This is a genomic window from Prescottella agglutinans, from assembly GCF_004011865.1.
Lineage (GTDB): Bacteria > Actinomycetota > Actinomycetes > Mycobacteriales > Mycobacteriaceae > Prescottella > Prescottella agglutinans.
Genome location: NZ_RKLP01000011.1, coordinates 57,672 through 114,056 on the forward strand (window position 1 = coordinate 57,672; position 56,385 = coordinate 114,056).

Consider the following 56,385-nt stretch of genomic DNA (forward strand, 5'->3'; position numbering starts at 1 on the left):
GCTCGTCCGTCGTGGCGACGACGCCCCGGCGGAAGTGGTCCGCCCAGTAGTGCAGTTCCCGCACGTCGGCGTTGGGTCGCGCATGCTCCTCCCCGATCACGGCGAGCACGTCGCACGCGAGCGCGAAGATCGCGCTGACGAACACGTCCTCGACCGCGAAGCTCATCTTGTCGGCGAGGGCGTCGTCGTCGTAGCGGACGCTCTTCATCTCCTCGAGCAGCCAGAGGTAGCGGTCGTACTCGCCGTTGGTGGGGCGCTGCGATGCGTCGGTGACGATCGTGACGTCCTCACGGCGGTACGGCGGCACGGGTCCGGGAATAACGTTGGCGTACGCGACATCCCATCGGGGCGAATTGTCCATACCGGACTCCCACCCGTGGTACAGCGTGATGCGGCCGTTCCCGTCGCGATCCCGGGCGTGGCCGAGCCACCGGTGCCACCGCATGAGGTCCGCCCAGCGGCGGTCCAGGAACTCCTCGGCGACCGCCCGGGTGCTGCGGCCGTGCCGCCGGGCGTGGTCGAGGATCCGCTGCACCGCGATCGCGTGCACCGGCGGCTGCGTGATGCCGGACGTGTCGACGCCGATCGGTGCGTAGCCGGCCAGTTCCCGGCACTGCCAGCGGGTCGGTCCCGGGAAGTACCCGTCGACGCCGTTCGCGAACACGATGTGGGGAATCATCCCGTTGCTCCACTGCGCCGACAGCAGCGTGTCGAGTTCGGTGACAGCCCGCTCGACGCTCAGCGGCGCCAGCCCGACGGCCACGAACGCCGCATCCCAGCTCCACATGTGCGGGTACAGGCGCGGCGCGGCGGTGGTCATGGTCCCCAGGTCGTTGCCGCGCAGCAGGTAGGCGGCTCGCGCCGCGAGCTGGGTCGGCGTGAATCCGGGGTCGATCATCGTCCCATTCTGCGACTCACCCCGCGGATGCGCGCGTCCAGGTGAGCAATTCGTCCACCGGCCACGTGTTGACGACCCGCCCCGCCTCGACGCCGCAGCGGATCGCGCGCTCGCAGCCCAGGCCCTGCCACGCCAGCTGGCCGGGCGCGTGCGCGTCGGTGTCGATCGCGAACAGGCAGCCGATGTCGACGGCCAGGTCGATCAGCCGGCTCGGCGGGTCCCGGCGCTCCGGCCTGCTGTTGATCTCGACGGCGACGGCGTGGTCGCGGCACGCCTCGAACACCCTCTCGACGTCGAACTTCGACTCCGGACGGTTGCCGCGCCTGCCCTCGACGAGCCGTCCCGTGCAGTGGCCGAGCACGTTCACCCTAGGATTCCGGACGGCACCGAGCATCCGCCGGGTCATCTCGCCCCGCTCCGCCCGCAGGTGCGAATGGACGCTCGCCACCACGACGTCCAGTTCGTCCAGAAGATCCGCATCCTGGTCCAGCGCACCGTCGTCGAGGATGTCGACCTCGATTCCGGTGAGGATGCGGAACGGCGCGAGCTCGCGATTGAGGTCGTGCACCACGGCGAGCTGCTCACGCAGGCGCGCGGGCGACAGACCGTTCGCGACCGTCAGTCTCGGCGAGTGGTCGGTGAGCGCGCAGTACTCATGGCCCAGCGCGGCCGCGGTGCGCATCATCTCGTCGATCGGACTGCCGCCGTCGGACCAGTCCGAGTGCACGTGCAGGTCGCCGCGCAGCGCGGGCTGCAGGTCCCCGCCGTACCCGATCGGCTGTGCCGCGTCCCGCAGTTCCTGCAGGTAGTCCGGCACGTCCCCGGCCACGGCCTGCGCGACGATCGTGGCGGTCTTCGTCCCCAGACCGGGCAGTGCGGTCCAGTCACCGCCGCGCTGACGGGCCTCCCGCTGCCCCGCGGTGAGCCCCGCGACCACGTCCGCGGCCCGTCGGTACGCCTTCACCCGGTACGTGTCGGCGCGGCCGCGTTCGAGCCAGAACGCGATCTCCCGCAGCGCCTCGACCGGATCCATACGTTTCATCGTGCACCCGCGCGCGACAAGTGGGTGCCTATCGAACGGACCAGTGACATGCTGGATACAGGAAGTGACATTTCCGGCTCGGAAGGCACGACGATGAGCCAGCAGAAGCACAAACAGCACAGTCGGATGGTCGTAGCGGCCGCGGCGGTGGGCGTGGGGCTGCTCGGCGGTGCGATCACCGGATGCGACGACAGCATCGACTCGAGTCCCGCGACGCTCACCACCGAGGAAGAGGGCACCGACGCCCCCGAGGATCCGAGCGGCCTGGAACAGACCAACTCGTTCGGCTACATCCCCGAACACGAGACCACCCTCGAGACGGATCCGATCGAGCCGGAGGGCGGCGGCATCGAGGACGACCCGTTCGAATTGGGCGGGGGTACGCTACCCCCGGACAACGGTGTGGGACTGCCCACCGGGGCCACCCTCACCACACCTGCCGGCTGACCAGGGGTGATGGCATGGTTCAGCAGAACATTCGATCTTTGCTCCAGCGAATCACGATTCTCCTCATCGCAGCCGCCACGGTCCTGGCGCTCGGCATCGCCGCCGCAGGCTGGCAGCGAGCGTCCGACGTCAGCACGAATCACGGCTACCCACAGACGCAGCTGACGTCGACGACGGACGAAACCGGCCTGGAACAGACCAACTCGTTCGGCTACATCCCGGAACACGAGACGACCCTGCCGACGAACGGGAACGGCCCGGGTGCGCCGGGCCCCTTCAACGACGATCCGTTCGACAACCCGGGGCCGCCGCTTCCGGGCGGTCCGGGGTTGCCGGCTGCGGCGACGCTCACCACGCCCGCCGGATGATCTCGCGTCTACCCTCGGGGTCATGGCTCCCCAGCACCCCACCGCACTGATCACCGGTGGCAGCCGCGGTCTCGGTGCCGCGATCGCCCGCGAACTCGCCCCCAGCCACCAGCTGATCCTCGGCGGACGCAGCGCCGAATCGCTCGAACCGATCGCGGGGGAGTTGGCCGCCGCACCCTGGCCGGTCGACCTCACCGACTATGCGGCCGTCGCCGCCGCCGTCGCCGACATCGACCGGCTCGACGTGCTGGTGCACAACGCCGGAGTCGCCGAACTGGGCACCGTCGCGGAGACGTCCGTCGAGGCGTGGCATCGGACGTTCGAAGCGAACGTCGTCGCGGTCGCCGAGCTGACGCGCCTGCTGCTGCCGGCGCTGCGGGCGGCGCACGGACACGTCGTATTGATCAACTCCGGCTCGGGACTGCGGGCCAACGCCGGCTGGGGCGCCTACGCCGCAAGCAAGTTCGCGCTGCGCGCGTTCGGGGACGCCCTGCGCCTCGAGGAGCCCGCGCTGCGCGTCACCTCGATCCACCCCGGACGCATCGACACCGACATGCAGCGCGAGATCGTCCGGGCCGAGGGCGGCGAATACGACGCCGACCAGTTCCTCACCCCGGAGACCGTGGCGCGTGCGGTCCGGAACGCCGTCGAGACGCCCCGCGACGCACACCCCACCGAGATCGTGCTGCGGCCGATTCAGCGGTAACCGTTCGACCCGCCCCGGCCCCGCCGCGGTCAGGGATGCAGCGTCGTGATGGCGAGCACCGCACAGGGATCGGTCATCTCGAACGCGTCGGCGCACCCGGGCGGGAGCAGCACCGCATCCTCCGTCACCGGATCGACGAGGACGAGCAGCGCAGCGGGGTCGGCGACCGCGGGCGGTTCACCGATCCGCACCGTCGCCGTCGCCCGGCCGCGCCGCACCATCACGTTCAGCGCCCGGGTGGGCGTCTCCACGCGGCACCGCGGTGCCCACTCGCCCGGAAACTCGATGGTCTGCAGTGGCGCGACCACATGACGCACCACGCCGGGCGCCTCCGACCCGAACGGTGGCCCACTCAGCTCGATCGGTACCGCACCGATCGGTACGAAGAATCGGTCGTATCCGTCGATCACCGAGAATGTCGACGACGTCGGCTCGTCGGCGATGCTCACCCGCCACAGGTCGGTCTCGGCAATCACCTGCGTGGTGCCCTGACCGTTGCGCCAGCGCACCGACTCCCGGTCGTCGCGGGTGGTCCGGCGTGCCCTCGAGCCGGGCGAGTACGGGTCGTCCACAGTGCCTCCGTTGCGATTCGTGTCGACGGGGTTCCGGTCGGCCGTCCCGCTGTACGCCGGACGTCGGGCACCCGCCTTCTCGTTCACACTTGTATATACAACCCGCTCCGGTCAACCGGCTGCCCGCAGTGCCCGCAGAACGAGTGCTCCATCGACACTCGTCTCGGTCGAATCATGCGGAGAATTGCTCCCGTAGATCCCTCTTCTTGAACTTGCCGGTGGCTGTTCTCGGAATGGTGGAGACGAATTCGAACCGCTCGGGCAGTTGCCACCGCGCGAATTCGCCCGACAGGTGCTCACGCAACTGCTCCGGGTCCGCGGTCATGCCGTCCCGGAGTACGAGCACCGCCAACGGACGCTCGCCCCACCGCGCGTCGGGGACGGCGATCACCGCGGCCTCCGCCACCGCCGGGTGGGCCATGAGGTGGTTTTCGAGATCGACCGAGGAGATCCACTCGCCGCCGGACTTGACCAGGTCCTTGGAGCGGTCACAGATCCGGATACAGCCGCGGTGGTCGATGCGGACGATGTCCCCGGTGCGGAACCAGCCGTCGGTCGTGAAACTGTCTGCGCCCGAGCCGTTGTGGTAGGCAGCCGCGACCCAGGGACCCCGCACCTCCAGCTCACCCATCGCCACGTCGTCCCATTCGATGAATGCGTCATCCTCGTTCCGGGCGCGAATGTCGAAGAACGGCAACGCGACACCCTGCCTGGCACGGAATTCGTACTGCTCATCGGCCGCACATTCCCGCAGATCCTCGGGGAGGCGGCTGACGGTGCCCACCGGCGCGGTCTCGGTCATTCCCCACGCCTGGACAACCGTCAGACCGTGGCGGTCGTACCCCTCGAGCAGGCTGCTCGGCGCCGCCGCTCCACCGACGATCAACCGGTCCAGATGGCCCAAGTCCCAACGATGCGGCTGCGCGTCGAGCGCATCGAGCATCGCCATCCACACCGTCGGCACCCCCGCAGTCATGGTGACCCGTTCGGCCTCGATCAGGTCGAGCACACTGACCGGATCCAGTTTCGGACCCGGTAGGACGAGACGCGCGCCGAGCAGTGCGGCGGCAATCGGCAGACCCCACGCGTTGACGTGGAACATCGGCACTACCGGCAGCAGTGTGTCCTGCACCGAAACGCCCAAGGCATCGGGCAGCGCCGCGGTCAGCGAATGGAGCACCAGCGCCCGATGCGAGTACACGACGCCCTTCGGTCGACCGGTAGTGCCGGACGTGTAACACATTGCGCCGGCGCGTCGTTCGTCGAGGACAGGCCACTCCATCGGTTCGGACGCACTGATCAGAGTCTCGTAGTCGAGCATTCCTTCCGGTGTCGGTTCGTCGTGGGCGACGACGACGACGTGCTCGAACCGGTGCGTGAGCCTGAAGCCGTCGAACACCTCCAGCAGCGATTCGTCGACCACGATCACCCGATCCCGGGCGTCCCCCACGATGAATGCCAGTTCGTCGGGGTGCAGGCGTGGGTTGAGTGTGTGAACGACCGCGCCCATCGCCGGGACCGCGAAGTACATCTCGAGGTGCTCGGCCTGATTCCACAACAGCGTCGCCACCCGGTCACCGTCTCCGACGCCGAGGTCGGCCAGCGCGGTGGCGAGCTGACGCGCCCGCCCGGCGCACGCCCCGAGAGTGGTCCGGGCGATGCTGCCGTCGGGGCGACGCGAGACGACGTCCTTTCCGCTGTGGAACCGCTCGGCGCGCTCGACCACGGCGGTCAGCGACAGCGGGTAGTCGTCCATGGTCAAGCCGTTGATCACGTGAACACTCCTGGATAGGGGGATGGGCAGAACTGGGCGGAGGGTGGAAGTCGTCCGGGGGAGTGGGGTGCGGAACCCGGTTCCGCACCCCACTGCACAAACGGCCCGGATTCCTAGGCGTGGTGGGTGAACCCGACCTGACCGGGACGACGGTTCGGGGCGTAGCCGAGCTTGGCGAGGGTCTCGTCGGCGTCGGCGTACGTGGTGCCGATCTTGTAGATGTCGCGGGCGTCCTTGCCGGTGGCGACTTCGCGGCCGAGTTCACCGGCGATGCGGACCAACTGCTGGATCTGCTGGACCGAGGTCATCCTCTCGCCCTTGCGGCCCCAGATGGTGTCCTCGTTGCCGCAGCGGGTGTGCAGGCCCATCGCGATCGCCATCGTGTTGACGGGCAGCACGCTGCGCATGAGGGATTCGAGGGTCAGGGCCGCGCCGTCCGGGACGCGCTGGACGAAGTTCATGATGTTGTACGGGTTCGGCCCCTCCATGCCGCCGCCGATGCCGGTCCAGGTCACATTCAGCGGGCCGGTGTAGACGCCACGGCGGATGAGCCGCTCGACGCTCTCGAGGCCCGTGATGCCGGTCAGCGCGAACAGGGGCTGGATGCCGGCGGCCTGCAGGCGACGCAGGTGCTCCTCGACCCATCCCGGGCCCGCCGGGATCGTCATCTCCCGGTACGTCTCCTGCAGTTCCGGACGCGCCAGGGACGTGCCCGCGACGTCGTCCGCGGTCAACAGCTCCGCGATGTTCATCTGGCTGGTGTTGATCGCGATGGTCACCTGGTCCGGCTTCGGATCGAGCTCGGCGAGCATGTGCCGGGTGTCATCCGAGAGCCACTTCGCCTCCGCACCTTCACCTTCCGGCGCGAACGAGATGGAGCCGCCGACCTGGAGGACCATGTCCGGCACGGCCTCGCGCAGACCCGCGAGCAGCTCGTTGAACTTCGACAGGCGCTTGGAGCCCTTGCCGTCGAGCTCACGCACGTGGATGTGCAGCACCGACGCACCGGCCTCGTAGCAGTCCACGGCCTGCTGGACGTGTTCCTCCATGGTCAGCGGCAGGTCCTCGCGGAAGTCGTCCGGCTCCCACTCGGGACCGTACGGCGCAGCCGTGATGACCAGCTTGTCCTGGTTCTCCGGGAAGAGGGCATCGTCGTGGAAATGCATCGGGTCGCTCCTGTCGCAAGGGTTGGAAAGTGTTGTCGAGAAGGAATGTTCGACGGAACCGCGGGGAGGCGGTGGTCAGATGACGGCGCCACCGTTGGGACTGATGATCTGGCCGACGAGGTAGTGGTTGTCGCCGGCGAGATAGACAGCGAGAGAGGCGTACTCCTCGGGCTTTCCCAGGCGACCGACGGGAATGATCTGGTAGAGGTTGCGCTTCTGCTCCTCCGTGGCGTTGTCGAGGTACGCCTGGAAGGGCGGGGTGAGGACGCCGCCGCAGGCGATGGCGTTGACGTAGATGCCCGCGCCCGCGACGTCGAGCGCGACAGTCTTGGTCAGGCTCACGACGGCAGCCTTGGCAGCCGAGTAGCCGGGGCTGTGGGTGCTCGCGGTGGAGGTACCGGCGATCGACGCGATGTTGATGATGCGCCCGTAGCCCTGAGGCTCCATGTACTTCAGCGCCTCGCGGGTGCAGTAGAAGACACCGTGGACGTTGACGTCCCACCACTTGAGCCAGTCCTCGTCGGTCAGGCTGCTGGTGATGCCCATGGACTGGCGCTCCATGGGGGTGGTGACGTAGGCGTAGTGCCGGCTGCGGCGAACCTCGTCGGCCGGCGAGTTCGGCACCCGGGCGGCATTGTTGACCAGGATGTGGACGGTGCCGAACCGATCGGCGGCCCGGGCGAACGTCTCGACGACCTGCTCCCTGGAGGAGACATCGCAGCGCAGGGCCAGACACTTGCGGCCCAGTGCCTCGATCTCGGCGGAGACCTCCGCGAGCTTGTCCTCCTGCAGGTCGCACAGGACGAGGTCCGCGCCTTCCTGCGCCATGGCGAGGGCGATCGATCGCCCCAGACCTTGGGCCGCACCGGTCACGACCGCGACTTTGTCGAGTAGCTGCATTTCCTGGTTTCCTCTTCGTGTATCGGTGAAAGCCGGCCCCGCGCAACGGGTATCGAATCGTCTCGGGCGCCGGCGCGGGATCTATGCCGAAGGACTGGGAGCGAGCGCGTCCGGCGATGCCGCGGGGGCAGGCTGGGAGTTCCGCAGCGGCACCGATGCGAGCTTGCGAAGACCCGCCGGGTAGAGCTTCATCCCGAGTGCGAGGAGCGCGATCGACGCAACGGATGCGAGGGGGACCCACTGCAGTGCACCGAGCAGCCCCAGCCGGTCGGACAGCATGCCCACGACGACCGGACCCAACGCCAGGCCGAAGACATTGTTCGCGAGGGTACCCACACCGAAGGACGACGCATGGATCGACGGATGGGAGAGGCTGGCGACGACTGCTGTTGTGGCACCGGAGAATCCGGAGCAGAAGAACGCACCGATACCGAGGAGGACCAACTGGGTCGGGCCGTTCTCCAGGTGGAACCCGATCATGAGGCAGACCATCGCGACGGCGGCATACGCGATCGCCGCAGTCCATCTGCGCTCCGGCCGGCGGCGCCCGACCCGATCGGCGGCGATACCGCAGAGCACCGTGCCCGCGCCGATCAGGAGCACGAAGACGGACGCGGCCAACCCGGCGCTCGCGGCGTCCATGCCGTGATAGCGGTTGAAGTAGCTGGGGAGCCACGCGAGGAGAACACCCGAGACGAAGAACTGCAGTCCGGCACCGACGTAGGCGCACATCAGCGACGCATTGGTGAACAGGCTCGAGATGGGGGCGCGCCCGCCGTCGGAACCGGTTGCTCCGACCGTCGGCTGATCAGCGGCGTAACGAGCCAGTCGGTTCTCGTTGACGACGAGCCGGAACAGGACGATGAGTGTCATCCCGAAGGCGGCCATGATCAAGAACGCCGCCCGCCAGCCGAGTCGATCGGCAAGGACGCCGCCGAGTGCGACACCGACGACCGAACCGAAGAACGCCGCACCGAGGAACGAGCCGCTGAGCGAGGCGTGAAGTCGCGGTGCGAAGACACCGAGCATGACGGCCAAGCCCACGCTCGCGTAGGCGGCCTCGCCGAACCCGATCAGGAATCGCGCTCCCAACAACTGTGTGTAGTTGCTCGCCGCGGCGCACAGGACCGTGGCGAAACTCCACAGGACCGCCATGAGGACGACGCTGCGGACGCGGCCCCAACGGTCGGCCAACAGCGACATCGGTAGCGCCAAGACCCCGACCATCAGGGCGACCACGCTCGTCAAGGCCGCGAGCTGCGAGTCCGACAGGTCCCACTCGGCTTTGAGGACGGGGAAGACCGAACTGAGCACCTGACGGGACATGTAGTCCGACATCATCAGTCCGAAGATCAATGCGAAGACGGCCCACGGAAAGATCTTCGAATGGGCACCCGCGCCGGGAACCGCTCGGGATGGCGTGGACTCCTGGGGCTCCGGTTCCATGAGTGCTCCTGTTCTCGAAGGGCGCGTTGGGGCGACGCGTCTCGGATATGGCCGGTTCGGAAAGCCCGCTGCGGGCCCGAACCAGGCTGTGGTTGCTCGACATATGTGTCGGCGCGAGGTCAGTGAATCGAGGGCTGTGCGTCAGGTGCTGCCGGGCGTTTCTGGCCGGGGATTGCCCAGCGAAAGCGACCGCGTGGACCGATTCGACAACTGCGGTGACACAGGTCACGCTATACGCATTGGGGCGGAAACACTTGTTCCGTTGGGACGAATTCTTTGGCAGCTTGGGACAGGAGCGATAGATGACGGTGCTGAAGGTGCGGAGTTCGGCCCTGACCGGGTACGTCGAGTTGACCCAGTCTCTCGGCTCGGACCCGGATCCGTTCATGCGTGCCGCGGGAATCGACCCGACTGCCTTGGCCGTACCGAACACGTGGCTTCCCGCGGAGCGCGTCGACGAACTGTTGGAGCGGACCGCGCTGGCAACGTCCTGCGTGGACTTCGCAGTCAAGATGGCGGACGGAAGAGGGGTATCGATACTCGGAGCAGTGGGTTTGGCGGCCCGGGAAGAACCGGACGTCCGAAGCGCGATCGCGCTCATACTGCGTCACATGCGGGTACACAACGAGGCGATTCAGATTCGGCTCGTCGAGTCGAACGGGCTCGCCTCACTGCGAGTCGAACCCGCACTCGGAATGACCCTCGGCCGCCAGTCCATCGAACTGGTCATCGCATCGTTGGGCCGGATCCTCAGCGCATTCCTACCGGACGGCTGGCGACCACTGTCGACATGCTTCGTCCACGAAGCGCCGGCCGCGCTCGATGCCCATCACCGCGCGTTCGGGACGGGCATCGCGTTCGAACAGGACTTCAACGGTTTCGTGCTCTACTCGAGCGATCTGGACTCCGTCAATCCGTTGTCGGATCCGATGTTCCAGCCCTACGCGAGGCAGTACCTGGATCTGCTCGCACCGCCGGAGGATGCCTCCGCTGTCGGACGGGTGCGCGAGATGATCGAGGCCCTCCTCCCGGGCGGAAGCTGCACCGCGGCCCGGATCGCGCGCAGTCTCGGGATGGACCGGCGAACCTTGCACAGACACCTGTCACAGGCGGGCGAAAACTACTCCTCCGTGGTCGATTCCGTGCGCGTGGATCTCGCGCGACGGTACATCACGCGTGGGGACCGGAACCTCACCGACATCGCCGGCGAACTCGGCTTCTCGGATCTGAGTGCCTTCTCGCGCTGGTTCCGTCGACAGTTCGGCACGAGTCCGACGAAATGGGCTGCACACCAGCACGAGATCACGTCCGTCTGAGAGCCGGGCGCTCGGATACTGCAGGTTCGCTGTCGTGCGTGTCGGCGATGCGCGCTCGGCAGGAAGCGAACAGCATCTCGCCCCCGGTTCCCTCGCCGGTATCTCGGCGGCGGCGCTTCAGCATCCGCGACAGCGAGCGGGCGGCCACTCGGCCCTTCGGACGAGGGAACCAGGGGTTCGATCACGACGAACCAGGGGACCTCCCTAGCTGACGGTCATGTCCTCCTGCGCCCAGTACGCGCGGGTGCTGGTGATCTTGGCGTCGTCGTCGAACGTCATGACGTCGATCGGCTCGACGACGTAGGTCTGGTCGCCGGCCTTGGTGGTGACGCGGAAGTGGAACGCGGCGCTGTTGCCGGCGACGCGGATCGTCAGCAGTTCGGCCGTCTGGTCCATCGCCTCGATCGCGGTGAAGAACGAACGGATCTCCTCGACGCCGCGCTTGGGCTCGGTGCCGACCGGATCCTCGACCGTGGCACCCTCGGCGAACAACGCGGCCACCGCGTCGGCGCTCTTGCCGCTGATCGCCTTCATGTAGGACGCGACGGTGTTCTTGATGTCTTCTGCGGATGCCATGATCGCTGAACCTTTGCTCGTGGAACGAATCTCGGTGCTCTTGCGGCGGGGAGCGTAACCCGCCTCACACGCCCGGCACACCGCTCGGTCCCGCCCACCGGACACTCCCGACAATCCACCGAACAGGAGCGAGCGTCGCAGAGGCGCTGCTACCGTCCCGCGCATGTCAATCCAGCACGGGGGTATCTGGGGTCGGGCGTTCGTCGCCGCACTCGCGGTGACAGTCGTGGTCGGAGGTGGCGCCGCAGGCACGGCCGCGGCCCAATCGAGTGGCAGTGCGCTGCCGAACACCAGCATCGGCGGACTGGGATCGACCGGCAGCGCCGCCGGACAGGGATCGGTCGGCGGCGGGTCGTTGACCGACGGGACGGGCTCGGACGGCACCGCGTCGAACGGCACCACGCCGATCACCGGATCGCTGGGGACCGCGTCGTTGGCCAGGTCGGCGTTCGGTTCCTGGATTCCCGGCTCGGTCGACTCGTCGGTGTCGCCACCGGATCTGACGCCGCCGCCGCTCGACACGTTGCACCAGGAGATGCAGCCTTCCCCGATCGGCGACCCGTTCTTCGACGAGTACCCGCCCGGACTGCCCGGCATGACGCCCGGCCAGGTCATCGAGACCCGCGACGTGACGCCGGTCGCCCGCCTGCTCCCGCTCGGGCCGGTGCGCGAGGTACGGCAGATCAAGGTGAGGTCCACCGACGCGACCGGGGCGCCGTCGTTCGCGACCGCGACCCTCGTCATCCCCGCCGTGGACTGGACCGGTCCCGGCCCGCGCCCGGTGCTGGTGAACAACGTGCCGATCAACGGCCTCGGGCGGGCCTGCACCCCCTCCCACACCATGGCGAACGGCATCACGCCGTCGACGAACCTCATCGAGTTCCTCCGGCCCGTGACGGCGAAGGCCGAGGAACGCGGCTACGCGGTGCTCATCCCCGACCACGAGGGCCCGCAGATGGCGTACGGGGAGCCGTACATGGCCGGGCACGCGATCCTCGACACCATCCGCGGCATCCGCAATGCGTACGGGGCGGAGTTCGGCAGTAGCAAGCTCGCGATGATGGGCTACTCCGGCGGCGCGATCGCCACACACGGCGCGGCCAAGCTGATCGACTCGTACGCACCGGAATTGGCCCCCGACATCGTCGGCGCCGCGTTCGGTGGCGTGCCCGCCGACTTCCAGATGCTCGGGCGCACCATGAACGGCAACCTCGCCAGTGGACTCTTCCTCGCGGCGGTGCTGGGGATCGCGCGGGAGCGCACCCAGATCCTGCCCGTGATCAACAGTCTGGGGCAGCGGCTGGCCATCTCCTCCATCAAGGACATGTGCGTGGGCAACGTGGGGGTGCTCGGCCTCCTGAACGCCCCCGTCGAGGCACTCGCGAACGTCAAGGACGCACTGGATTCACCTGTCGCACACGACATCTACAACATCACGAAGATGGCGGGCATCAAGTCCGGCACCCCGCTCTACATCTACAACGGCGGGCAGGACTGGTGGATCCCCGCGCTGGGTGCCCGCAACCTGTACGACGAGCAGTGCGGGCTCGGCGTCAGCGCCGTCTACCGACAGGTGCCCGGTGAACACCTGCTCGGCGAGGCGATAGGCAACCCCGGGGCGTTCGACTGGGTCGACGCCCTCTTCCAAGGGCAGCCCGCACCCGACGAGTGCTGAACCACCCCATACAAAGCTGAAGGGTCCCTTCACCCGCTCGCAGCGCGTGAAGGGACCCTTCAGCCGTCTCGACTAGAGGACGACGTTCACCATCTTGCCGGGAACGACGATCACCTTGCGGGGATCCTTGCCGTCCAGCAGCGCCACGATCTTCTCGTCCGCGAGGGCGACCTTCTCGATGTCCTCGCGGGCCGCGTCGGCGGCGACGTTGATGCGGCTGCGGACCTTGCCGTTGACCTGGATCGGGTACTCGACGGTGTCCTCGACCAGCCACTTCTCGTCGGCGGTCGGGAACGGGCCGTGCGCCAGCGACTCGGTGTGCCCCAGACGCGACCACAGCTCCTCCGCGAGGTGCGGGGCGACCGGGCCGAGCATCAGCGCGAGCGGTTCGACCGCCCACCGCGGGGCACCGGCCGGGTACTCCTTGGTGAGGTGGTTGGTGTACTCGATCAGCTTGGCCACCGCGGTGTTGTCGCGCAGCGCCGCGTAGTCCTCGGCGACGCCGGCGATCGTCTTGTTGAGCGCACGCAGCGTGCCCTCGGACGGCTCCGCGTCGGTGACGCGCAGGTCACCGGTCTCCTCGTCGACGACGACGCGCCACGCACGCTGCAGGAAGCGGTGCGCACCGATGACGTCCTTGGTCGCCCACGGACGGGAGGTGTCCAGCGGACCCATCGCCATCTCGTAGACGCGCAGGGTGTCGGCACCGAACTCGTCGCAGATCTGGTCCGGCGCAACGGAATTCTTGAGGCTCTTGCCCATCTTTCCGTACTCGCGCTTGACCTCGGCGCCCTGGTAGAAGAACTTGCCGTCCTCCTCGGTCACCTCGGCCGCCGGCACGTAGACCCCGCGCTCGTCGGTGTACGCGTACGCCTGGATGTAGCCCTGGTTGTACAGGCGGCGGTACGGCTCGCTGGAGCTGACGTAGCCCAGGTCGAACAGCACCTTGTGCCAGAACCGCGAGTACAGCAGGTGCAGCACCGCGTGCTCGACGCCGCCGACGTACAGGTCGACACCACCGGGATCGTTGGGGCCGTGGATGTCCGGGCGCGGACCGGTCCAGTAGGCCTCGTTCTCGGGGGCGACGAACTGCTCGCTGTTGGTGGGGTCGATGTAGCGCAGCTGGTACCACGAGCTGCCCGCCCACTGCGGCATCACGTTGGTGTCGCGGTGGTAGCTCTTCAGGCCGTCGCCGAGGTCGAGCTCGACGTCGACCCAGTCGGACGCCTTCGCCAGCGGGGGAGAGGGCTCGGAGCTGGCGTCGTCCGGATCGAACGACACCGGCGCGTAGTCCTCGACCTCCGGAAGTTCTACCGGCAGAGCCGATTCCGGCAGCGGGTGCGCGACGCCCTGCTCGTCGTAGACGATCGGGAACGGCTCGCCCCAGTAGCGCTGGCGCGCGAACAGCCAGTCGCGCAGCTTGTACTGGATGGTGCCGGTGCCGACGCCGTCCGCCTCGAGTCGCGCGATGACGGTCTTCTTGGCGTCCGCGACGTCCAGGCCGTCCAGGTACTCGGAGTTCACGAGCGGTCCGTCGCCGGTGAACGCCGCCTCGGACAGGTCGCCGCCCTTGATGACCTCGACGATGTCCAGGCCGAACGCGGTCGCGAACTCCCAGTCGCGCTGGTCGTGGCCGGGGACGGCCATGATCGCGCCGGTGCCGTAGCCGGTGAGCACGTAGTCGGCGATGAACACCGGCAGCTCGTGGCCGTTGACCGGGTTGACGGCGTAGACGCCGAGGAAGACGCCGGTCTTCTCCTTGTTCTCCTGGCGCTCGAGGTCGCTCTTCGCGGCGATCGACGCGCGGTAGGCCGCGACGGCCTCCGCCGGGGTGGCCGCGCCACCGGTCCAGCGCGGGTCGACGCCCTCCGGCCACTCGGCCGCCACCAGCTGGTCCACCAGCTCGTGCTCAGGCGCCAGCGTCACGTACGTGGCACCGAACAGCGTGTCCGGACGGGTGGTGAACACCTCGATGTCGTGGCCGCGGGCCGCGAACTTCACCTGGGCGCCGTGCGAGCGGCCGATCCAGTTGCGCTGCATGGACTTGACCTTGTCCGGCCAGTCCAGGTACTCGAGGTCGTCGACCAGGCGGTCCGAGTACGCAGTGATGCGCATCATCCACTGCTGCAGGTGCTTCCGGAACACCGGGAAGTTGCCGCGCTCGCTGCGGCCGTCCGCGGTGACCTCCTCGTTCGCCAGCACCGTGCCCAGGCCGGGGCACCAGTTGACCATCGAATCCGAGTGGTAGACGAGGCGGTACGAGTCGAGCACCTTGCTGCGCTCGACCGCGTCCAGCGAGGCCCAGTCCCGTCCGTCGTCGAGCGGGCGCTCACCCGACGCGAACTCGGCCTCGAGCTCGGAGATGCGGCGCGCCTTGCCCTGCGCGGTGTCGTACCAGGCGTTGTAGATCTGCAGGAAGATCCACTGCGTCCAGTGGTAGAAGTCGACGTCCGTCGTCGCGACGGAGCGGCGCTCGTCGTGGCCCAGGCCCAGACGACGCAGCTGACGCTGCATGTTCGCGATGTTCGCCTCGGTCGTGGTGCGCGGATGCGTGCCCGTCTGCACCGCGTACTGCTCGGCCGGCAGACCGAAGGCGTCGTAGCCGAGGGTGTGCAGGACGTTGTGGCCCTGCATGCGGTGGTAGCGCGCGAAGACGTCGGTGGCGATGTAGCCGAGCGGGTGCCCGACGTGCAGGCCCGCGCCCGACGGGTACGGGAACATGTCCTGGACGAACAGCTTGTCGGCGGGCACGTCACCCGCCAGCGGACCCACCGGGTTGGGCGCATTGAAGGTCCCGCGCTCGCTCCACAGGTCCTGCCAGCGCTTCTCGATACGCCCGGCGAGTTCCGCGGTATAGCGGTGCTGCGGCGTCGAATCGTCTGGGGATGAGGCTTGCTGAACTGGCTCGGTCACTGTGGTCGCTATCTACTTGGATGACGGGAATTCCGTCAACCAGGGTAAAGCGTCGGCGGACCCGGACGACACCCAGTTACACCCGGGAACACCCGCCCGTACGACCAGGCTCTATCGTGGATGCGTGGTCATCGTCGCTGTCGTGCTGTTCCTCGCCGCTGTCGCACTCGCCGCAGTGGGCATCGCCGGACTGACCGGTCGCCTCGAACGCAACCGCTGGGCCGGTGTGCGCACCCCCCAATCGCTGCGCGACGACGAGACGTTCGCCCTGGCCAACAAGGTCGCCGCCCCCACCATGCTGGCGTCGGCCGCGGTGCTGGCGATCGGCGGTCTCGCGGCAGTCCTGCTCGACGGGGCCCTGCCGATCGTCGCGGTGGCCGTCGCCCTGGTCGCCGCCTTCTTCGTCACCGCCGCCGGCGGCACCCTCGGCTCCAAGGCCGCGGCCGCGCTGCCCGAGACCAGCGGCTGCGGCACGTCCTGCGGCGCCTGCAGCCTCAAGGGCGCATGCGAACCGGCCTGACTGGTTGAATCCCGGGTGTGACCACACCCACACCTAGCCCCCGCGTCATCGATCCTGCGGGCGTCTTCTTCGGCGTCGTCGTACCGGTGCTGGCCTCGGCCGCGGGCGTCGTGCTGACGTACGTCCTCGAACCCCGACTGCCCGAGCAGATCGCAACCCAGTGGTCGGGCGGCGCCGCCGGCAGTTTCACGAGCCCCACCACCAGCGCGTGGTCGATGGCCGCGATCGTGCTGCTGATCGGCGGCGGCTGCAGCGCCATGGCGGCGCTCGCCCAGGCCCAGCTGATGATGCGCCGGGTCATGCTGCTGATCGGACTCACCGTCGTCGGCGTGATCGTCACCGGGGAGATCGCGATGATCGTCGGCCAGGTCGACGCGGCCGCGACCGACGCCACCGCGCCGGTCGGCGCGCTCGTGCTGGGTTTCGCGCTCGGAGCGGTCGTGGGTCTCGTCGGGGCGTCCCTGCTTCGCGACTACCGCGTCCGCGCCGTGGCCCGCCAGGCACCGGCGGCGGACCTGCCCCGCGGCACGGTGGACCTGCCGATCGCCGACCAGGTCGGCATGGGCGCGGGTGGGCTCCTGGGGACGGCGCTCGCTCTCGCGGCGCCCGCGGTCCTCGTGTGCTGGCTGACCGGCGTGTGGTGGCCGCTGGGCCTGTATCTACCGGTGGTGCTGCTCGCCGTCGTCCTGCTGCAGTTCCGACTCGTCGTCGACGCCGACAGCATCCGCGTACAGAACATGGGCATGTCGGTGCTCGAGTACGGCACCGACGAGGTGCTCGGCGCCAAGGTCACCCACCTGCGCCCGTTCCAGGACTTCGGCGGCTGGGGGCTCAAGACGAAGGGCCGGGGCAACTACGGCGTCGTCACCCGCACCGGGCCGGCCGTCGTGATCACGTTCGCATGCGGACATCAGCTGACCGTCACCACCGCGCGGGCCGAGGAGGTCGCGGGCGCCCTCAACACCCTCGCCGACCGGCGCCTCGCCCGGTCCTGACCATCACAGGGCGGACGCCCGGATCGCCTCCATGAGCGCCGACTCGGGGCCGCTGGGCGTGCTCGACCGACCCATCAGCACGAACTCGACGTCGCCCGGGTCCGGCAGGCCGAGGCGATCGCCGACGGGCCGCAGCTCGGTCGGCAGCAGCGAGTTCGCGTGCACGATGAACCCGAGACCCGCCAGGACGGCGGCGCGCAGTCCCGCGCGGCTGTTCGCCAGGCAGGTGATCCGGCTCGGCAGGCGCGTCGTCTCGAGGGCGCCGAGTGCGCACGCGCGGGTGATGCTCGGCGGGGGGTAGACCACGAGCGGGACCGGCGTCGACGGATCCCACTGGGACTCCGTCGTCCCGCCCCACACCAGCCGGTCCCGCCACACCAGCTCGCCGTGCGTCTCGCCGGACCGGCGCATCACGAACGCCAGGTCGAGGTCCCCGGCCCGCAGCTGCGCATGGACGGTGCGGCTCAGACCCACCGTGAGCTGGAGGTCGACGAGGGGGTGGCTGCGCCGGAAGTCCCGCAGGATCTCGGGCAGCCCCTTGGCGACCAGATCCTCCGCCGCCCCGAACCGCAGCCGCCCGGCGAGGGTCGAGCCCTCGAAGTACCGGCTGGCCCGGTCGTGCGCGTCGAGGATCGAGCGGGCGAATCCGACCATCGCGGTGCCGTCGGCGGTGAGATCCACGGTGTGCGTGTCGCGGGCGACGAGCGCGCAGCCGGCGGCCTTCTCGAGCCGGGCGATGTGCCCGCTGACGGTGGACTGTCGCAGCCCCAACTGGCGGGCGGCGGCGGTGAAACCGCCCGTCTGCTCGACGGCGAGGAAGGTCCTGAGGAGAACCGGATCGAACATGTGTCCTGCCTATCACGAAATGTGATCACAGTTAACGAGTTGAACGGCTTTCATGATCAAATACGGGACGGATACCGTTGACCGGTGAAGTTTCTGAGCAGGTTCTACATCGACGGATTCATCCTGGCCATCGTCGCGGTGGCGATCCTCGGAAGCCTGTTCCCGGTATCCGGCAGCGGACAGACCGTCCTCGACTGGGCCACCAAGATCGCGATCGGCTTCCTGTTCCTGCTCTACGGCGCGCGACTGTCGCCGGCCGAGGCGCTGCAGGGACTCAAGCACTGGCGCCTGCACTCGGTGGTGTTCGCCGCAACGTTCGTGCTGTTCCCGCTGATCGGCCTGGCGCTGCGGATCCTGGTGCCGACGGTCATCACCGACGAGATGTACACCGGCATCCTGTACCTGTGCCTGGTGCCGTCGACGGTGCAGTCGTCGATCGCGTTCACCTCGATCGCGCGCGGCAACGTCGCGGGCGCGATCGTGAGCGCGTCGTTCTCCAACCTGCTGGGCGTGTTCGTGACGCCGCTGCTGGTGATCCTGTTGATGAACACCACCGGCGAGGCGACCGTCGACTTCTCGTCGGTGCTCGACATCGTCCTGCAGTTGCTGCTGCCGTTCATGATCGGCCAGCTCATCCGCCCGCTCGTCATCGACTGGCTGAGGAAGTACGCGGAGCCGACCAAGCTCGTCGACCGCGGGTCCATCCTGCTCGTGGTGTTCTCGGCGTTCAGCGAGTCGATGAACGAACACGTCTGGAGCACCGTGACGGTGCTGGAGATCGTCGCCGTGGTCGCGGTGTGCTGCGGCATCCTGGCCGCGGTCCTCGGCATCACCGCCTTCGCCGGCAAGAAGCTGGGATTCTCGCTGCCCGACCGGATCGTCATCATCTTCTGCGGCTCGAAGAAGAGCCTCGCGACGGGCCTTCCGATGGCGTCGGTGCTGTTCGCCGGTCAGCCGGTGGGTCTGATCGTGCTGCCGCTGATGATCTTCCACCAGATCCAGCTGATCGTCTGCGCCGCGCTGGCACAGCGGTTCGCGAAACGGACCGATCCGGAGCCGATCACTTCCTGACCACCTGCTCGTTCGCGCACGCTGTCGCGGCACCTGCGGTTCAATGGGAGGGACCGTTCAGGTGTGTCCGATGAAACTGCCGATGTGCATTCGGAGGCGAACGTGAGCAAGAGCCACCCCGACGAGTCCCGCGACGTCATCATGCCCGCTTACACGGGCCGACTCGATACGAATCCCGTTCCCGCACTGCGCCTGCCCGAAGACGCGATGGACCCGCGCGCGGCGTACCGCTTCATCCACGACGAGCTGATGCTCGACGGCAGTTCGCGACTCAACCTCGCGACGTTCGTGACGACGTGGATGGACACCGAGGCCAGCCTGCTGATGGCCGAGACGTTCGACAAGAACCTCATCGACAAGGACGAGTACCCGGCGACGTCGGCGATCGAACAGCGCTGCGTCAACATGGTGGCCGCGTTGTTCAACGCACCGGGATTGTCCGCCACCGATCCGGGGTCGGCGGCCGGCGTCTCGACTATCGGCTCGAGCGAGGCCGTCATGCTCGCCGGCCTGGCGTTGAAGTGGCGCTGGCGGCAGGCACGCGAGCGGGCCGGTGTGGACGCGTCCAAGCCGAAACTGGTGATGGGCAGCAACGTTCAGGTGGTCTGGGAGAAATTCTGCCGATACTTCGACGTCGAACCGGTGTACCTGCCGATGGAACCGGGCCGGTACGTGATCACCACGGAGCAGGTCACGGCCGCGGTGGACGAGAACACCATCGGCGTCGTCGCGATCTTCGGCACCACCTATACCGGCGAACTGGAACCGGTCAAGGAGATCGCGGAGGCGCTCGACGCCATCGCGGCCCGCGGTGGGCCCGACGTCCCGCTGCACGTGGACGCCGCAAGCGGTGGATTCGTCGTTCCGTTCCTGCATCCGGAACTGGTGTGGGACTTCAGGATTCCACGCGTGGTCTCGATCAACGTGAGCGGCCACAAATACGGTCTCACCTATCCGGGCATCGGATTCGTGATCTGGCGCGACCACGAATGCCTTCCCGAGGACCTGGTGTTCCGGGTGAACTACCTCGGCGGCGACATGCCCACGTTCACCCTCAACTTCTCGCGTCCCGGCAACCAGATCGTGGGCCAGTACTACAACTTCCTCCGACTCGGACGCTCCGGTTACCGGAGCATCATGCAGACGCTGCGGAGTACCGCGATGTGGTTGAGCGCCAAGATTTCCGAGGAAGGTACTTTCCGGGTCATCAGCAATGGTTCGGGCATACCGGTCATCGCGTTCGAACTCACCGGCGACCCGGGGTTCACGGTTTTCGACGTCTCCCACGAACTGCGCGCCCACGGCTGGCAGGTACCGGCCTACACGATGCCCGCCGACGCGACCGACGTCGCGGTCCTGCGCATCGTGGTCCGGGAGGGCTTCAGCGCCGACCTGGCCCGACTGCTGTTCGACGACATCGTCAACGTGTGCACGCACCTGCGCGAGGAGGGCGTCGCCATCCACTCCGAGGCCCGGCACTTCGCGCACTGACCCGCCTTCTGCCGAGCCCGCCCCCGCCCCTTCCCGGAGCCGACCTAGACTCGGCGCCGTGCTCGTGTGGATCAACGGCGCGTTCGGCGCGGGAAAGACGCAGACGGCGTTCGAGTTGCACCGACGCCTCCCCGGCGCGCACGTCGCCGATCCCGAACTCATCGGGTTCGGGATCCACCGGATGCTCCCGGCGTCGGCGCGTGGCGACTTCCAGGACCGACCCCAGTGGCGGTCGGCGGTCGTCGCGACCCTGGCCGACGCGGTGGCGGCCCACGACGGGCCCGTGATCGTGCCGATGACGCTCGTCGATCCGGGCTACTTCGACGAGATCATGTCCGGCCTGGCGGCCGCCGGCGTGGAGGTGCGGCACTACGCGCTGATCGCCTCGCCCGACACCCTCCGGCGACGGCTACGGACGCGCAGCGGGTACTGGCTGGGTCGCGCGGTGGGGCGGGAGGACACCTGGGCGATGCAGCAGATCGACCGCTGCGTCGCGGCCCTGCGGTCGGAGCGGTTCGCGGAACACGTCGCCACCGACGATCGCGCCGTGGACGACGTCGTCGAGGACATCGCCGCGCGCGCCGGCCTGCACCTGTCCGGCGCCCGGCTGAACCGGGTTCGCCACCAGGTGCGCCGAGCCGCGGTGGGACTCCGGCACATCCGACTCTGAAGCTGGTTTGCGCCCCCGGGCAGGCGGGTATCCGGCCCGGGATCCCGCCTCGAAGGAGCCGTGAATGTCCGCGCTGCCCGATCCGCCCGAGCCCGTACTGGAGACTGCCGCAAGGGAACTCGCCGAGGCGACGAATCCCCATCCCCGGATCTACGAGGTTCCGCCCGAACAGGGTCGCAAGATCCTCGCCGACCTGCAGAGCGGCGACGGGGTGCCGAAGCCGCTCGTCGAGGAACAGTGGGCGGACGTCGACGCCGGACCGCACGGGACGGTCCGGACCCGGATCGTGCGCCCCGTCGAGGCGTCCGGGGACCTGCCCGTCCTGATCTACATCCACGGCGCCGGCTGGGTGTTCGGCGACGAGAACACCCACGACCGCCTGGTGCGGGAACTCGCCGTCGGCGCGGGTGTCGCGGTCGTCTTCCCGGTGTACGACCGCGCCCCGGAGGCGAAGTACCCGGTGCAGATCGAACAGAACTACGCGGCGGCGCGGTGGGTCGCGAAGCAGGGCCGCGGGTACGGCCTGGACACCTCCCGTGTCGCGGTGTGCGGGGACTCGGTGGGCGGGAACATGGCGACGGTCCTGGCCCTCATGGCCGCCGAGCGCGGCGACATCGACCTGCGCGCGCAGGTACTGCTCTACCCGGTGACGAACGCCGACTTCGACACCGCGTCCTACCTGCAGTTCGCCGACGGGTACTACCTCACCCGCGCCGGCATGCAGTGGTTCTGGGACCAGTACCTTCCCGACCCGGCCCAGCGGGGCGACGTGTACGCGTCGCCGCTTCAGGCGTCCGGGGACCGGTTGGCGGCCCTGCCGACCACGCTGGTGATCACCGACGAGGCCGACGTTCTGCGCGACGAGGGCGAGGCCTACGCGGCGAAACTGCGCGCCGCGGGCGTCGACGTCACCGCCGTCCGCGTCGGCGGGATGGTGCACGACTTCCTGATGCTCGACAGCTTGCGGGACTGCCGCGCGACCGTGGTGGCACGCGCCCTGGCCATCGGGGCAGTGCGGCGCGCGCTCGTCGAGTAGCGCGGGTCAGTTCAGGTCGACGTCGATCGGGTGCGTCGCGAGCAGCGCGAGCGGCATGGGCTGCCGGCGCAGCACCTGACCCCAGACGTCCGCGCGGGGCGGGCTGACCACGTCGGAAGCCAATGCGGACAACACGATCCAGTCGTCGTGCTCGATTTCGGAGTCGAGTTGGCCGAACGTCCAGCCCGCGTAGCCGGCGAAGATCCGCAGCCCCTCGATCAGCGGCGCGATCACGTCGGGGTCGGCGTCGAGGTCCACCATGACGACCCGGCCGTCGATGCGGCGCAGGCCGTCCACACCGGTGGTGTCGGCGCCGGTGCGCAGCGTCGCCAGGCACAGCGCGGCGTCCCGGGTGACCGGGCCGCCGACGTAGATCGCCTCGGGCTCGGACGCGAGGTCCGCCCACTGCGGCAGCACCTCCTGCACCGAGGTGTCGCTGCGGCGGTTGATCACGACGCCCAGGCTGCCGGCGTCGTTGTGCTCGATCATGTAGACGACCGTGCGACGGAACGTCGGCTCGAACAGTTCGGTCGACGACACCAGCAGGCTTCCCGGCCGTACCACGGGCTGGGCCGGGGCCGTGCGGTCCTCAGGGTCCTCCGAGTGCGCCACGGGGCCATCATCTCATCGACGCGGCCGCGACGGGAGATGCGAACCGTGATCCGCCGTGTCGCGACTAGGCCGCGTCGACCTCGCCGCGACCGGCCGGTACCGGGCACGCGGCGGCGCGGGGCACGCCGAGGTTCTGCAGCAGCAGGCTCATCGGGCACCAGCCGACGATTCCGTAAAGGACGAGGTTCGCGGACGCGAACGCCGTCAGGCCGCGCCACTTGGGCGAGTGCGTGCGGCCGAGCAGCAGGCTCGTACCGACCACCGAACCACCGAGCAGCGGGACGATGCGCTCGATGGACCAACCGGAATGCTTGGGCAGTGCCATTTCCAGATCTCCTCGTGGATGTGTGGATGTCAGGCGGTGATCTCCAGGCCCGCACGCCGCCAGGCGTCCATGCCCCCGCGCACCGAGTACGCCTCGGCGCCGGCGCGCGCGAGCACGCGGGCCGCGGTGGCCGACCGCCCGCCGGACCGGCAGATCGCGACGACCGGCCGATCACCGACGGCGTCGGGGCCGCGCTCGATCACCTCGTGCAGCGGCAGGTGCGTGGCGCCGGGCGCGTGCCCCGAGTCCCATTCGGGAAGGGACCGCACGTCCAGCAGGACCGCGCCCCCCTCGACGAGGTTCCGGGCCTCGTGGACGTCGACGACGCCGTACGACTTGCGGAAGAGCTTCGACAGTAGGGCCACCCTGCTCGCTTTCTCCAGACCCCCGAGGGGGTCGTTCAATCCACACTGTATACCCCGAGGGGTATAGGGGTCGACGTGTCGTCGACCACGTTTGCGACCGCCTACGCCAGCCCCACGACCTGGTCGAGGACCACGAGATGGTGCTCGAACAGCGCCGCCGGATCGGCGAAGGTGTCGGCGCCATACTGCCCGAACACCTCGAAGTTCACCGCACCGAACAGCGCCGCCCAGGCCATCACGCCGCGGGCGAGGAGATCGTCGCGGACGGTCAGCCCCATCTCGCCCCGGATCCGGTCCAGGTCGGCGGCCAGCCCCGGATCGACGGACACCTCGGGCAGCGCGACCGCACCGGCTCGGTACGCGGCCTCGACGATGCCCACCATCGCGACGACGACCCGCGTCCCGGGACCGGTCGTGCGCTCGGCCGGCGCGTGATAGCCGGGCACCGGACTGCCGAAGAGCAGCGCGTACCGGGCGGGTTCGCGCACGGCCCACGCCCGCACGGCGCGGGCGAGCGCGTGCAACCGGCCGCGGTGGTCGTCGACCGGCAGCGCGTCCACGGCGGCGTTCACCTCCGCGCCCAACTCGGTGTAGCCGTCGACGACCAGCAACGTGAGCAGTTCGTCGCGGCTCGCGACGTACCGGTACACCGCCGACGAGACCACCCCGAGATCCCGCGCGACGGCCCGCAGCGACAGCGCGGCCGCGCCGTGGGTGGCGAGGTGTTCGCGTCCGATGCGGGTGATCTCGGCGAGCGTCTGCTCGCGGGCGCGTTCGCGCGGGGTGACGGTCATGCCCCCACCCTGCCCGAGAAACGAGAGCACTGTCAACAAAAGAGAGCACTGCTCTTGACATCGCCGCAACGAGGGCGCATGGTGAGAAAAGAGAGCAGTGCTCTCGGTTCTGGAATCTCCTAGAGAAAGCGAGCACGCAATGTCGAATCTGCAGGTAGTGACCGGGGCGGGACCCGTCGGCTGGACCGTCGCCGAGCAGTTGGCGGACGCCGGCCACGACGTGCGGGTGCTGACCCGTTCGGGCAGCGGGCCGGTCCATCCGCGGATCGAACGCCGGAAGGTGGACGTCTCCGATCCCGCGGCCCTCGCGCCGGCGCTCGAGGGCGCCACCGCGGTCTTCCACTGCATCCACGGCTCCGCCTACGACGCCCGGGCCTGGGAGCGTGAACTGCCCGCCGCCGAGCGGGTGGTGATGGACGCCGCCCAGCGCATCGGTGCCGTCGTGGTGTTCCCGGAGAGCCTGTACTCGTACGGCCGCCCCGACGGCCCGATGACCGAGGACAGCCCGCGCACCGCGACCACCGGAAAGCTCGGCGTCCGCACCCGACTGCTCGCGGCCCGCGCCGCGCACCCGGTCCCCACGGTCAGCGTCGTCGCGTCCGACTTCTTCGGACCGCACGTCCGCGGCGCACACGCGGGCGAGCGGATGGTGCCGTCGGCGTTGGCCGGGAAGACCATTCGCGTGATGGGACGCGCCGACGTCGTCCATTCGTTCACGTACGTGCCGGACCTGGCGGCGGCGATGATCGCCGCCGCGCACGACACCCGACTGTGGAACACCGTGCTGCACGCGCCCACCGCGCCGGCGGTGACGCAACGACAGATGGTGGAGACCTTCGCGAACGCGGCGCAGGTGTCCGCACCGAAGGTCGGCACGCTGCCGGGGTGGCTGCTGCGCACCGTCGGCGCGGTGCACCGCCCCACGCGGGAACTGGCCGAGACGCTGTACCAGTTCGAGGCCCCGTTCGTCATGGACTCGCACCGCAGCGAGCAGTTGCTGGGCCTGGCACCCACCCCGCTCGACGAGGCGGCCGCCGCGACCGTCCGGTGGTGGCGGAACGAGTTGACGGCGCGGGCCGACCGATAGGGTCACCATGTGCGCAGATGGAGTTCGGTTCGGGGGTCGTGGGCGGCCGCCGCGACGACGCTGCGCCACTCGCCCGGCCTCGCTCGCCTCACGGCGGTCCGGTTCGCGAGCCAGTTCGGCGACGGGCTGTTCCAGGCGGCGCTCGGCGGCGCGATCCTGTTCAATCCGGAACGCGAGACCGAACCGCTCGCGATCGCGGCCGGCTTCGCGGTGCTGCTGCTGCCGTACTCGGTGATCGGCCCGTTCGCGGGCGCGTTGCTCGACCGCTGGGACCGCCGCGCAGTGCTGCTGTGGGCAAACCTGCTGCGCGGCAGCCTCATCCTCGTCATCGCGGCCCTGCTGATCGCCGGGGCGGGGGAGACGCCGCTGCTGATCCTGGCGCTCGCCGCGATCGGGGTCAGCCGGTTCGTTCTCGCGGGCGTCTCGGCGTCCCTGCCCCACGTGGTTCGTCAGAGTTGGTTGGTGCCAACCAATTCCGTGCTCGCCACCGCCGGGTCGGTGTTCTCGGCTCTCGGCGCCGCGACCGCCGTGACGATCATCGGTCTGGTGGGGGAGGGCGACCGGGGCTCCGGCGTGGCGGTGGCGGCCGGGGCGGTGGGGTCGGTGATCGCGGCGTGGGCGGTGAGCGGTTTCGCGCTCCATGCTCTCGGACCGACGGAGGTGGACACCGGCGCGACCGGATCGCTCGGGACCGTCACCGCGGTGCTGTCGGGCCTGCGCACCGGCGCGACGGCCGTCTGGAAGGCCCCCGGCGTGACCACCACGATGATCGGAATCGGCGTCCACCGCATCGCGTTCGGCATCAACACGCTCCTGATGGTGCTCATCCTGCGGCACCCGGCGGCCGGGTCCACGCTGCCCGGCGGCCTCGCCGGCTTCGGCGTCGCGGTGGGTGCCACCGCCGCCGGCATGCTCCTGGCGGCGCTCGCGACGCCGTGGCTGATTCCCCGCCTCGGACGCTCGCGCACCGTCACCCTGGCGCTCGTCTTCGCGACCGTCGTGCAGGCCACGCTCATCGCGTCGCTGTCGCAACCGCTGCTGCTCGTGGGCGCGTTCCTGCTCGGCTTCGCCGGCCAGACCGTCAAGCTCACCGGCGACGCCGCGATGCAGATCGACATCGACGACGACCGCCGCGGCCAGGTGTTCGCGCTGCAGGACACCGTCTTCAACATCGCGTTCTGCGCGTCCCTCGCCGCGGCGGCCACCGTGGTGGCACCGGACGGGCAGTCGCTCGGCCTGGTCCTCGCCGCCGCCGGGATCTACGCCCTCGGCGTCGTCGGGGTCGCGATCAACTCCCGCCGCACCGCCGCCTGAGCACTCACGCCTCACCCCGGTGCACCGTGTCGAGGCGGCCGTCGCCGTCGCTGTCGGTCAGGCGCACCGACAGGCGGTCCGGGTCCTCCTCGGCCACCAGCACGGTGTCGTACCGGGCACCGTCGCGAGTCGAGACCAGCACGACGTCCGGTGACCCGTCGCCGTCCAGGTCGACGACGGCGTCGTCGACCTCCCCGTCACCGTCGTGGTCGGCGCTGCGCCACCCCGCCGGGGCCGGGGGCGGGGTGGACGGGAAGCGCTCGCGCGGCACCTCCTGCGCCCAGACGCCGCCGCGCGCCGGATCGGCGAACCAGCGGGCCGACGACCCTCCCGCGTCCAGCACCGCCCGGTCGACCACCCCGTCGCCGTCCGCATCCCACATCGCGTCGTCGAGCAGGCCGTCACCGTCGAAATCCAGACGCACCGCGTCGAACACACCGTCGCCGTCGAGGTCCAGATCCGCCGCCGACGACCACACGCTCGGGTCGCCGTGGCCGGTGCCGAACCAGTACTCGAGTGCTCCCATACCTGGGTGGACGCGCGGCGGCGCCGATCGGTTCCGTCGACGACCCCGCCTATGCGCCCGCGGCGGGACCGCCGGGATACACCGCCACCTCGGTGGCCTTGACCGCGAACCACACGTCGTCACCGGGGGTGAGGTCGAGTTCGGCGACCGCGCCGGCCGTGACGTCGGCCATGAGCCCGGGCGACCCGTCCCGGTGGTCCTCGGCCCGGACCCGGATGGCGTGCCCCTGCCCGCCCGACCCCTGCCGGCCCTCGATCTCCGCGATCCGTACGCGGAACAGGTTGCGGGGGCTTCCTTCCGGGTGGATCCGGTGGATCGCGACCGCGGAGGGCGCGAACACCGCGACGGCGGGTTCACCGGGGACGCATCCGGTCTCGGCGATGCCGTGAACGGCCCCGGCGACGGTGTCCAGTCCGTCGGCGCCGACCTTGCCCGACAGCAGGTTGATCCCGGCGATCCGCGCCGCGAAGACGCTGCGTGGACGGGTGAGCACCCGATCCACCGACCCCGCCTCGACGATCCGGCCGCCGTCCACCACCACCGCGCGGTCGGCGAGCGAAAGCGCATCCAGCACATCGTGGGTCACGAGGATCGCGGTGCGGTCACCGGCGCGCAGGACCCGACGCAGCAGCGCCCGCACGGCCGGGGCCGCGCCGACGTCGAGGGCGGCCATCGGCTCGTCGAGCAGCAACAGTCCGGGTTCGGCGGCCAGCGCCCGCGCCACCGCGACGCGCTGCGCCTGGCCACCGGACAACTGCCGCGGACGCCGGTCCGCGAGCGCGACCGCGTCGACCTCCTCGAGCCACCGCGTCGCCGCCGCGTACGACTCGCGCCGACCCCGCCCGGCGCTGCGCGGTGCGAACGCGACGTTCTCCCGCACCGTCAGGTGCGGGAACAACAGCGGCTCCTGGGCGAGAAGCCCCACCGATCGGCGGTGTGGTTGCACCGCAACATCTCTCGCAGTGTCGGTGAGGACGCGGTCGTCGAGCACAACGCGCCCGTCGTCGGGCCGCAGCAGACCGGCGACGACGTCGAGCAGCGTGGACTTGCCCGCGCCGTTGGGCCCGAGCACGGCGAGCACCTCGCCCGACGCGACCGCGAGTTCGACGTCGAGTCCGCGCGACGCGACCCGCGCGCGCACCTCGAGGCCGGTCACAGCGCACCCGCCGCGCGTCGGGTCCGGGCGCCGAGGACGATCGCGACGGCCACCACGACCAGCACCAGCGACAGTGCCACCGCGGCCTCCGGGTCGGTCTCGCGTTGCAGGTAGATCTCGAGCGGGAGGGTGCGCGTCACCCCCTGCAGGCTGCCGGCGAACGTGAGGGTGGCGCCGAATTCACCTAGCGCACGGGCGAAGGCGAGCACCGCACCGGACACCAGGCCGGGCAGCACCAGCGGCACCGTGACCCGGCACAGCACGGTGGTGGGCGGGGCCCCCAGTGTCGCCGCGACGGCCTCGTAGCGCCGACCGGCGGTGCGCAGGGCACCCTCGAGGCTGATCACGAGGAACGGAAGCGCGACGAACGTCTGAGCCAGCACCACCGCCGTGGTGGAGAAGGCGATCTGGATGCCCGCGACCTCGAGGTGCCGACCGACCAACCCCTTCCGGCCGAAGGTGTAGAGCAGCGCCAGGCCGCCCACCACCGGGGGCAGCACCAGCGGCAGCAGCACCAGCGCGCGCAGCGCCGCCAGGCCCGGGAACCGGCATCGCGCCGACACCAGCGCCATCGGCACCCCCAGCAGGACGCACAGCACCGTGCTGACCGACGCCGTCTTCAGGCTCAGTTCGAGTGCCGCCAAGGATGATTCGGACGTCACCAGCTCGACGAAGTTGGCCCAGTCCACCCCGGCGAGCATCGCGACGAGCGGCAGCACCACCAGGAGGCCGCCCGCGGCCGCGGAAACGTAGATCCAGGCCGGGAGTCCGGCCGGGATCCGCTCCGGCGGCCGGCCGGTCACGGCGTGCCGAATCCCGCGTCGGACATCACCCGCCGACCCTCCGGGCCGATCACGAGCTCGACGAATTCTCCTGCCACTTCCCGATTCTCGGACTTGTTCAGGACCGCGATCGGGTAGGTGTTGACCACCTTCGCGGACTCGGGGAACGGGATCCCGGTGACCTTGCCGTCCGCGGCGGTGACGTCGGTGACGTAGACCAGCCCGGCGTCGGCCTGACCGGTGACGACCTTCCCGAGGACGTCGGTGACCGAGGACTCCTCGCTCACCGGGGACAGCCGCACCCCCGCCGCGTCCGCGACCCGGCGCGTCGCGGTCCCGCACGGCACCTGCGGCGCGCAGACGACCAGGTGCACGTCGGGCCGCGCCAGGTCCGCGAACGACGTGATGTTCGCCGGGTTGCCCGGCGGGACGGCGATGGTGAGCACGTTGGTGGCGAAGTTGACCGGGTCGGCCGCGGTGAGGCCGGCGCCCCGCGCCTTGGTCATGTTCGCGGTGTCCGCAGACGCGAAGACGTCGCCGGGCGCGCCCTGGTCCAGCTGCGTGAACAGGTCGGAGGAGCCGCCGAAGTTGAACACCACCCGGGTCCCGGGGTGCGAGGCCTCGAAGCGCCGTCCCAGTTCGGTGAACGTCGAACGCAGCGACGCCGCCGCGAACACCGTGATCGATTCGGCGGGCTGCCGCGTGTCGGGCTCGGTGCCGGCGTCGGTCGCGCCCGACCCGCACCCGGCGACGGCCGTCGCCAGGACCGCGACGAGCGCCGCGACGGTGACCCGCAGTCGCCTCACGACGGTGCCCCCGGCGTCTCGACGATCACGGTCGTCGCCTTCACCACGGCGACGGCCACGCTGCCCGGCTCCAGCTTCAACTCCCGCGCCGACTCCGCGCTCATCAGCGAGACCACGGCGAACGGTCCGCACTGCATCTCCACCTGCGCCATCACCCCGTCGGCGACCACCCGGGTGACGAGGCCGACGAACCGGTTGCGCGCCGAGCTGCCCACCCCGAGCGGGTTCTCCGGCGCCGGCGCCGCGTTGGCGCGGGCGAAGTCGGCGAGCTGCTTGCCGTCGACGACCATGCGGCCGGCGTCGTCCTTGTGCGCGGCGAGTGTGCCGGCGTCGACCCACCGCCGGACGGTGTCGTCGCTGACGCCGAGCAGCTGCGCGGCGTCGCGGATCCGGATGTCAGGCATCCACGGAGTGTAGATCCGCAGATGCGGAACCATCAATCGATCCGATCCGAATCTGCGATGCGTCCGGCCGGTCGGTCCTCCCGGCGGCTCAGCCCTTCTGCTGCTCCGCCCACCACTTCAGCAACTCCGCCTCCGCCTCGTCGCGGTCGAGGGGACCGCGGTCCAGGCGCAGCTCCTTGAGGTACTTCCACGCCTTGCCCACCTGCGGGCCCGCGGGAATGCCGAGCAGTTCCATGATCGCGTTGCCGTCGAGGTCCGGGCGCACCCGCGCCAGGTCCTCCTGCTCGGCGATCCGGGCGATCCTGACCTCGAGGTCGTCGTACGTGGCCTGCAGCGCCGCGGCGCGGCGCTTGTTGCGGGTGGTGCAGTCGGCGCGGACCAGCTTGTGCAGCCGCGGCAGCAGGTCGCCGGCGTCGGTGACGTAGCGGCGAACCGCCGAATCAGTCCACTGCCCCTTGCCGTACCCGTGGAACCGCAGGTGCAGGAACACCAGCTGACCCACCTCGTCGACCATCTGCTTGGAGTACTTCAGCGCCCGCATCCGCCGCCGCACCAGCTTGGCGCCGACGACCTCGTGGTGGTGGAAGCTGACGCCGCCGCCCGGCTCGTTGCGCTTGGTGTCGGGCTTGCCGATGTCGTGCAGCAGCGCCGCCCAGCGCAGCACCAGGTCCGGGTCGCCGTCTTCGAGGTCGATGGCCTGCCTGAGCACCGTCAGCGAGTGCCAGTACACGTCCTTGTGCTGGTGGTGCTCGTCGATCTCGAGCTTCAGCTGGGGAATCTCCGGGATCACCCGGGCCGCCAGCCCCGTCTCGCACATGACGTTGATGCCGTCGATCGGGTACTCGCCGAGGATCAGCTTGTCGAGTTCCGTGCGCACCCGCTCGGCGGTGATCCGCTCGATCTGCCCGGCCATGTCGACGATCGCCTGATGCACCCGCGACGCCAGGGTGAAGCCGAGTTGCGAGACGAACCGGCAGGCGCGCAGCATCCGCAGCGGATCGTCGTTGAACGAGATCTCGGGCGCCGCGGGGGTGTCCAGCACGCCGTCGAGCAGCGCGCCCATCCCGTCCAGCGGGTCGACGAACTCGAACGAGCCGTCCGCGCCGATCCGCACGGCCATCGCGTTGACCGTGAAGTCGCGGCGGACCAGGTCCTCCTCGAGCGTCGTGCCGTACTGCACCTCGGGATTGCGGGTGACGCCGTCGTAGGTGTCGGTGCGGTACGTCGTGATCTCGATCTGATCGTCGCCCTTGGCCGCGCTGATCGTGCCGAACGCGATGCCGGTGTCCCACTGGTTGTCGGCCCAGCCGCGCAGGATGTCCTGCACCTGCTCGGGACGGGCGTCGGTGGTGAAGTCCAGATCGGTGCCGAGCCGGCCCAGGACCGCGTCGCGCACACTGCCGCCCACCAGGTACAGCTCGTGTCCGGCGTCGGCGAATCTGGCCCCGAGCGGGGTCAGAACGTCCGACAGGGTGCTCAGGGTCTCGTGCGCACCGCGGAGCAGTCGGGCACGCCGTTCGGCGTCGGGGGTGGGGGCATTCACGTCAGCAAACCTTACCGAGGTCGACGACCGCCCGAACGCGCATGCAGCGCCCCAACCCACGAGGGCGTGGGAGTCCGGCCGGTCCTGGTTTGTCAACTACGATCAATGAGGTGTCCGCCGCCGAACGTGCAAACCGTAACCGCCGCTCCTCGCGGCGGCGCGGCGCGGGCGCCGGATCCGCCACGCCCCACATGCGGACCGTGCGCGAAACCTCCGCCGGGGGACTGGTCGTCGACGGCCTCGGCGGCCCCCGGGACAAACTGTGCGCCGCCCTGATCGGACGGACCGACCGCCGCGGCCGCCTGCTGTGGTCGCTGCCGAAGGGACACATCGAACAGGGCGAGACCGCCGAGCAGACCGCGATGCGCGAGGTCGCGGAGGAGACCGGCATCCGTGGTGCCGTCGTCGCCTCCCTCGGCAGCATCGATTACTGGTTCGTCACCGAGGGCCGGCGCGTGCACAAGACCGTGCACCACTACCTGATGCGGTCGCTCGGCGGTGAGCTGTCCGACGCCGACATCGAGGTCACCGAGGTGGCCTGGGTGCCGCTGTCCGAGCTGGACTCCCGCCTCGCCTACGCCGACGAGCGCAAGCTCGCGGAGATCGCCGGCCAACTCATCGCGGACATGGAACCCTCACGCACCAGGGGGTCCGACGCGGAATGACAGTGGCATCGCGTCCGGCATGGCGACGATCCGGTGCCACGGTCCTCACGGCGCTGACTCTCGTCCTCATGCTGATCAGTGCAGTGCTGGTCGGCACCCTCGGCGCCGGTTTCGCGTCCGCGCAGACCACGACGTCGGGCGAGTCCGGGACGGGGTCCGACGCGGCCACGTCCACCACCCGGGCCCCGGCGACCAAGTCGCGGGCGCAACCGGAGTTCCTGAGCCTGCACATCGACGACGTCACGCCGACCACCGTGACGACCACGACCGAACCCGTCGTCACCGTCACCGGGACCGTCACCAACGTCGGCGACCGCCCGGTCACCGACATCGGGGTCCGGCTCCAACGGGCCCCCGTGGTGGACTCGAGCCTGGAGCTGCGCACATCGCTGGAGCTCGATCAGGGCGAGTTCGACGTCGTCGGCCCGTTCGTCGAGGTCGCGGACAGCCTCGACGAGGGTGAGCGGAAGCAGTTCACGCTGTCGCTGCCGCTGCGCTCGGTCTCCGGGGCGTCCCTCGACATCACCGAGCCCGGCGTCTACCCGCTGCTGGTCAACGTCAACGGCACCCCCGCGTACGGCGGACAGGCGCGCCTCGACGACGCCCGGTTCCTGCTCCCGGTGCTGGGGCTGCCGCAGGCGGGGGGCACCTCGGACAGCACCCCGCAGGGGTCGGCCTCGACGTCCCCGACAGCCCCGGTTCCCCCGGACACGTCCAACCCGCTGGCGGTCACGCTGCTGTGGCCGCTCGCGGACGAGCCGCAGCTGGCCGCCGGGATCCCCGGATCGGCCAACGAGAAGGTCCGGCTGGTGGACGACGACCTCGCAGGGTCCCTCTCGCAGGGCGGCCGGCTCGACCAGCTGCTCGGTGCCGCCGAGATCGCGACCGGCCCCGACATGGACCGCGACCGCCGGCTCACCGACAGCATGTGCCTCGCCGTCGACCCCGACCTGCTGATCACCGTCAGCAACATGACCCAGGGCTACCTGGTGGTCGACGATCCGGCGGACCCGACCGGGCCCGCCCACGACGGTGAAGGACGCGACGCCGCCGCAGCGTGGCTGGAGCGACTCGAGACGCTCGCCCGGAAGATGTGCATCACCGCGGTCCCGTTCGCGCAGGTCGACCTCGCGGCGCTGAGCCGGGTGGACGACGGTGCCCTGACCCGGAGCGCGCTGGAGTCGCCCGCCGAGATCGTTGACACGATCCTCGGGGTGACCTCGCTCCGGAACGTGACGTGGCCGGACTCCGGTGTCCTCGACGAGGCGTCGGCGCAGATGCTGCACCGGCTCGGCCCCACCACGACGCTGCTGGCGGCGAACGCGGTCGAGTCCACGTCGTCGTCGGGGCGGACGGTGACGATCGCGGGCGGCGGCGAGGACGCCGTCGACGCCGCCCTGTTCGACGTCTCGGCGGCCGCCGCGCTGGCCGCCGTCGGCTCCGACCCGCAGACGCCGTCGTACGTTCCCGAACGCGCCCGCTACAACCTGGACCGGGACTCGCGCACGGCGCGCCTGCAGGACGCGCTGGGCGCGGTGACCTGGCTGTCGTTGCAGGGCTCGGGCAGCACCTCGGGGGCGACGGCCACGACGCGCACGTCGGACCGGTCGATGCTGATCGTCCCGCCGCAGCAGTGGTCGGCCGACGGCGACGAGGCCTCCGCGGTCCTGTCGACGGTCGCCACCCTGCTGCGTTCCGGCCTCGCGACCTCGCGGTCCCTGGAGAAGGTGACCGAGCAGCGGCCCACGACGGCGCAGGTCGCGGACCTGGCCTACCCTCAGCGCGCGATCGTCGACGGCACCCCCGAATCGGTCGAATGGGGGGTCGGGATGCAGAGCCCGCGCATCGACGAGATGACGCAGGCGCTGGTCGAGGACCCGCAGGTGCCGCTGACGCCGACCCGGTTCATGGCACCGCTGCGCGAGGACCTGGTGCGGGCGATGAGCCTGTCGGGACGGCGGGACCAGGACACCGCGACGGCCACCGCCGCCGAGCAGGCCGCCCACACCCGTGTCGGCGACGTCGCCGCCGCGATCGACGGCATGTACGCGGCGGTCACGATCCTCGCCCCGGGCGGCGTGTACACGCTCGCGTCCGAGCAGAGCCCGCTGCTGCTGGTGGCGCGCAACGACCTGCCGGTGGCCATCACCGTGCAACTGCAGGTCGACGCCCCCGAAGGCGTGCAGATCACCGACATCGGGCCGCAACAGCTGCCGCCGCGCGGCAGTCGGTCGCTGCAGGTTCCCGCCGAGATCTCCGACTCGCGCACCATGGTGGTGGATTTCTCACTGACCACCGAAAGCGGCCATGAACTGGGAGAACAGACCTCCGTCACGGTGCGGTCGAACGCGTACGGCCAAGCTTTGGCGATAATTACCGCGTGTGCTGGTGCACTTCTGCTGTTCCTCGCCGGGCGCCGACTCTGGCACCGGTTCCGGGGCCAGCCGGATCGAGCCGACGAAGGGTATGAACGTCAATGACCGAGAACTCTCCCGGCGAGGGCTATCGGTCGTCGGCGCGGCCGACACCACGAGACCCTGGTGCCCCACAGCCGCCGGGGTCGCGGCCGATGCGTGACCAGGGTCAGCCACCGATGCCGCCGGGGTCACGCCCGCAGAACCCGCCGCGCCCCATGCCACCGCGCGGCACCCGGCCCGTGCCGCCGGGTGGTCCGCGCCCGGTGCCGCCGCCGGGTGGTCCGCGCCCGATGCCGCCGAACCCGCCGATGCAGAACCCGCCGCGACCGCAGCCCCAGGGTGGCCCGAACCGCGTGCCGCCGCGACCGGCACCGCCGAACGGGCCGCGCCCGATGCCGCCCGCCGGACCGCGTCCGGGCCCGCAGGGTGGCCCGCGCCCGGTCCCACAGGGTGGTCCGCGGCCGGTGCCCCCGCGCCCGATGCCGCCCCGGGTCGTCCCGCCGGGCCCGATGCCGCCCCGGCCCGTGCCTGCACCCGCGGCCGCTTCGGCACCCGCACCCGCCCCCGCAGCCGCACCGACGACGCGGCCGCAGCCCCAGTCGCAGCCGGCGGCCGAGAAGGAACCGCCGAAGAAGGGCGGCCTGCTCGCCGCCACGGGATCGATCGCGATCGCGACGCTGATCAGCCGCATGACCGGCTTCCTCAAGCAGCTGCTGCTGCTGACCGCTCTCGGTCCCGCGGTGGCCAGCGCGTTCACCGTCGCCAGCCAGATCCCGAACATGATCTCCGAGCTGGTGCTCGGTGCGGTGCTCACCGCGATCGTGGTGCCGGTGCTGGTCCGGGCCGAACAGGAGGACCCGGATCAGGGCGCCGCGTTCGTCCGAAGACTCTTCACGGCGGCGCTCGCGCTGCTGGGCACGGCGACGCTGTTCGCGACCGCGGCCGCGCCGATCCTCACGACGTACGTCTTCCTGCCGAAGGACGGCGAGGTCAACACCGAGCTGACCACGGCGCTGGTCTTCCTGCTCCTGCCGGCGATCCTGTTCTACGGGCTCTCGGCGCTGCTCACCGCCATCCTGAACACCCGGCAGGTGTTCAAACCGGGCGCGTGGGCTCCGGTCCTGAACAACCTGGTGGTGCTCGGCATCCTCGTGGCGTACTGGCTGCTCCCGGGGGAGATCTCGCTCGACCCGGTCAGCATCAGCGACCCGCACGTGCTGCTGCTCGGCCTCGGTGTGACCGCCGGTGTCGTGACGCAGGCCGTGAGCCTGGTGCCCGCGATCCGCAAGCAGGGCATCTCCCTGCGCCCGCTGTGGGGCGTCGACGACCGGCTCAAGCAGTTCGGTGGCATGGCCGTCGCGATCGTGCTGTACGTGCTGATCAGTCAGCTCGGCATGATGTTCGCGACCCGCATCTCGGCGCACGCCGACGAGGCCGGCCCGGCGATCTACTCGAACGCGTGGCTGCTGCTGCAGCTGCCGTACGGCGTCCTCGGCGTCACCGTCCTGACCGCGATCATGCCGCGGCTCAGCCGCAACGCCGCCGCCGACGACACCCCGGCCGTGGTCGACGACCTGTCCGTCGCGACCCGGCTGACGATGATCGCGCTGATCCCGGTCATCACGTTCTTCACGTTCGCCGGTCCGCAGATCGGACACGCGCTGTACGGCTACGGCAACTTCGGCGCCGGTAACGCCGAACGGCTCGGCGAGGCCGTCAGCTGGTCGGCCTTCACGCTCATCCCGTACTCGCTGGTGCTGATCCACCTGCGCGTGTTCTACGCGCGCGAACAGGCATGGACCCCGACATGGATCGTGCTCGGCATCACCGGTGTGAAGATCGCCCTGTCCGCCCTTGCCCCGGTGCTCTCGTCGGACAGCCAGCAGGTGGTGGTCCTGCTCGGTGTCGCGAACGGTCTCGCGTACGTGGCGGGCGCGTTCATCGGCGGGTTCCTGCTGCATCGCAGCCTCGGCGACCTGCGGATGGCGAACGTCGGCAAGACGGTGTGGGTGGTGCTGCTCGCATCCGCGGCCGGCGCGGTGTCGATGTTCGCGGCGGACACGCTGCTCGGGCTAGACCGGCTGTCCGAGTCGTTCGGCGGCCCTGGCGCGATGATCCGCGTCGCGATCACCGGCGTGCTGATGATGGTGGTGACGTTCGTCCTGATGTGGCTCGCGAAGGTGCCCGAGGTCGTCGCGATCACGGTCGCCGTCCAGCGGAGGATCCCGGGCCTGCGTGGCCGCGCCGCCACCGAGCCGGACGAGGCGCCGACCACGTTGGCGTACGAGCCTGATACCGAATTGATTCCGGTGATCCGGGACCTCCCGCGGGCCCTCGATAGACCGGACGGTCTCCCGTACCCTGGACGCAGCGAGGCATACGTCGGTGGGGACTATATTCCCGACGAGTTCATAGAAGGAGCGCGTGTGAGCGACGACGACGGTGCCGACAAGAAGTCCGGCACGGCCACTGACGTCGAGGACGGCACCACGAAGGTGGCGGACACCGCCGCAGGGGACACGACGGACGAGCAGTCCGCGACGCCGCCCGCTCCTGACGAGACGGACGAAAGCGAATCTGCTGCAGCAACTTCCGCGGCGGAGGACGCGGCGCGTGAACGTGAGCGCCGACGCCGACGCGACCCCAACATCGATACCGGCGTCTTCCCGATCTTCTCGCCGCAGATGCCGCCGCTGCGTGTGACCGGCGCCGTCCCCGAACCGCGCCGTCTGCGCGGTCCGCAGCTGATCCCGGGTGCGTCGGTGGCCGGTGGCCGCTACCGGCTGCTCGCGCCGCACGGCGGCGCCCGCGGGCTGCAGTTCTGGCAGGCGCTCGACATCAAGCTCGACCGCGAGGTCGCGCTCACCTTCGTCGACGCCGACCAGCGGGCCGAGGGACCGGCGGCGACGGGCCCCGACGGCCCGCAGGCGATCCTGTCCCGCACCCTGCGCCTGGGTCGGATCAACTCGCCCGGCCTCGCCCGCGTCCTCGACGTCGTGCGCGGCAGCTCGGGCGGCATCGTGGTCGCCGAGTGGACGCCCGGCCGCTCGCTGAAGGAGATGGCCGAGACCGAGCCGTCGCCGATCGGTGCGGCCCGGGCCGTGCGCGCGCTCGCGGCGGCCGCGGAGGCCGCGCACCGCGGCGGCAGCGCGTTGTCGATCGACGACCCCGACCGGATCCGCATCAGCACCGCCGGCGACGCCGTCATGGCGTTCCCCGGCACCCTGTCCGACGCCGACCCGGCCGCCGACGTCAAGGGCCTCGGCGCGATGCTCTACGCCCTGATCACGGCCCGGTGGCCGTTGAACGACACGTTCACCGACTCCGCCGAGGACGACATGCGTCCGGCCGATCGGGACGCGTCGGGCCGAGCCGTCGAACCGCGGGCGATACGCCCCGAGGTGCCGTTCGAGATCTCCGCGGTCGCGGTGCGGGCGCTGGGCGGCGACAGCGGCATCCGCGCGGCCGCGACCGTGCAGCACATCCTCGACCAGGCGACGGTCGTGGACCAGAAGACCGATCTCATGCCGGCGCTGCGACTGGGCCAGCGGGCACCGGGCAGCGACAGTCACGCGCTCGCCGATCCCGAGGCGGTCGCGGCCGAGAAGCAGAAGTCGAACCGCACCCTCATCGCGCTGGTCTCGCTGGGTGCGCTCACCGTGCTGGTGCTCGCGCTGATCGGTTGGTGGCTGGCGAACCTGCTCACGGGCGGCAGTTCCGACGAGCCGCTGACGAACCAGAACCTCGGCCTGACCACGTCGGCGGAGGCGTCCGAGGCGCCCGCCGCGCCCACATCGGTGCCGCCGCCCGCGTCCGGTCCGGTCAAGCCGGCGAGCGCGGCGGTGTTCTCGCCGCAGGGCACGCCGGACAACGCCGCCAACGCCGGCCTGGCGATCGACGGGAACCCGGCGACGGTGTGGAGCACCGACGCCTACTTCCAGCCGTTCCCGGCGCTCAAGCCCGGCGTGGGTCTGATGGTGACGCTGCCCGAGGCCGCGAAGCTCACCAGCATGCAGATCACGTCCCCGAGCGCGGGGACGCAGGTGGAGATCCGCACCGCTCCGGCGCCGAACACGTCCCTCGACCAGACGCGGGTCATCGGCACCGCGACCCTGAAGAACGGTGTGACGGACATCCCGCTGACGTCGGACAGCGCCACCAAGAACGTCCTCGTGTGGATCACCGATCTGAGCACGACGGGCGGGAAGAACCAGTCCGGAATCGCCGAGGTGTCGTTCACCGCGGCATCCTGACCGGATTCGCGCCGTCCCGAGGAGGACCGCCGGGCAACCGATCGGCTAACATCCGCCGGTGCGAATCTTCAGGGGGGTCGCCAAAGCTGGTCTGTCGGATGCAGAACTCTTGGCAGCGCACGCGTCGGGTGACGGGGGCGCGTTCGCGGAGTTGCTGAGCCGGCACTACGACCATCTATGGCACGTTGCGAGGAGAACGAGCTACACCGTCGAGGACGCGGCCGACGCGCTGCAGGAGGCGCTGCTGTCCGCGCACCGCACGGCGGGGTCGTTCCGGGAGGACGCGGCCGTGCGCAGCTGGCTGCACACGATCGTGGTCAACGCGTGTCTCGACCGGATCCGGCGGAACCGCGCCCGACCGACGGTGTCGCTGTCGTCGGAGGAGACCGTCGATCCGCGCGACGAGCGGGACCACATCGCCGAGCGGGAGACCGCGCTGCTCGTCGACCGGGCGCTGCTGCGGCTACCGCCCGAGCAGCGGGCCGCGATCGTCGCCGTCGACATGGAGGGATATTCGGTGGCCGAGGCGGCGCGGCGGCTCGGTGTCCCGGAGGGGACGGTCAAGAGTCGCTGCGCCCGCGCCCGCGTGAAGCTGGCCTCGCATTTGGAATACTTGCGAGATGTAGGGAACCGATCTTGATCTCCCCGCGTCTGAACCAATTGAAGGCACGATCGTGCCCCGGAACCCGCGGGTAGGAGGTGAGATGGCGGTCCACGACGGCGCAGAGATGCTCGGCCCCCCGTTCTCGGCGGAACTGCTCGCCGACCTGCACGCCGGCGTCCTCCCCGCGGACGTGAGCGCCCGCCTGTGGCCGCTCGTGCGGCAGGATTCCGACGCGCTCGCGGTGCTGGACGCCCTCGACACCGTCTCCGCCAGGCTCGGCGAGGTGGGGCGCGATCACAGCATCGGGACCCCGGTGCCCCCGGAGATCGCGGCCCGCATCAATTCGGCCCTGGAACAGCAGGATGCCGGCTCGGCCGGTGTGGTCACGTCCCTGGCGGACGCACCCTCCCGACGACGTGCGGCGACGTGGCTGGCCGTCGCGGTCGCCGCGACGGCCGCGGCCGTCGCCCTGGTGTTCGCGCTCACCGGCCTCGACGGCGCCGACTCGACGGCGCCGGTGGTGATCGCGACCCCCACGTCCACGACGTCGGGGGAGGCGGTCGCCGACCTCGGCAGCGACCTCGACGGCGGCCAGGCGCTCGCCCTGGTCCGCGGCGCTACGGGCGGGGCGGACGTGGGGCGCCTCGCCGACCCGGGGATCCGCGGCGCCTGCCTGCAGGCCAACGGGATCGAGCCCACGACGCCCGTGCTGGGTGCCCGGGCGGTGCGGTTCCGCGGCGTCGACGCCGTACTCATGCTCGTCGCCGGACCCCGTCCGCCGGCCCTCACCGCGCTGGTGGTCGGCGCCGGCTGCGACGCCTCCACCCCCGACCTGCTCTCGCAGGCCGAAATCGGCTGAGCGGGTCTATTCTTCGTCCACCTCGGTGGGCCTGTCCGCCACCGGCACCAGCAGTTCCCGGATGCGCGCGCGGAGTTCCGGGGTGTCGTCGTCCTCGGCGATGAGACTCGAGAACAGCGCGGCACCCGACGCCAGCACCAGTACCGCCTTGGCGTCCAAGAGGTCTCGGGCACGGGTCTCGTCGGGGGTCGGGCCGTCGGCGCCGTGCGCGGCGAACAGTTCCGTTGCCGGGCCGCTGAAACCCTGCCACAGTGCCGTCCGCAGGTCCTCGTGGTCGCGCAGGGCGGCGAGCAGACCCGGCAACGCCTCACGCACGTCCGGCCGGGAGAACAACTGGGCGCTGCCGGTGATCACCCAGTCGATCCAGCCGGCGCGGTCGGTGCCCTCGAACGGTTCGAGGTCCGGCGTCGCACCCAGGAGGGCGTCGAGCACCAGGTGCGCCTTGGACGCCCAGCGCCGCGACAGCGCCGCACGGCTCACCCCGGCACGCACGGCGATCCCGCGCATGCTCAACTGCTCCCATCCGACCTCCACCAGCATTTCCCGGGTGGCGGCCAGGACGTCGGCGTCGATGCGGGGATCCCTCGGGCGCCCGGTGCCGGCGGCGCTATCGGTCACGTGTGCATTCATCGCCCCGAATTGTCTGTCAAGACGGTTCGCTCGCGCCATTCCTTCGTTTACGAGTCCAGTGGTACCGTAATTGGAATCGACGGGAGGCGGCATGAAGGTCGCGGTCACGGGAGGCACCGGCTACCTCGGTGCGCACACCACCCGGGCGCTGCTCGCGGACGGCCACCACATCCGCCTGCTGGTGCATCCGGACGAGTCGGTGTCCGCCGTGTTGCCGCTGCTCGGGCCCGCCGCCGACCGCGTCGAGGTCCTGCGCGGCGACATCCGCGACCCCGCCGTCGTGGCGACCCTGCTCGACGGCTGCGACGCCGTCCTGCACGCCGCCGGCGTCGTGGGCACCGACAACCGCCGCGAGACGCTCATGTGGGAGGTCAACACCGCGGCCACGGCGACGCTGCTGACCCGGGCGGCCGCGCTGGGGCTGGATCCGATCGTGCACGTCGCGAGCTACAGCGCGCTGTTTCCGCCGCCGGGGCCGGTGATCGGCCCGGAGAGCCCCACCGCGCCGGGACGCAGCGCGTACGGCCGCACCAAGGCCGCCGCCGACCGCATCGCCCGCGCGTTGCAGGATGCGGGCGCGCCCGTGGTCATCACCTATCCGTCGAGCCTCGTCGGGCCCGGGCTGGGCGGGATGCGCGGGGTGACAGAGACGGGGTGGGCGCCGATGGTGGCGGCCGGGGTGGCCCCGCGGCTGCGCGGGGGCATGCAGATGATCGACGTCCGCGACGTCGCCGACGTGCACGCCGCGGTGATGCGCCCGGGTCGCGGTCCGCGGCGGTACATGTGCGGCGGCGAACTGATCGCCTTCGACGAGCTGATCGACATCCTGGAATACGCGTCGAGGCGTCGTCTGAAGCGTATTCCGTTGGCTCCTGCCGTCTTCCGTGGAATCGGCCGGATCACCGACGCGCTCGGCGCGGTGTTGCCGGTCAACGCGGGGCTCAGCTACGAGGCGGCATGGCTGCTCACCGCCGCCACGCCGACCGACGACTCGCGGACGGTGTCCGAACTGGGCCTGACGTGGCGCCCGGTGCGCGCGGCGCTGTCGGCGTCGGTGCGCGCCCCGGCAGCCGGGACGCCAGAGGGGGTCGCGCCGTGAGTCCCGCGGCACCGGGCACACCGGCGGCGCCGATCTGGGACCCCGCCCGGCTCGGCCCGCTGACGCTGCGGAACCGGATCATCAAGGCCGCCACCTTCGAAGGTGTCATGCCGCACGGCCGGGTCACCGACGAGTTGATCGATTTCCACGCGGAGGTCGCGCGCGGGGGAGCGGCGATGACCACGCTCGCCTACTGCGCGGTCTCGCCCGGCGGACGGGTGCATCGCCACTCGCTCGTCCTCGACGAGCCGACGGGGCGGGACCTGCGACGGCTCACCGAGGCGGTGCACGCCGAGGGAGCGTTGGCAGCCGCGCAGATCGGACACGCCGGGCTGGTGGCGAACCAGATCTCCAACCGGGCACGCTCCCTCGCACCGTCCACCCGAATCAGTCCTCCCGCAATGGGTTTGGTCAAGGGCGCAACAACACGGCAGCTCGAGCGGGTCGCCCGCGACTTCGCGTCCGGCGCGCGGGTGGCCGTCGACGCCGGGTTCGACGCCCTCGAGGTGCACCTGGGTCACAACTACCTGCTCAGCAGCTTCATGAGCCCCAACCTCAACAAGCGCACCGACGTCTACGGCGGCAGCGTGGCGGCGCGGTCCCGGTTCCCCCGCGAGGTGCTCGAACGGGTCCGGTCCGCGGTCGGCGACTCCGTCGCGGTCACCGCGAAGTTCAACATGGCCGACGGCGTCCCCCGCGGACTGTGGCTCGACCAGAGTCTGCAGATCGCGCGCCTGATCGAGTCCGACGGCTGCGTCGACGCGCTACAACTCACCGGCGGGAGCTCGCTACTCAACGCGATGTACTACTTCCGGGGCGAGGTACCGATGTCGGAATTCATTGCGGCGCAACCGAAGCTGGTGGGCATCGGGCTCGAGGTGTACGGGCCGCGGATCCTCCCGACCTACCCGTTCGAGGAGGCGTTCTTCCTCCCGTTCGCGCGGCAGTTCCGTGAGGCGCTGTCGATGCCGTTGATCCTGCTGGGCGGCGTCAATCGACTCGACACCGTCCACACCGCCCTGGACGAGGGCTTCGAGTTCGTCGGCATGGCCCGCGCCCTGCTGCGCGATCCGTACCTGCCCGAGAAGTTCCGCACCCGCAGGGTCGCCGAGGGCCTGTGCGTCCACTGCAACAAGTGCGTGCCCACCATCTACAGCGGGACGCGGTGCGTCGTCCGCGAGGCGGTCCGGGAGAACGGCAGACGCGGGCGACGCCGGTAGCCCCGCCCGCGACGAGACCAGCGTCACCCCGGGTTACCGACACGGTGTTGGTATATTTGCCGACAGGCCGTCGGGAAAATGGGAAGTTCGGAAGTTCGGAAGGTTCCTTCGTCGGCTGCATCGACAGATCACACCGACCAGGAGTCAAAGATGTTCCTAGCCCTGCGGGAGCTACGGTTCGCGCGATCCAGATTCGGCCTGATGGGCGGCGTCATCGCCCTCATCTCCGTGCTGATGGTCCTGCTGTCCGGCCTGTCCTCCGGCCTCGTGGAGGACGGCGTCTCGGGCCTGAAGGCCATGCCGGTCGACGGGTTCGCGTTCAACGAAGGCACCAAGACCGATTCGGCGTTCTCGCGCAGCATCGTCACCGACGAGCAGGTCGACGCGTGGCGCGCACAGCCCGGCGTCGCCGAGGCCCAGCCGTTCGGCAACATGCTCGTCAACGCCCACAACGAGGACGGCGTCCCGGTCGACTTCGCGCTGTTCGGCGTCCCGGCCGACTCGTTCCTCGCCCCCACGGCCACCGACGGCGCCGGACTGGGCGACCCGGACGGCATCGTCGTCAGCAGGAGCGCGCTCGACGCGGGCGTCGACCTCGGGGACACCATCACGATCGACCGGCTCGGCACCGAGCTGAGGATCGTCGGTGTCACCGAGGGGAAGCAGACATTCGGCCACGTCGACGTCGCCTACCTGCCGATCGAGATGTGGCGCCAGCTGCATTCCGGTGTGCGCCCGGGCGAGCCCGTCCCGGCCCAGGCGATGACTGAGTCCACCGCGGTCGCGCTGAGGGCGGAGCCCGGGGCCTCGCTCGACTACGCCGCCGGAGACGCGGCCGCGCAGACGTCGACGGTGTCCCTCGAGGACTCGTTCCAGTCCTCGCCGGGCTTCAGCGCCGAGACGATGACGCTCGACCTCATCAAGGTGTTCCTGTACGCCATCTCCGCGCTCGTCGTCGGCGCCTTCTTCACGGTGTGGACGATCCAGCGCAAGCACGAGATCGCCGTGATGCGTGCGATGGGCGCCTCCACCGGCTACCTGCTGCGTGACGGTCTGGCCCAGGCGTTCATCCTGCTGCTCGGTTCGGTCGCGGTCGGTGCCGCGGTCGGCTACGGCTTCGGCTCGCTGATCGGCGGGGGAGTGCCGTTCCTGCTCGAACCGGCCGCCGTGGCGGTCGCCGCGGTCCTCCTGACGGTCCTCGGCCTGATCGGCGCCGCGATCGCGATCGTCCGGATCGCCTCGGTCGATCCGTTGAACGCGCTGGGAGGCCAGCGATGAGCGCCCGGAAGGACTCTGCCATGACCACCGTGTCGGACACCCGCGTCGACACCGCTGCCCTCGAGATCGTCGACGCCAACCTGCGTCTCGGGGACGGCGAGCAGACCGTGACGGCGCTCGACGCCGTGAGCCTGACCGTCCGCCCCGGCGAGATGGTGGCGGTCGTCGGCCCGTCGGGCTCGGGCAAGTCGAGCCTGCTGGCCGTCGCCGGCGCGCTCACCGCCCCGGACACGGGCAGTGTCCGCGTCGGCGGCCACGACCTGCTGTCCATGAAGAAGGCGGAGGCCGCGAAGTTCCGGCTCGACCACATCGGGTTCGTGTTCCAGAGCGGCAACCTGATCCCGTCGCTCACCGCGGCCGACCAGCTGCGCCTGGTGTCGCATCTCGGCAACACCAAGGGCCGGAAGTTCCGCGATCCGATCGCGCTGCTCGAGCAGGTGGGCCTGGGCCACAAGGCCGACCGCCGCCCCGATCAGCTCTCCGGCGGCGAGCGCCAGCGGGTGGGCATCGCCCGCGCCCTGGTGTCGACGCCGACGCTGCTCCTCGTCGACGAGCCGACCGCGGCCCTCGACCGCGCCCGGAGCCACGAGATCGTGCAGCTGTTGGTGCAGGAGACCCGGGAATCACGCGTCGGCACGGTCATGGTGACCCACGACTACGATGTGCTCGACTATTGCGACCGGGTGGTCGAGATGACCGACGGCAGGCTCGCGCCCCGGTAGTCCGGAACATCGCAGCGAGCGAGGAGGGCACGTGCCGCGGATCAATGCACCCACAGTCGGTGAACATCGAGCCGCGCAGCAACGTGCCCTCCTCGACGCCGCTCGGGAGGTGCTCGCCGAGGGCGCGACCGAGATCCCGTCGTTCGGGGAGGTCGCCGCCCGCGCCGGGCTCGCCCGGTCGAGCATGTACCAGTACTTCAAGTCCCGTCAGCACCTGCTCGAGGCGCTGATCGAGGACGCCTTCCCGCGGTGGTCGGCCCGCGTGGCCTCGGCCATGGACGGGGCCGGCGGGCCCGCGGAACGCGTCCTGGCGTACATCGACGCCAACCTGGCCCTCGTCGCCGAGGGCGAACACGCCATCGCGACGGCCCTCGCGCAGATCGCGCCCGGACCGGAACTCGATGCCAAGAGCCGCGCGATGCACCAGGACCTCTACACCCCGCTCTCCGACGCGCTCACCGAGCTGGGGGTGCAGGACGCCGCGGCCACGGCCGAGTTGATCAACGCGGTCCTGCACGCCGCCACCCGACAGGTCGAGCGGGGGGAGGACGTCGAGCACGTGCGACGGATCGCGGCCGACCTCGTCCGGCCCTTCGTGGACGAGCGCGCCGGACGCGGCGATTGACGCCCGGCCGACCTCCCGGCGGCCACCGCGAGCCTATGACCCGTTCCACATCCGTGGTTCCACGTGAAACGTTCGACAGCACCGGCCGAGTGCGGCACTCCGCCGCGGGGAACAACACCAACTAATCTGTTGTTGAGCTGACCGACTCCGCGAGCTGCGCCGCCAGCGGGCGAATTCGTGTGAGCAGCAGTGAACGACAGCATCACAGGACAGCTTCAGAGAACAGGAAGGCCCGAATGACTACTCCGACCACGGTCCGTGACCTCATCATCGTCGGCTCGGGACCGGCCGGATACACCGCCGGTGTGTACGCCGCCCGCGCGGAACTCGAGCCCCTCCTGTTCGAGGGCACGCAGTTCGGTGGCTCGCTGATGACCACCACCGAGGTCGAGAACTTCCCGGGCTTCCGCGAGGGCATCATGGGCCCGGACCTGATGGACGAGATGCGCGAGCAGGCCAAGCGCTTCGGCGCGGACATCCGCACCGAGGACGTCGAGGAGATCGAGCTGGACGGGCCGGTCAAGAAGGTCGTCGCGAACGGCGAGACCTACTACGCGCGCGCCGTCATCCTCGCGATGGGCGCCGCCGCCCGCTACCTCGGCATCCCCGGTGAGGAGAAGCTCCTCGGCCGCGGCGTGAGCGCGTGCGCGACCTGCGACGGCTTCTTCTTCCGCGACCAGGACATCGTCGTGGTCGGCGGCGGCGACTCCGCGATGGAGGAGGCCACCTTCCTGACCAAGTTCGCCCGCAGCGTCACCCTCGTGCACCGCCGCGAGGAGTTCCGCGCCTCCCGGATCATGCTCGAGCGCGCCAAGGCGAACGAGAAGATCCGCTTCGTCACCAACGCCGAGCCGGTCGAGGTGCTGGGCGAGAACAGCGTCACCGGCCTGGTGATCCGCGACACCGTCACCGGCGAGCAGTCCACGCTCGAGGTGACCGGCATGTTCGTCGCGATCGGGCACGACCCGCGCAGCGAGCTCGTCAAGGGCCAGGTCGACCTCGACGAGGCCGGCTACGTGCAGGTGCAGTCGCCGACCACCGCCACCACGGCCCCGGGCGTGTTCGCGGCCGGCGACCTGGTGGACCACACCTACCGCCAGGCCATCACCGCGGCCGGCACCGGCTGCTCCGCCGCCATCGACGCCGAGCGCTGGCTGGCCGAGCAGGGTGACATCACCGAGAACACCCTCGCGGCCGCGGGCGAGCCCGTCGCCGTCGACGCCTGATCCGTTCCACCCACCCTCAACCCGATCCGGACCGATCCCAGGAGGATCCCGTGGCGAACACCATCACCATCAGCGACGACTCGTTCAAGCAGGCGGTGCTCGAATCCGACAAGCCCGTGCTCGTCGACTTCTGGGCCACCTGGTGCGGCCCGTGCAAGATGGTCGCGCCGGTGCTCGAGGAGATCGCCGGTGAGCACGCCGACAAGCTCACCGTCGCGAAGCTGGACATCGACCAGAACCCGAGCGCGGCGGGCGAATTCAAGGTGATGTCGATCCCGACGATGATCCTGTTCCAGGGCGGCAAGCCGGTCAAGACGATCGTCGGCGCGAAGGGCAAGGCGGCCCTCCTCAAGGACCTCGCCGAGGTGCTCTGACCCCTCCAGGCCCCGTCCGGTAGGCCCGGAACCCGGCCACAGTGTGACCTGACTGCCACCACAGCCTTGTCACACTGTGGCCTAGTGGATTGCCGATGCGACGGGGGCGTCTGAGAGAATCGATCGACGTCCGCTACGAAAGGCCCGCGAGCATGCAGCTACTCCGTCACGGCGACCACGGCCCCGCCGTCGCCGAGATCCGGGGTACTTTGACCGGCCTGGGCTTCCTCCACAACGGTGTGGCGGAGACGCACCGCGAGACCGTCAACGGCTCGCACTGGGTGGCCCCCGACGCCGTGTTCGACCATCACCTCGATTCCGCGGTCCGCGCGTTCCAGCAGCAGCGCGGCCTGCTCGTCGACGGCATCGTCGGCCCGGCGACGTACCGCTCCCTCAAGGAGGCGTCGTACCGGCTCGGTGCCCGCACCCTCATCTACCAGCTGTCCGCGCCGCTGTACGGCGACGACGTCGCGCACCTGCAGACCCGCCTGCAGGACCTGGGCTTCTACATCGGGCGCGTGGACGGCTATTTCGGCCCGCAGACGCACGAGGCGCTGAGCTCGTTCCAGCGCGAGATCGGCATCGCCGCCGACGGCATCTGCGGACCGGCGACGCTGCGGTCGCTGGAACTGCTCGGCACCCGCGTCTCGGGCGGTTCGCCGCACGCGATCAGCGAGGAGGAGCTGGTCCGCCGGTCGGGTCCGCAGCTGAGCGGCAAGCGGATCGTGATCGATCCGGGCCTCGGCGGCGCCGACACCGGCATGATCGTGCGGGCCCCGCACGGGCCGATGAGCGAGGCCGAGATCCTGTGGGACCTCGCGAGCCGGCTCGAGGGCCGGATGGCGGCGACGGGCATGGAGACGTTCCTGTCCCGGCCGCATCACGCCAACCCGAGCGAGGCCCAGCGCGCCGAGACGTCCAACGGGTTCGACGCCGACCTGATGATCTCGTTGCGCTGCGACAGCCACTCGAGCCCCGCGGCGAGCGGTGTGGCGAGCTTCCACTTCGGCAACTCGCACGGGTCCACGTCGATGATCGGGCAGATCCTCACGGGCTTCATCCAGCGCGAGATCGTGGCGCGAACTCCGTTGCGGGACTGCAGGACTCACGGACGTACCTGGGATCTGTTGCGGATCACCAAGATGCCGACGGTTCAGGTCGACATCGGTTATCTCACAAGCGATTCCGATGTCTCTGTGCTCACCGATCCGCGCCAGCGCGACACCATCGCCGAGGCGATCCTCATCGCGGTCAAGCGGCTGTACCTGCTGGGCCAGGACGACGCCCCCACCGGGACGTTCACGTTTGCGGAACTGCTCGCCGAGGAACTGGCCGACGCCGAACGCGGACGCTGACGCCCCGTCGCGGCGCCGCAGCCGGGTCGGACCGGCCCCGTAGAGGGCCCTAGCAGGCCCCCACGGCGGTTCGTTCGCCGATGTCGACCATCGACAGGGTCGCGACCTCCAGGAGCCGTTCCAGGGCCGCCTCGACGTCCGCCTTCCACAGGTGGTCGCGGTCGAGTTCGAGTCGCAGGCGCGGGAACCGGTGATGGGGTGCGACCACCTCGAATCCGACGTCCTCCAGGAAGTCGGCACCGATCATGCACTCCTGCGGGGAGCATTCCCGGGCCGCGGTGGCCGACGGGACACCGCTCGCGACGCTGTCGGGGTCGGCCCGGATCCCGAAGGCCTCGAGCGCGCGCACACCGCGGCGCACGAGATCGGCGACGGCCGCCTGGATCAGCGTCGACCCCAGCCCGTACTCGTCGCCGATGGGTTCCAGGCGCATCGTCGTGAGCAGCACCGCGTCGGCACTGACGGGGGAGGTGGGGAACAGGTCGGCGCGCGGCACCATGCTCGGCGGGGCGTACAGCGCGCAGCCGGCGGGCTTGTCGTCGACGAGGGCCACCTGGCCGCAGGAACCCCATTCGAGCATGACCATCGACAGCCAGGCTTCCTTCTCGAACTCGGGGTCGTAGAAGCTGCTGAACTCGCGCGAGGTGCGGACGGCGGCCGGATCCATCTCCCAGAAGACGCATCGCCGGGCGTGGGAGGACAGTTTGTCGAGCCCGTCCAGAGTGAGTGACGTGACGCTAGTGGACACCGTGTACGCCAGCCTCCATGCCCCCAGCCTCCATGACCACTCGGGGAGTCACACCCGCCTCGACGGAACTATCCCCTCCAGAATAGGGGATAGTTCCGTCCTCAGCGCGGCGGCGGCATTCTGCCGCCGAACGGGTGGCCGGGCCGATTTCCCTCGGATGCCGGTACCGAGCCCCACTCCACACGTCGCACCCGTAACGTCACAGTGACGTATCGGTCAGTTGCCCGACTGCTTCTCCATCATCGTGACGATGCGCTCGAGATCGTCGACCGACCCGAACTCGACGACGATCTTGCCCTTGCGCTTGCCGAGGCTCACCGTCACCCGGGTGTCGAACGAGTTCGACAGGCGTTCCGCCACGTCCTGCAGACCCGGCATCTGGATCGGCTTCCGCTTCACCGGTGGGGTAGGGGAGGGGCCCTCGCGGTTGGCGAGCATCACCGCTTCCTCCGTCGCCCGGACCGACATGCCCTCCGCGACGATGCGGGCCGCGAGCACCTCCTGGGCGTCCGCGCCGGCCTCGAGCGACAGCAGGGCACGCGCGTGTCCGGCCGACAGCACACCGGCCGCCACCCGGCGCTGCACCGGGATCGGGAGCTTGAGCAGACGGATCATGTTCGTCACGACGGGACGGGAGCGTCCGATCCGCGCGGCCAGTTCCTCGTGGGTGACCTCGAACTCCTCGAGCAGCTGCTGATACGCGGCCGCCTCCTCGAGCGGGTTGAGCTGCACGCGGTGGATGTTCTCCAGCAGCGCGTCGCGCAGCAGCGACTCGTCGGCGGTCTCGCGGACGATCGCCGGGATCGTCTCGAGCCCCGCGATCTGGCTGGCGCGCCAGCGACGCTCGCCCATGACGAGCTGGTACTGATCGTCGCCGACCCGACGGACCACGATCGGCTGCATCAGCCCGAACTCGCGGATCGAGTGCACCAGCTCCGCGAGGGCCTCCTCGTCGAAGACGGAGCGGGGCTGCTTGGGATTCGGCTCGATCAGCTGCGGCGGGATCTCGTGGTAGACCGCGCCGGCGGGGGAGAGGGGTTCCTGGTCGGTGCGGACCGGCGGCGTCGGGGTCGGTGCGGTCGCGACGACCTCGCCGCCGTCCTTCTCGGGTGCCTTCGCGGGCTCCTTCGCCGTCGCCTTCGCGGGCTGCTCCTTCGCGGGCTTGCTCGCGGCCGACTTCGGTGCCGTCTTGCGCGGAGCCTTGGGTGCCGGCTTGGCCGGAGCGGCCGCCGCCTCGTCGCCGTCGACCGGAGCGGCGGCGGGGGCCGAGGTGCCGATGATGACATCCGCGGCCGCGGTTCCCAGCCCCGGACCGCCGTTCGCGGGCCCGGTCGGGATCAGTGCCGCGAGCCCGCGACCGAGTCCGCCCTTGCGTGTCTGCGCCATCTCTACTGCTCCTGCGTCGTGGTGGTCATGCCGCGTGCCGCGAGTTCCCGGCCAGCGTCGAGATAGCTCATCGCCCCGCGCGATCCGGGGTCGTAGTCGAGGACGGTCATCCCGTAGCCGGGGGCCTCGGACACCTTCACCGAGCGCGGGATCACCGCGCGCAGCACGGCGTCGCCGAAGTGCTTGCGCACCTCCTCGGCCACCTGGTCGGCGAGCTTGGTGCGCGCGTCGTACATCGTCAACAGGACGGTGGAGACGTGCAGCTCCGGATTCAGGTGGGCCTGCACCAGTTCGATGTTGCGCAGCAGCTGCCCGACGCCCTCGAGCGCGTAGTACTCGCACTGGATCGGGATCAGCACCTCCCGCGCCGCGACCATCGCGTTGACGGTGAGCAGCCCCAGCGACGGCGGGCAGTCGATGAGGATGAAGTCGGCGTCGATGTCGGAGAGGGCCGCCGGGGACAGCGCGTTCTTGAGACGGTTCTCGCGGGCCACCATCGACACGAGCTCGATCTCGGCGCCGGCGAGATCGATCGTCGCGGGGATGCAGTAGAGGCGCTCGTTGTGTGGGCTCTGCTGGATCGCTTCCTTCGCGGTCACCTCACCGAGGAGCAATTCGTAGCTCGACGGCGTCCCCGACGTGTGCGGGATGCCGAGCGCGGTGCTCGCGTTGCCCTGCGGGTCGAGGTCGACGACCAACACCGTGAGTCCCTGGATGGCGAGCGCCGACGCCAGATTCACCGTCGACGTCGTCTTGCCGACGCCGCCCTTCTGGTTGGCGATCGTGAACACCCGTCGCTGCGGCGGCTTCGGGAGCGTCACCGAGCCGGGGTGGAGCACCTGACTCGCGCGCTGCGCGGCGGCACCGATCGGGGTGTCCGCGAGGGTGATTCCCTCGTAGGGGGAGGAGTGGGCGAAGTCTTGATCCCGACTGCCGTCCGTCGAGTCCGGCGGGGTGGTGGTTTCCCGTGAAACCGGCTCCCGTGAATGCGTTTCACGTGAAACGGCGGGTTCAGCTCCAGCCGACATCTACTGCTCCTTCACTTGGTGGCCACTCATGACGCAATTCTCAACCCTCGAGCCCTCGAATGCCCGGAACTCAGCGGTGCCGGCGACCGTGTTGGGCGACTCGTTCCACCCGCACCACAACCGTCGGCACCGGCAACACATCACCACCGCACTCGACGACCTCCAGCTTGCCAGCCCCGAGCCGAGCGAGGGAAGCACGGTCCCGGGAAATCTCCTCCGCCGCACTCGAACCCTTCAACGCCAGCATCCGACCACCGACCCGCACCAACGGCAACGACCACCGCGCCAACTTCTCCAACGGCGCCACCGCACGCGAAGTGACCACGTCCGCGCCACCCACCTCCTGCACCACACCCGACTGCTCCGCACGCCCCCGCACCACGGACACGTTCTCCAACCCCACCGAATCCACGAACTCCTGCAAATACACCGACCGACGAAGCAACGGCTCCACCAACGTCACCCGCACATCCGGCCGCGCAATCGCCAACGGAATCCCCGGCAACCCCGCCCCCGACCCCACATCCACCACCGACTCACCGGCCCCCACCAACTCACCCAACACCGCACAATTGAGCACATGCCGCACCCACAACCGCGGCACCTCCCGCGGACCGATCAACCCCCGCACCACACCATCGGACGCCAACGACGCGTGATACGCCTCCGCCAACCCCACCCGATCACCGAACACCCGCCCCGCCGCACCGACAACATCCCACTGCTCATCAACCAGTTCCACGTGAAACATCCTCCCCAACCCACCACCACACAACCAACTCGGGCACCGTCTTTCGGATCGCGGTCACCGTCCCGGGCGGATCACTCGGTGGGGGGAGGGGAGAGGTTGGGTGTCCGGCGCACCGTTCCACGTGAAACACCGCGCCGGTTCCACGCCCGCCGCACCCCGTCACGAACCGGGGGCCGCACCCGGACACTTCGGCGATGCGGGACGGCGCCCCGCGACCACCCGGCGCGCGACCGCAAGCGGGTGCCGTTGTTTCACGTGAATCGTGGGCGGCGTCGGCGGGCTTCGGCGTCGTCCCGGCCGGGCCGAGCGGTCACCGCCGGCGGCGGCGGGCACCGTCGGAGCGTCCGCGCGAGTCGGCGGCCGCGCTTCGGGGCCACGGAACCGCGCCGGCGCGAGATCCGCCGTCACAGTGACGAAATGGGCCCGGGTGATCGCATGGGCGTCGTCGCGGGTCGAATAGTCCACAACGGACGAAACACGTCTTTCATTGCAGGACAGCGGGATTCACGTGAAACACCGGAACGGACGGCATCGATCCGCGGCCGAGGCCGCTTCCGCGGCGTTCCGGGCGTCGAATCGGGGTAGGGGCGCGGTCGCGGGCTCCCGGAAGCCGGATCGGTTGCGTCGGCGGGTCCTGTTCGCACTCGCCGCCGCGTGCGTCACGTCCGTGCTGGCACCGGGACGGGTTCACCGACCCCGGCGGATCCGCGGCCGGGTCCGCCGACCGGTCGCGCCCGCCGAGCGCAGCGCACCCCGATCCCGTCGCGCTCGTGCACGGCGCGGGTTCGAACCGCAGCAACACGTGGATCACGTTCGCACCCCTGCTCGCCGACGAGGGCTACCGCGTCTTCGCGCCCACCCACGGGACGACACCGACCAGCCCCATGCGGTCAGTGCGGTCCGGGGCGTGGCACCGGCGGCGGACGGCGCCCCACAGCCCGCCGACGTCGTGGATCAGGGGGCGCACGGCGACCAACGCGGGGCACGTGCACATTCTCGGCGCCGCGCGGGGCTCGCCGCCTCCCGACCGCTTCGTCAACTACCGCGGCGGCGCAACGACAGTCGACAAGTCCGTGTCCCGGGGTCCGGTCCGGAACGGCCCGAGGGGCACCGGGCCGGACGGCCGGCCGGCGGCGTCACACGCCGCCGCGGGGCACGTCCTCGACGCGCTGGATCCGGGCCACCCGCGACCGGTGCCGTGCGGGCCGGCACAGCCGGTCGTGGGTGGCTGACGAAAACTGTTGGGGGAGGGGAGGAGCGACGCCGGTCCGCGATCGTGTCAGCGCCGGCTGCGGTGCCGATGGTGGGCGACTCGTTCCGCCCGCACCACCACCGTCGGCACCGGCAACACATCACCACCGCACTCGACGACCTCCAGCTTGCCAGCCCCGAGCCGAGCGAGGGAAGCACGGTCCCGGGAAATCTCCTCCGCCGCACTCGAACCCTTCAACGCCAGCATCCGACCACCGACCCGCACCAACGGCAACGACCACCGCGCCAACTTCTCCAACGGCGCCACCGCACGCGAAGTGACCACGTCCGCGCCACCCACCTCCTGCACCACACCCGACTGCTCCGCACGCCCCCGCACCACGGACACGTTCTCCAACCCCACCGAATCCACGAACTCCTGCAAATACACCGACCGACGAAGCAACGGCTCCACCAACGTCACCCGCACATCCGGCCGCGCAATCGCCAACGGAATCCCCGGCAACCCCGCCCCCGACCCCACATCCACCACCGACTCACCGGCCCCCACCAACTCACCCAACACCGCACAATTGAGCACATGCCGCACCCACAACCGCGGCACCTCCCGCGGACCGATCAACCCCCGCACCACACCATCGGACGCCAACGACGCGTGATACGCCTCCGCCAACCCCACCCGATCACCGAACACCCGCCCCGCCGCACCGACAACATCCCACTGCTCATCAACCAGTTCCACGTGAAACATCCTCCCCAACCCACCACCACACAACAAGAGAAAAGACCGCGGGTCCCAGCCGTGTGGCTGGGACCCGCGGTCGTCGTATCCGGACGGACCGAATGTGTCAGTCCTTGATCACGACGACACGACGGTTCGGCTCGGCGCCCTCGCTCTCGCTGGAGACACCGTCCACCTTCGCGACCGCGTCGTGCACGATCTTGCGCTCGAACGGCGTCATCGGTGCGAGCTCCTCGCGCTCACCGGAGGCCAGCACGCGCTCCGCGGCGGCCTTGCCGAGGGCGCTGAGCTCCTCCCGACGACCGGCGCGCCAGCCAGCGACGTCGAGCATCAGGCGGCTGCGCACACCGGTGCTCTGCTGGACCGCCAGACGCGTCAGCTCCTGCAGCGCGTCCAGCACCTCGCCCTTGCGGCCGACCAGCTTCGACAGATCCTTGCCGCCGTCGATGCTGACGACGGCGCGATCACCCTCGACGTCGAGGTCGATGTCCCCGTCGAAGTCGAGGACGTCGAGCAGCTGCTCGAGGTAGTCGCCGGCGATCTCGCCTTCCTCGATCAGATCGTCCTCGGTGTCGGTGTCCGCATTCTGAGTCTCGAGTACCACGTCCGCGCTCTCTCTGTCCTCACCCTCCCGGGCGATGTCCTGCTCACTGGTCATCGTCGTTCTCTCTTCTCGAGGTCAGCGCCGCTTGCGCTTGTTGCTCTTGGGGCGATTGGCCGCGGGCCGTGGCTTGGGCTTCGGGCGCTGCGTGCCGGAGGCGCCGCCGCTCGTGCCCTCGTCCGCGGCGGACGACTCGGCGGCCTCGTCCGTGTCGTCCGCAACCGACCCGGACTCGACGGCGGGGGACTGCGCCGCCTGCTTGCGCGCGTCCTTCTTCGGCCGCGCACCGGGCTTGGGCGCATTGTCGGCGCGACGCTCCAGCACGGCCTGCTTCTTGGCGGCTTCCTCCGCGTCGATCCTGCGGAACACGATGTGCTGCTGCGCGTAGGTCCAGATGTTGTTCGACACCCAGTACAGGAGGATGGCGATCATCAGGAACGGACCACCG

The 56,385-nt window shown here is 70.1% G+C and carries 56 protein-coding genes (2 of these 56 running past the window's edge); 27 read left to right on the plus strand and 29 right to left on the minus strand.

All coding sequences use genetic code 11. The annotated features are described in order from the left end of the window. Positions 1–898, minus strand: partial view of a glucosylglycerate hydrolase gene (ggh, locus tag EGT67_RS19750; RefSeq protein WP_127917797.1) — the 5' portion only. 440 nt of this gene lie to the left of the window's left edge; the window shows 898 of its 1,338 coding nt (coding positions 1–898); its start codon is at positions 896–898; its stop codon lies beyond the left edge, outside the window. A gap of 16 nt (positions 899–914) precedes the next feature. Then, a complete protein-coding gene (locus EGT67_RS19755) occupies positions 915–1,931 on the minus strand; it encodes a PHP domain-containing protein (RefSeq protein ID WP_127917798.1) in 1,017 nt (338 codons plus the stop codon). A gap of 102 nt (positions 1,932–2,033) precedes the next feature. Here EGT67_RS19755 and EGT67_RS19760 point away from each other — a divergent pair, with 102 nt between their 5' ends. Genes EGT67_RS19760 through EGT67_RS19770 form a run of 3 tightly spaced genes read left to right on the plus strand, consistent with a single transcriptional unit; the run spans position 2,034 to position 3,461 of the window. Then, a complete protein-coding gene (locus EGT67_RS19760; protein WP_127917799.1) occupies positions 2,034–2,387 on the plus strand; it encodes a hypothetical protein in 354 nt (117 codons plus the stop codon). Between the two features lie 14 nt (positions 2,388–2,401). After that, a complete protein-coding gene (locus EGT67_RS19765) occupies positions 2,402–2,755 on the plus strand; it encodes a hypothetical protein (protein WP_127917800.1) in 354 nt (117 codons plus the stop codon). A gap of 22 nt (positions 2,756–2,777) precedes the next feature. Further along, a complete protein-coding gene (locus EGT67_RS19770) occupies positions 2,778–3,461 on the plus strand; it encodes an SDR family oxidoreductase (protein WP_127917801.1) in 684 nt (227 codons plus the stop codon). A gap of 29 nt (positions 3,462–3,490) precedes the next feature. Here the strand turns inward: EGT67_RS19770 and EGT67_RS19775 are convergent, their stop codons facing one another. The 5 genes from EGT67_RS19775 to EGT67_RS19795 form a co-directional block, all read right to left on the minus strand. Then, positions 3,491–4,033 (minus strand): HutD family protein, encoded by a 543-nt coding sequence (locus EGT67_RS19775; protein WP_241566132.1) that lies wholly within the window; start codon positions 4,031–4,033, stop codon positions 3,491–3,493. A gap of 172 nt (positions 4,034–4,205) precedes the next feature. After that, the gene (locus EGT67_RS19780) at positions 4,206–5,807 is read right to left on the minus strand and encodes a long-chain fatty acid--CoA ligase (protein WP_241566133.1); all 1,602 of its coding nucleotides are present in this window, start codon (positions 5,805–5,807) and stop codon (positions 4,206–4,208) included. Between the two features lie 113 nt (positions 5,808–5,920). Continuing rightward, complete coding sequence (locus EGT67_RS19785) at positions 5,921–6,973, minus strand: beta-keto acid cleavage family enzyme (protein ID WP_127917802.1); 1,053 nt, start codon at positions 6,971–6,973, stop codon at positions 5,921–5,923. A 75-nt stretch (positions 6,974–7,048) separates the two neighbouring features. Continuing rightward, complete coding sequence (locus EGT67_RS19790; RefSeq protein ID WP_127917803.1) at positions 7,049–7,873, minus strand: SDR family NAD(P)-dependent oxidoreductase; 825 nt, start codon at positions 7,871–7,873, stop codon at positions 7,049–7,051. An 81-nt stretch (positions 7,874–7,954) separates the two neighbouring features. Beyond that, the gene (locus EGT67_RS19795; RefSeq protein ID WP_127917804.1) at positions 7,955–9,319 is read right to left on the minus strand and encodes an MFS transporter; all 1,365 of its coding nucleotides are present in this window, start codon (positions 9,317–9,319) and stop codon (positions 7,955–7,957) included. Between the two features lie 302 nt (positions 9,320–9,621). Here EGT67_RS19795 and EGT67_RS19800 point away from each other — a divergent pair, with 302 nt between their 5' ends. Then, positions 9,622–10,635 carry an AraC family transcriptional regulator gene (locus EGT67_RS19800; RefSeq protein ID WP_127917805.1) on the plus strand — a complete coding sequence of 338 codons (1,014 nt, stop codon included), beginning with the start codon at positions 9,622–9,624 and terminating at the stop codon, positions 10,633–10,635. Positions 10,636–10,839: 204 nt separating this feature from the next. On the opposite strand, the gene EGT67_RS19805 is transcribed toward EGT67_RS19800, so the two are convergent. Beyond that, positions 10,840–11,211: a nuclear transport factor 2 family protein gene (locus EGT67_RS19805; RefSeq protein WP_127917806.1), complete on the minus strand. Its 372-nt coding sequence runs from the start codon at positions 11,209–11,211 to the stop codon at positions 10,840–10,842. 163 nt (positions 11,212–11,374) lie between these two features. Here EGT67_RS19805 and EGT67_RS19810 point away from each other — a divergent pair, with 163 nt between their 5' ends. Continuing rightward, complete coding sequence (locus tag EGT67_RS19810; protein ID WP_127917807.1) at positions 11,375–12,886, plus strand: lipase family protein; 1,512 nt, start codon at positions 11,375–11,377, stop codon at positions 12,884–12,886. Between the two features lie 72 nt (positions 12,887–12,958). Here EGT67_RS19810 and leuS read toward each other — a convergent pair whose 3' ends face one another. Then, on the minus strand, positions 12,959–15,799 hold the full coding sequence (gene leuS, locus EGT67_RS19815) for a leucine--tRNA ligase (RefSeq protein WP_127917808.1): 2,841 nt from the start codon (positions 15,797–15,799) through the stop codon (positions 12,959–12,961). Between the two features lie 124 nt (positions 15,800–15,923). Here leuS and EGT67_RS19820 point away from each other — a divergent pair, with 124 nt between their 5' ends. Continuing rightward, positions 15,924–16,319 carry an SdpI family protein gene (locus tag EGT67_RS19820; RefSeq protein ID WP_127917809.1) on the plus strand — a complete coding sequence of 132 codons (396 nt, stop codon included), beginning with the start codon at positions 15,924–15,926 and terminating at the stop codon, positions 16,317–16,319. A 17-nt stretch (positions 16,320–16,336) separates the two neighbouring features. Beyond that, positions 16,337–17,314 (plus strand): DUF1648 domain-containing protein, encoded by a 978-nt coding sequence (locus tag EGT67_RS19825; protein WP_127917810.1) that lies wholly within the window; start codon positions 16,337–16,339, stop codon positions 17,312–17,314. Between the two features lie 3 nt (positions 17,315–17,317). Here EGT67_RS19825 and EGT67_RS19830 read toward each other — a convergent pair whose 3' ends face one another. Then, complete coding sequence (locus EGT67_RS19830; RefSeq protein ID WP_127917811.1) at positions 17,318–18,160, minus strand: LysR family transcriptional regulator; 843 nt, start codon at positions 18,158–18,160, stop codon at positions 17,318–17,320. Positions 18,161–18,244: 84 nt separating this feature from the next. Here EGT67_RS19830 and EGT67_RS19835 point away from each other — a divergent pair, with 84 nt between their 5' ends. The 4 genes from EGT67_RS19835 to EGT67_RS19850 all read left to right on the plus strand — a co-directional run bounded on the left by EGT67_RS19835 (position 18,245) and on the right by EGT67_RS19850 (position 22,428). Next, positions 18,245–19,231, plus strand: coding sequence for a bile acid:sodium symporter family protein (locus EGT67_RS19835; RefSeq protein WP_127917812.1), 987 nt, complete (start codon positions 18,245–18,247; stop codon positions 19,229–19,231). Between the two features lie 102 nt (positions 19,232–19,333). Beyond that, complete coding sequence (gene gad, locus EGT67_RS19840; RefSeq protein WP_421958149.1) at positions 19,334–20,722, plus strand: glutamate decarboxylase; 1,389 nt, start codon at positions 19,334–19,336, stop codon at positions 20,720–20,722. A gap of 58 nt (positions 20,723–20,780) precedes the next feature. Next, the gene (locus tag EGT67_RS19845) at positions 20,781–21,392 is read left to right on the plus strand and encodes an AAA family ATPase (RefSeq protein ID WP_127917813.1); all 612 of its coding nucleotides are present in this window, start codon (positions 20,781–20,783) and stop codon (positions 21,390–21,392) included. Between the two features lie 64 nt (positions 21,393–21,456). Beyond that, positions 21,457–22,428: an alpha/beta hydrolase gene (locus EGT67_RS19850; protein ID WP_127917814.1), complete on the plus strand. Its 972-nt coding sequence runs from the start codon at positions 21,457–21,459 to the stop codon at positions 22,426–22,428. 6 nt (positions 22,429–22,434) lie between these two features. Here EGT67_RS19850 and EGT67_RS19855 read toward each other — a convergent pair whose 3' ends face one another. From EGT67_RS19855 to EGT67_RS19870, 4 genes are all read right to left on the minus strand, one after another. After that, entirely contained in the window at positions 22,435–23,040 is a 606-nt protein-coding gene (locus EGT67_RS19855) for a YqgE/AlgH family protein (RefSeq protein ID WP_127917815.1), read from the minus strand. A 64-nt stretch (positions 23,041–23,104) separates the two neighbouring features. After that, positions 23,105–23,365 (minus strand): YgaP family membrane protein, encoded by a 261-nt coding sequence (locus EGT67_RS19860; RefSeq protein WP_127917816.1) that lies wholly within the window; start codon positions 23,363–23,365, stop codon positions 23,105–23,107. Between the two features lie 29 nt (positions 23,366–23,394). Next, the gene (locus tag EGT67_RS19865) at positions 23,395–23,730 is read right to left on the minus strand and encodes a rhodanese-like domain-containing protein (RefSeq protein WP_127917817.1); all 336 of its coding nucleotides are present in this window, start codon (positions 23,728–23,730) and stop codon (positions 23,395–23,397) included. Positions 23,731–23,831: 101 nt separating this feature from the next. Beyond that, a complete protein-coding gene (locus EGT67_RS19870; RefSeq protein ID WP_127917818.1) occupies positions 23,832–24,524 on the minus strand; it encodes a TetR/AcrR family transcriptional regulator in 693 nt (230 codons plus the stop codon). A gap of 139 nt (positions 24,525–24,663) precedes the next feature. Here EGT67_RS19870 and EGT67_RS19875 point away from each other — a divergent pair, with 139 nt between their 5' ends. Next, on the plus strand, positions 24,664–25,611 hold the full coding sequence (locus tag EGT67_RS19875) for an NAD-dependent epimerase/dehydratase family protein (protein ID WP_127917819.1): 948 nt from the start codon (positions 24,664–24,666) through the stop codon (positions 25,609–25,611). A 9-nt stretch (positions 25,612–25,620) separates the two neighbouring features. Then, positions 25,621–26,925 carry an MFS transporter gene (locus EGT67_RS19880; RefSeq protein ID WP_127917820.1) on the plus strand — a complete coding sequence of 435 codons (1,305 nt, stop codon included), beginning with the start codon at positions 25,621–25,623 and terminating at the stop codon, positions 26,923–26,925. A gap of 4 nt (positions 26,926–26,929) precedes the next feature. On the opposite strand, the gene EGT67_RS19885 is transcribed toward EGT67_RS19880, so the two are convergent. From EGT67_RS19885 to EGT67_RS19910, 6 genes are all read right to left on the minus strand, one after another. Beyond that, a complete protein-coding gene (locus tag EGT67_RS19885) occupies positions 26,930–27,451 on the minus strand; it encodes a hypothetical protein (protein ID WP_127917821.1) in 522 nt (173 codons plus the stop codon). Positions 27,452–27,500: 49 nt separating this feature from the next. Beyond that, on the minus strand, positions 27,501–28,607 hold the full coding sequence (locus EGT67_RS19890; RefSeq protein WP_127917822.1) for a sulfate/molybdate ABC transporter ATP-binding protein: 1,107 nt from the start codon (positions 28,605–28,607) through the stop codon (positions 27,501–27,503). Next, positions 28,604–29,410, minus strand: coding sequence for an ABC transporter permease (locus EGT67_RS19895; protein ID WP_127917823.1), 807 nt, complete (start codon positions 29,408–29,410; stop codon positions 28,604–28,606). The genes EGT67_RS19890 and EGT67_RS19895 overlap by 4 nt, the downstream gene beginning before the upstream one ends. Continuing rightward, positions 29,407–30,195 (minus strand): molybdate ABC transporter substrate-binding protein, encoded by a 789-nt coding sequence (gene modA / locus EGT67_RS19900; RefSeq protein ID WP_127917824.1) that lies wholly within the window; start codon positions 30,193–30,195, stop codon positions 29,407–29,409. The genes EGT67_RS19895 and modA overlap by 4 nt, the downstream gene beginning before the upstream one ends. After that, positions 30,192–30,599, minus strand: coding sequence for a TOBE domain-containing protein (locus EGT67_RS19905; RefSeq protein WP_127917825.1), 408 nt, complete (start codon positions 30,597–30,599; stop codon positions 30,192–30,194). The genes modA and EGT67_RS19905 overlap by 4 nt, the downstream gene beginning before the upstream one ends. 88 nt (positions 30,600–30,687) lie before the next feature. Continuing rightward, the gene (locus EGT67_RS19910) at positions 30,688–32,142 is read right to left on the minus strand and encodes a CCA tRNA nucleotidyltransferase (protein ID WP_127917826.1); all 1,455 of its coding nucleotides are present in this window, start codon (positions 32,140–32,142) and stop codon (positions 30,688–30,690) included. A gap of 110 nt (positions 32,143–32,252) precedes the next feature. Here EGT67_RS19910 and EGT67_RS19915 point away from each other — a divergent pair, with 110 nt between their 5' ends. Together EGT67_RS19915 and EGT67_RS19920 are read left to right on the plus strand one after the other, a co-directional pair. Beyond that, positions 32,253–32,807 carry an NUDIX hydrolase gene (locus tag EGT67_RS19915; protein WP_127917827.1) on the plus strand — a complete coding sequence of 185 codons (555 nt, stop codon included), beginning with the start codon at positions 32,253–32,255 and terminating at the stop codon, positions 32,805–32,807. Then, a complete protein-coding gene (locus EGT67_RS19920) occupies positions 32,804–35,287 on the plus strand; it encodes a glycoprotein (RefSeq protein WP_127917828.1) in 2,484 nt (827 codons plus the stop codon). The genes EGT67_RS19915 and EGT67_RS19920 overlap by 4 nt, the downstream gene beginning before the upstream one ends. Positions 35,288–35,390: 103 nt before the next feature. Here EGT67_RS19920 and EGT67_RS25500 read toward each other — a convergent pair whose 3' ends face one another. Next, positions 35,391–35,915: a hypothetical protein gene (locus EGT67_RS25500; protein ID WP_277750163.1), complete on the minus strand. Its 525-nt coding sequence runs from the start codon at positions 35,913–35,915 to the stop codon at positions 35,391–35,393. Here EGT67_RS25500 and EGT67_RS19925 point away from each other — a divergent pair. From EGT67_RS19925 to EGT67_RS19935, 3 genes are all read left to right on the plus strand, one after another. Then, positions 35,914–39,477, plus strand: a complete 3,564-nt coding sequence (locus EGT67_RS19925) for a lipid II flippase MurJ (protein ID WP_277750164.1) — start codon at positions 35,914–35,916, stop codon at positions 39,475–39,477. The genes EGT67_RS25500 and EGT67_RS19925 overlap by 2 nt on opposite strands. A gap of 58 nt (positions 39,478–39,535) precedes the next feature. Beyond that, positions 39,536–40,117, plus strand: coding sequence for an RNA polymerase sigma factor SigM (sigM, locus tag EGT67_RS19930; protein WP_127917829.1), 582 nt, complete (start codon positions 39,536–39,538; stop codon positions 40,115–40,117). 64 nt (positions 40,118–40,181) lie between these two features. Continuing rightward, on the plus strand, positions 40,182–40,940 hold the full coding sequence (locus tag EGT67_RS19935; RefSeq protein ID WP_127917830.1) for a hypothetical protein: 759 nt from the start codon (positions 40,182–40,184) through the stop codon (positions 40,938–40,940). Positions 40,941–40,946: 6 nt separating this feature from the next. On the opposite strand, the gene EGT67_RS19940 is transcribed toward EGT67_RS19935, so the two are convergent. Further along, positions 40,947–41,570, minus strand: a complete 624-nt coding sequence (locus EGT67_RS19940; protein WP_127917831.1) for a TetR/AcrR family transcriptional regulator — start codon at positions 41,568–41,570, stop codon at positions 40,947–40,949. Positions 41,571–41,661: 91 nt separating this feature from the next. On the opposite strand from EGT67_RS19940, the gene EGT67_RS19945 reads away from it, so the two are divergent. The 8 genes from EGT67_RS19945 to EGT67_RS19980 all read left to right on the plus strand — a co-directional run bounded on the left by EGT67_RS19945 (position 41,662) and on the right by EGT67_RS19980 (position 49,469). Beyond that, on the plus strand, positions 41,662–42,669 hold the full coding sequence (locus tag EGT67_RS19945) for an NAD-dependent epimerase/dehydratase family protein (protein ID WP_127917832.1): 1,008 nt from the start codon (positions 41,662–41,664) through the stop codon (positions 42,667–42,669). 32 nt (positions 42,670–42,701) lie between these two features. Then, positions 42,702–43,889, plus strand: coding sequence for an NADH:flavin oxidoreductase (locus EGT67_RS19950; RefSeq protein ID WP_241566150.1), 1,188 nt, complete (start codon positions 42,702–42,704; stop codon positions 43,887–43,889). Positions 43,890–44,039: 150 nt separating this feature from the next. After that, positions 44,040–45,167, plus strand: a complete 1,128-nt coding sequence (locus EGT67_RS19955; RefSeq protein ID WP_127917834.1) for an ABC transporter permease — start codon at positions 44,040–44,042, stop codon at positions 45,165–45,167. 20 nt (positions 45,168–45,187) lie between these two features. Beyond that, positions 45,188–45,889: an ABC transporter ATP-binding protein gene (locus EGT67_RS19960; protein ID WP_241566134.1), complete on the plus strand. Its 702-nt coding sequence runs from the start codon at positions 45,188–45,190 to the stop codon at positions 45,887–45,889. A 31-nt stretch (positions 45,890–45,920) separates the two neighbouring features. Then, entirely contained in the window at positions 45,921–46,514 is a 594-nt protein-coding gene (locus EGT67_RS19965; protein WP_127917836.1) for a TetR/AcrR family transcriptional regulator, read from the plus strand. 236 nt (positions 46,515–46,750) lie between these two features. Then, positions 46,751–47,740 (plus strand): thioredoxin-disulfide reductase, encoded by a 990-nt coding sequence (gene trxB / locus EGT67_RS19970; protein ID WP_127917837.1) that lies wholly within the window; start codon positions 46,751–46,753, stop codon positions 47,738–47,740. A 50-nt stretch (positions 47,741–47,790) separates the two neighbouring features. After that, positions 47,791–48,114 (plus strand): thioredoxin, encoded by a 324-nt coding sequence (trxA, locus tag EGT67_RS19975; RefSeq protein WP_127917838.1) that lies wholly within the window; start codon positions 47,791–47,793, stop codon positions 48,112–48,114. A 152-nt stretch (positions 48,115–48,266) separates the two neighbouring features. Continuing rightward, positions 48,267–49,469, plus strand: a complete 1,203-nt coding sequence (locus EGT67_RS19980) for an N-acetylmuramoyl-L-alanine amidase (protein WP_127917839.1) — start codon at positions 48,267–48,269, stop codon at positions 49,467–49,469. Between the two features lie 49 nt (positions 49,470–49,518). Here the strand turns inward: EGT67_RS19980 and EGT67_RS19985 are convergent, their stop codons facing one another. The 4 genes from EGT67_RS19985 to rsmG (EGT67_RS20000) all read right to left on the minus strand — a co-directional run bounded on the left by EGT67_RS19985 (position 49,519) and on the right by rsmG (EGT67_RS20000) (position 53,382). Beyond that, entirely contained in the window at positions 49,519–50,217 is a 699-nt protein-coding gene (locus EGT67_RS19985) for a GNAT family N-acetyltransferase (protein WP_127917840.1), read from the minus strand. Positions 50,218–50,433: 216 nt separating this feature from the next. Next, positions 50,434–51,603, minus strand: a complete 1,170-nt coding sequence (locus EGT67_RS19990; RefSeq protein ID WP_127917841.1) for a ParB/RepB/Spo0J family partition protein — start codon at positions 51,601–51,603, stop codon at positions 50,434–50,436. A gap of 2 nt (positions 51,604–51,605) precedes the next feature. Continuing rightward, on the minus strand, positions 51,606–52,631 hold the full coding sequence (locus EGT67_RS19995; RefSeq protein ID WP_127917842.1) for a ParA family protein: 1,026 nt from the start codon (positions 52,629–52,631) through the stop codon (positions 51,606–51,608). 70 nt (positions 52,632–52,701) lie between these two features. Beyond that, on the minus strand, positions 52,702–53,382 hold the full coding sequence (gene rsmG / locus EGT67_RS20000; RefSeq protein WP_127917843.1) for a 16S rRNA (guanine(527)-N(7))-methyltransferase RsmG: 681 nt from the start codon (positions 53,380–53,382) through the stop codon (positions 52,702–52,704). A 770-nt stretch (positions 53,383–54,152) separates the two neighbouring features. On the opposite strand from rsmG (EGT67_RS20000), the gene EGT67_RS20005 reads away from it, so the two are divergent. Further along, the gene (locus EGT67_RS20005; RefSeq protein WP_127917844.1) at positions 54,153–54,614 is read left to right on the plus strand and encodes a hypothetical protein; all 462 of its coding nucleotides are present in this window, start codon (positions 54,153–54,155) and stop codon (positions 54,612–54,614) included. Between the two features lie 47 nt (positions 54,615–54,661). Here the strand turns inward: EGT67_RS20005 and rsmG (EGT67_RS20010) are convergent, their stop codons facing one another. The 3 genes from rsmG (EGT67_RS20010) to yidC all read right to left on the minus strand — a co-directional run. Continuing rightward, a complete protein-coding gene (rsmG, locus tag EGT67_RS20010; protein ID WP_127917845.1) occupies positions 54,662–55,345 on the minus strand; it encodes a 16S rRNA (guanine(527)-N(7))-methyltransferase RsmG in 684 nt (227 codons plus the stop codon). A 97-nt stretch (positions 55,346–55,442) separates the two neighbouring features. Beyond that, on the minus strand, positions 55,443–55,994 hold the full coding sequence (locus tag EGT67_RS20015) for a Jag family protein (RefSeq protein WP_127917846.1): 552 nt from the start codon (positions 55,992–55,994) through the stop codon (positions 55,443–55,445). A gap of 21 nt (positions 55,995–56,015) precedes the next feature. Further along, positions 56,016–56,385 carry the end of a membrane protein insertase YidC gene (gene yidC / locus EGT67_RS20020; RefSeq protein ID WP_127917847.1) on the minus strand. 728 nt of this gene lie beyond the right edge of the window, so 370 of the gene's 1,098 nt are visible here — the last part of the coding sequence; its start codon lies beyond the right edge, outside the window; the stop codon is at positions 56,016–56,018.

What these genes read in the sequence shown, in the direction of transcription:
- EGT67_RS19800 (WP_127917805.1), top strand. Translation starts at nt 9,622, where the DNA reads ATGACGGTGCTGAAGGTGCGGAGTTCGGCCCTGACCGGGTACGTCGAG.
- EGT67_RS25500 (WP_277750163.1), bottom strand. Translation starts at nt 35,915, where the DNA reads ATGCGGCTGATCAGCGTCGCGATCGCGATCGATCCCGTGGCGGCGAGC.
- rsmG (WP_127917843.1), bottom strand. Translation starts at nt 53,382, where the DNA reads ATGTTTCACGTGGAACTGGTTGATGAGCAGTGGGATGTTGTCGGTGCG.
- EGT67_RS19920 (WP_127917828.1), top strand. Translation starts at nt 32,804, where the DNA reads ATGACAGTGGCATCGCGTCCGGCATGGCGACGATCCGGTGCCACGGTC.
- EGT67_RS19755 (WP_127917798.1), bottom strand. Translation starts at nt 1,931, where the DNA reads ATGGATCCGGTCGAGGCGCTGCGGGAGATCGCGTTCTGGCTCGAACGC.
- trxB (WP_127917837.1), top strand. Translation starts at nt 46,751, where the DNA reads ATGACTACTCCGACCACGGTCCGTGACCTCATCATCGTCGGCTCGGGA.
- EGT67_RS19860 (WP_127917816.1), bottom strand. Translation starts at nt 23,365, where the DNA reads ATGGCACTGCCCAAGCATTCCGGTTGGTCCATCGAGCGCATCGTCCCG.
- EGT67_RS19925 (WP_277750164.1), top strand. Translation starts at nt 35,914, where the DNA reads ATGACCGGCTTCCTCAAGCAGCTGCTGCTGCTGACCGCTCTCGGTCCC.
- EGT67_RS19940 (WP_127917831.1), bottom strand. Translation starts at nt 41,570, where the DNA reads ATGAATGCACACGTGACCGATAGCGCCGCCGGCACCGGGCGCCCGAGG.
- rsmG (WP_127917845.1), bottom strand. Translation starts at nt 55,345, where the DNA reads ATGTTTCACGTGGAACTGGTTGATGAGCAGTGGGATGTTGTCGGTGCG.
- EGT67_RS19935 (WP_127917830.1), top strand. Translation starts at nt 40,182, where the DNA reads ATGGCGGTCCACGACGGCGCAGAGATGCTCGGCCCCCCGTTCTCGGCG.
- EGT67_RS19795 (WP_127917804.1), bottom strand. Translation starts at nt 9,319, where the DNA reads ATGGAACCGGAGCCCCAGGAGTCCACGCCATCCCGAGCGGTTCCCGGC.
- EGT67_RS19765 (WP_127917800.1), top strand. Translation starts at nt 2,402, where the DNA reads ATGGTTCAGCAGAACATTCGATCTTTGCTCCAGCGAATCACGATTCTC.
- EGT67_RS19990 (WP_127917841.1), bottom strand. Translation starts at nt 51,603, where the DNA reads ATGGCGCAGACACGCAAGGGCGGACTCGGTCGCGGGCTCGCGGCACTG.
- EGT67_RS19885 (WP_127917821.1), bottom strand. Translation starts at nt 27,451, where the DNA reads ATGGGAGCACTCGAGTACTGGTTCGGCACCGGCCACGGCGACCCGAGC.
- EGT67_RS19810 (WP_127917807.1), top strand. Translation starts at nt 11,375, where the DNA reads ATGTCAATCCAGCACGGGGGTATCTGGGGTCGGGCGTTCGTCGCCGCA.
- EGT67_RS19905 (WP_127917825.1), bottom strand. Translation starts at nt 30,599, where the DNA reads ATGCCTGACATCCGGATCCGCGACGCCGCGCAGCTGCTCGGCGTCAGC.
- EGT67_RS19850 (WP_127917814.1), top strand. Translation starts at nt 21,457, where the DNA reads ATGTCCGCGCTGCCCGATCCGCCCGAGCCCGTACTGGAGACTGCCGCA.
- EGT67_RS19830 (WP_127917811.1), bottom strand. Translation starts at nt 18,160, where the DNA reads ATGTTCGATCCGGTTCTCCTCAGGACCTTCCTCGCCGTCGAGCAGACG.
- EGT67_RS19785 (WP_127917802.1), bottom strand. Translation starts at nt 6,973, where the DNA reads ATGCATTTCCACGACGATGCCCTCTTCCCGGAGAACCAGGACAAGCTG.
- EGT67_RS19875 (WP_127917819.1), top strand. Translation starts at nt 24,664, where the DNA reads ATGTCGAATCTGCAGGTAGTGACCGGGGCGGGACCCGTCGGCTGGACC.
- EGT67_RS19995 (WP_127917842.1), bottom strand. Translation starts at nt 52,631, where the DNA reads ATGTCGGCTGGAGCTGAACCCGCCGTTTCACGTGAAACGCATTCACGG.
- EGT67_RS19945 (WP_127917832.1), top strand. Translation starts at nt 41,662, where the DNA reads ATGAAGGTCGCGGTCACGGGAGGCACCGGCTACCTCGGTGCGCACACC.
- EGT67_RS19960 (WP_241566134.1), top strand. Translation starts at nt 45,188, where the DNA reads ATGACCACCGTGTCGGACACCCGCGTCGACACCGCTGCCCTCGAGATC.
- EGT67_RS19955 (WP_127917834.1), top strand. Translation starts at nt 44,040, where the DNA reads ATGTTCCTAGCCCTGCGGGAGCTACGGTTCGCGCGATCCAGATTCGGC.
- EGT67_RS19760 (WP_127917799.1), top strand. Translation starts at nt 2,034, where the DNA reads ATGAGCCAGCAGAAGCACAAACAGCACAGTCGGATGGTCGTAGCGGCC.
- EGT67_RS19790 (WP_127917803.1), bottom strand. Translation starts at nt 7,873, where the DNA reads ATGCAGCTACTCGACAAAGTCGCGGTCGTGACCGGTGCGGCCCAAGGT.
- EGT67_RS19870 (WP_127917818.1), bottom strand. Translation starts at nt 24,524, where the DNA reads ATGACCGTCACCCCGCGCGAACGCGCCCGCGAGCAGACGCTCGCCGAG.
- EGT67_RS19770 (WP_127917801.1), top strand. Translation starts at nt 2,778, where the DNA reads ATGGCTCCCCAGCACCCCACCGCACTGATCACCGGTGGCAGCCGCGGT.
- EGT67_RS20015 (WP_127917846.1), bottom strand. Translation starts at nt 55,994, where the DNA reads ATGACCAGTGAGCAGGACATCGCCCGGGAGGGTGAGGACAGAGAGAGC.
- EGT67_RS19980 (WP_127917839.1), top strand. Translation starts at nt 48,267, where the DNA reads ATGCAGCTACTCCGTCACGGCGACCACGGCCCCGCCGTCGCCGAGATC.
- EGT67_RS19805 (WP_127917806.1), bottom strand. Translation starts at nt 11,211, where the DNA reads ATGGCATCCGCAGAAGACATCAAGAACACCGTCGCGTCCTACATGAAG.